At 67.9% G+C, this 56492-nt stretch carries 51 protein-coding genes and 1 tRNA gene (1 of these 52 running past the window's edge); 33 read left to right on the top strand and 19 right to left on the bottom strand.

Annotation, left to right across the window (positions count from 1 at the left end; translation table 11 throughout):
* The 4 genes from DXK32_RS01265 to DXK32_RS01250 form a co-directional block, all read left to right on the top strand.
* Positions 1–916, top strand: partial view of a beta-ketoacyl-ACP synthase III gene (locus tag DXK32_RS01265; protein WP_014240746.1) — the 3' portion only. 56 nt of this gene lie to the left of the window's left edge; only the last 916 of its 972 coding nucleotides appear in the window; its start codon lies off the left edge, out of view; the stop codon is at positions 914–916.
* A gap of 138 nt (positions 917–1054) precedes the next feature.
* A complete protein-coding gene (locus DXK32_RS01260; RefSeq protein WP_014240747.1) occupies positions 1055–1393 on the top strand; it encodes an integration host factor subunit alpha in 339 nt (112 codons plus the stop codon).
* Between the two features lie 40 nt (positions 1394–1433).
* Entirely contained in the window at positions 1434–1940 is a 507-nt protein-coding gene (locus DXK32_RS01255) for a MerR family transcriptional regulator (protein ID WP_114856850.1), read from the top strand.
* Between the two features lie 85 nt (positions 1941–2025).
* A tRNA-Pro gene (locus tag DXK32_RS01250) sits at positions 2026–2102 on the top strand.
* Positions 2103–2242: 140 nt separating this feature from the next.
* Here the strand turns inward: DXK32_RS01250 and DXK32_RS01245 are convergent.
* Positions 2243–4021: a cation:proton antiporter gene (locus tag DXK32_RS01245; RefSeq protein WP_114856849.1), complete on the bottom strand. Its 1779-nt coding sequence runs from the start codon at positions 4019–4021 to the stop codon at positions 2243–2245.
* Between the two features lie 262 nt (positions 4022–4283).
* On the opposite strand from DXK32_RS01245, the gene DXK32_RS01240 reads away from it, so the two are divergent.
* Entirely contained in the window at positions 4284–4622 is a 339-nt protein-coding gene (locus tag DXK32_RS01240; protein ID WP_162801026.1) for a hypothetical protein, read from the top strand.
* Positions 4623–4673: 51 nt separating this feature from the next.
* Here DXK32_RS01240 and DXK32_RS01235 read toward each other — a convergent pair whose 3' ends face one another.
* Genes DXK32_RS01235 through DXK32_RS01215 form a run of 5 tightly spaced genes read right to left on the bottom strand, consistent with a single transcriptional unit; the run spans position 4674 to position 8635 of the window.
* Positions 4674–5171, bottom strand: a complete 498-nt coding sequence (locus tag DXK32_RS01235; RefSeq protein ID WP_114856847.1) for a DUF934 domain-containing protein — start codon at positions 5169–5171, stop codon at positions 4674–4676.
* Positions 5158–6846, bottom strand: coding sequence for a nitrite/sulfite reductase (locus DXK32_RS01230; RefSeq protein ID WP_114856846.1), 1689 nt, complete (start codon positions 6844–6846; stop codon positions 5158–5160). Before DXK32_RS01230 ends, DXK32_RS01235 begins: the two co-directional genes overlap by 14 nt.
* Positions 6847–6881: 35 nt before the next feature.
* A complete protein-coding gene (locus tag DXK32_RS01225) occupies positions 6882–7217 on the bottom strand; it encodes a DUF2849 domain-containing protein (RefSeq protein WP_247876920.1) in 336 nt (111 codons plus the stop codon).
* Between the two features lie 24 nt (positions 7218–7241).
* Positions 7242–8081 (bottom strand): uroporphyrinogen-III C-methyltransferase, encoded by an 840-nt coding sequence (gene cobA, locus DXK32_RS01220; protein ID WP_114856844.1) that lies wholly within the window; start codon positions 8079–8081, stop codon positions 7242–7244.
* A complete protein-coding gene (locus DXK32_RS01215) occupies positions 8078–8635 on the bottom strand; it encodes a precorrin-2 dehydrogenase/sirohydrochlorin ferrochelatase family protein (protein WP_114856977.1) in 558 nt (185 codons plus the stop codon). Before DXK32_RS01215 ends, cobA begins: the two co-directional genes overlap by 4 nt.
* Before the next feature lie 209 nt (positions 8636–8844).
* On the opposite strand from DXK32_RS01215, the gene DXK32_RS01210 reads away from it, so the two are divergent.
* The 6 genes from DXK32_RS01210 to DXK32_RS01185 all read left to right on the top strand — a co-directional run bounded on the left by DXK32_RS01210 (position 8845) and on the right by DXK32_RS01185 (position 15022).
* On the top strand, positions 8845–9579 hold the full coding sequence (locus tag DXK32_RS01210) for a phosphoadenylyl-sulfate reductase (RefSeq protein WP_114856843.1): 735 nt from the start codon (positions 8845–8847) through the stop codon (positions 9577–9579).
* Positions 9576–10373, top strand: coding sequence for a sulfate adenylyltransferase subunit CysD (cysD, locus tag DXK32_RS01205; RefSeq protein ID WP_014240756.1), 798 nt, complete (start codon positions 9576–9578; stop codon positions 10371–10373). The genes DXK32_RS01210 and cysD overlap by 4 nt, the downstream gene beginning before the upstream one ends.
* 18 nt (positions 10374–10391) lie before the next feature.
* Positions 10392–12266, top strand: a complete 1875-nt coding sequence (gene cysC / locus DXK32_RS01200; protein WP_114856842.1) for an adenylyl-sulfate kinase — start codon at positions 10392–10394, stop codon at positions 12264–12266.
* A 199-nt stretch (positions 12267–12465) separates the two neighbouring features.
* Positions 12466–13497: an ABC transporter substrate-binding protein gene (locus tag DXK32_RS01195; protein ID WP_114856841.1), complete on the top strand. Its 1032-nt coding sequence runs from the start codon at positions 12466–12468 to the stop codon at positions 13495–13497.
* 5 nt (positions 13498–13502) lie between these two features.
* Positions 13503–14267: an ABC transporter permease gene (locus tag DXK32_RS01190; RefSeq protein WP_205215612.1), complete on the top strand. Its 765-nt coding sequence runs from the start codon at positions 13503–13505 to the stop codon at positions 14265–14267.
* An 11-nt stretch (positions 14268–14278) separates the two neighbouring features.
* A complete protein-coding gene (locus tag DXK32_RS01185) occupies positions 14279–15022 on the top strand; it encodes an ABC transporter ATP-binding protein (protein WP_432612338.1) in 744 nt (247 codons plus the stop codon).
* Positions 15023–15146: 124 nt separating this feature from the next.
* Here the strand turns inward: DXK32_RS01185 and DXK32_RS01180 are convergent, their stop codons facing one another.
* The 3 genes from DXK32_RS01180 to DXK32_RS01170 form a co-directional block, all read right to left on the bottom strand.
* Entirely contained in the window at positions 15147–15431 is a 285-nt protein-coding gene (locus DXK32_RS01180; RefSeq protein WP_114856839.1) for a DUF1488 family protein, read from the bottom strand.
* A 23-nt stretch (positions 15432–15454) separates the two neighbouring features.
* Positions 15455–16087 (bottom strand): DUF6134 family protein, encoded by a 633-nt coding sequence (locus DXK32_RS01175; RefSeq protein WP_114856838.1) that lies wholly within the window; start codon positions 16085–16087, stop codon positions 15455–15457.
* A 79-nt stretch (positions 16088–16166) separates the two neighbouring features.
* Complete coding sequence (locus DXK32_RS01170; RefSeq protein ID WP_114856837.1) at positions 16167–16475, bottom strand: SCP2 sterol-binding domain-containing protein; 309 nt, start codon at positions 16473–16475, stop codon at positions 16167–16169.
* Between the two features lie 234 nt (positions 16476–16709).
* On the opposite strand from DXK32_RS01170, the gene DXK32_RS01165 reads away from it, so the two are divergent.
* The 9 genes from DXK32_RS01165 to DXK32_RS01125 all read left to right on the top strand — a co-directional run bounded on the left by DXK32_RS01165 (position 16710) and on the right by DXK32_RS01125 (position 26761).
* The gene (locus DXK32_RS01165) at positions 16710–18428 is read left to right on the top strand and encodes a long-chain-fatty-acid--CoA ligase (protein WP_114856836.1); all 1719 of its coding nucleotides are present in this window, start codon (positions 16710–16712) and stop codon (positions 18426–18428) included.
* A gap of 138 nt (positions 18429–18566) precedes the next feature.
* Positions 18567–18959, top strand: a complete 393-nt coding sequence (locus DXK32_RS01160; RefSeq protein WP_014240764.1) for a MerR family transcriptional regulator — start codon at positions 18567–18569, stop codon at positions 18957–18959.
* A 46-nt stretch (positions 18960–19005) separates the two neighbouring features.
* The gene (locus DXK32_RS01155) at positions 19006–19518 is read left to right on the top strand and encodes a thioesterase family protein (protein WP_114856835.1); all 513 of its coding nucleotides are present in this window, start codon (positions 19006–19008) and stop codon (positions 19516–19518) included.
* A gap of 103 nt (positions 19519–19621) precedes the next feature.
* Positions 19622–20494 carry a VOC family protein gene (locus DXK32_RS01150; protein WP_114856834.1) on the top strand — a complete coding sequence of 291 codons (873 nt, stop codon included), beginning with the start codon at positions 19622–19624 and terminating at the stop codon, positions 20492–20494.
* A 129-nt stretch (positions 20495–20623) separates the two neighbouring features.
* Complete coding sequence (locus DXK32_RS01145; RefSeq protein WP_114856833.1) at positions 20624–21874, top strand: MFS transporter; 1251 nt, start codon at positions 20624–20626, stop codon at positions 21872–21874.
* A 100-nt stretch (positions 21875–21974) separates the two neighbouring features.
* Entirely contained in the window at positions 21975–22538 is a 564-nt protein-coding gene (locus DXK32_RS01140; protein ID WP_114856975.1) for a 1,2-dihydroxy-3-keto-5-methylthiopentene dioxygenase, read from the top strand.
* 132 nt (positions 22539–22670) lie between these two features.
* Complete coding sequence (locus DXK32_RS01135) at positions 22671–23495, top strand: hemerythrin domain-containing protein (protein ID WP_114856832.1); 825 nt, start codon at positions 22671–22673, stop codon at positions 23493–23495.
* A 432-nt stretch (positions 23496–23927) separates the two neighbouring features.
* Positions 23928–25202, top strand: a complete 1275-nt coding sequence (locus tag DXK32_RS01130; RefSeq protein WP_114856831.1) for a type III PLP-dependent enzyme — start codon at positions 23928–23930, stop codon at positions 25200–25202.
* A 140-nt stretch (positions 25203–25342) separates the two neighbouring features.
* Positions 25343–26761 (top strand): homospermidine synthase, encoded by a 1419-nt coding sequence (locus DXK32_RS01125; RefSeq protein ID WP_114856830.1) that lies wholly within the window; start codon positions 25343–25345, stop codon positions 26759–26761.
* Positions 26762–26803: 42 nt separating this feature from the next.
* Here DXK32_RS01125 and cbiB read toward each other — a convergent pair whose 3' ends face one another.
* On the bottom strand, positions 26804–27766 hold the full coding sequence (gene cbiB, locus DXK32_RS01120; RefSeq protein WP_114856829.1) for an adenosylcobinamide-phosphate synthase CbiB: 963 nt from the start codon (positions 27764–27766) through the stop codon (positions 26804–26806).
* 35 nt (positions 27767–27801) lie between these two features.
* Here cbiB and cobD point away from each other — a divergent pair, with 35 nt between their 5' ends.
* From cobD to DXK32_RS01095, 4 genes are all read left to right on the top strand, one after another.
* Complete coding sequence (cobD, locus tag DXK32_RS01115) at positions 27802–28851, top strand: threonine-phosphate decarboxylase CobD (protein ID WP_114856828.1); 1050 nt, start codon at positions 27802–27804, stop codon at positions 28849–28851.
* 158 nt (positions 28852–29009) lie between these two features.
* Entirely contained in the window at positions 29010–30611 is a 1602-nt protein-coding gene (locus DXK32_RS01110; RefSeq protein WP_247876919.1) for a sensor domain-containing diguanylate cyclase, read from the top strand.
* A 260-nt stretch (positions 30612–30871) separates the two neighbouring features.
* Positions 30872–31423: a PAS domain-containing protein gene (locus DXK32_RS01100; protein ID WP_114856825.1), complete on the top strand. Its 552-nt coding sequence runs from the start codon at positions 30872–30874 to the stop codon at positions 31421–31423.
* Positions 31398–32705, top strand: coding sequence for a methyl-accepting chemotaxis protein (locus DXK32_RS01095; protein WP_162801025.1), 1308 nt, complete (start codon positions 31398–31400; stop codon positions 32703–32705). The genes DXK32_RS01100 and DXK32_RS01095 overlap by 26 nt, the downstream gene beginning before the upstream one ends.
* Before the next feature lie 91 nt (positions 32706–32796).
* On the opposite strand, the gene DXK32_RS01090 is transcribed toward DXK32_RS01095, so the two are convergent.
* Positions 32797–36324, bottom strand: a complete 3528-nt coding sequence (locus tag DXK32_RS01090) for a response regulator (RefSeq protein ID WP_247876918.1) — start codon at positions 36322–36324, stop codon at positions 32797–32799.
* 138 nt (positions 36325–36462) lie between these two features.
* Between DXK32_RS01090 and DXK32_RS01085 the strand changes: the two genes are divergently transcribed.
* On the top strand, positions 36463–37281 hold the full coding sequence (locus tag DXK32_RS01085; RefSeq protein WP_247876917.1) for an ABC transporter substrate-binding protein: 819 nt from the start codon (positions 36463–36465) through the stop codon (positions 37279–37281).
* 3 nt (positions 37282–37284) lie between these two features.
* Here DXK32_RS01085 and DXK32_RS01080 read toward each other — a convergent pair whose 3' ends face one another.
* Complete coding sequence (locus DXK32_RS01080; RefSeq protein ID WP_205215611.1) at positions 37285–39237, bottom strand: potassium transporter Kup; 1953 nt, start codon at positions 39235–39237, stop codon at positions 37285–37287.
* A 744-nt stretch (positions 39238–39981) separates the two neighbouring features.
* Between DXK32_RS01080 and DXK32_RS01075 the strand changes: the two genes are divergently transcribed.
* A complete protein-coding gene (locus DXK32_RS01075; RefSeq protein WP_114856821.1) occupies positions 39982–41520 on the top strand; it encodes an ATP-binding protein in 1539 nt (512 codons plus the stop codon).
* Between the two features lie 109 nt (positions 41521–41629).
* On the opposite strand, the gene DXK32_RS32525 is transcribed toward DXK32_RS01075, so the two are convergent.
* Positions 41630–41800, bottom strand: coding sequence for a hypothetical protein (locus DXK32_RS32525; RefSeq protein ID WP_205215610.1), 171 nt, complete (start codon positions 41798–41800; stop codon positions 41630–41632).
* A 503-nt stretch (positions 41801–42303) separates the two neighbouring features.
* Between DXK32_RS32525 and DXK32_RS01070 the strand changes: the two genes are divergently transcribed.
* The gene (locus tag DXK32_RS01070) at positions 42304–42996 is read left to right on the top strand and encodes a LuxR C-terminal-related transcriptional regulator (protein WP_114856820.1); all 693 of its coding nucleotides are present in this window, start codon (positions 42304–42306) and stop codon (positions 42994–42996) included.
* A gap of 207 nt (positions 42997–43203) precedes the next feature.
* On the opposite strand, the gene DXK32_RS01065 is transcribed toward DXK32_RS01070, so the two are convergent.
* Positions 43204–43947, bottom strand: a complete 744-nt coding sequence (locus DXK32_RS01065) for a response regulator transcription factor (RefSeq protein WP_247876916.1) — start codon at positions 43945–43947, stop codon at positions 43204–43206.
* A 776-nt stretch (positions 43948–44723) separates the two neighbouring features.
* Between DXK32_RS01065 and DXK32_RS01060 the strand changes: the two genes are divergently transcribed.
* The 5 genes from DXK32_RS01060 to der all read left to right on the top strand — a co-directional run bounded on the left by DXK32_RS01060 (position 44724) and on the right by der (position 49756).
* Positions 44724–45371, top strand: a complete 648-nt coding sequence (locus DXK32_RS01060; protein WP_114856818.1) for a response regulator transcription factor — start codon at positions 44724–44726, stop codon at positions 45369–45371.
* A 192-nt stretch (positions 45372–45563) separates the two neighbouring features.
* Positions 45564–46118, top strand: a complete 555-nt coding sequence (locus tag DXK32_RS01055; RefSeq protein WP_114856817.1) for a thioredoxin family protein — start codon at positions 45564–45566, stop codon at positions 46116–46118.
* A 171-nt stretch (positions 46119–46289) separates the two neighbouring features.
* On the top strand, positions 46290–46934 hold the full coding sequence (locus DXK32_RS01050) for a tetratricopeptide repeat protein (RefSeq protein ID WP_114856816.1): 645 nt from the start codon (positions 46290–46292) through the stop codon (positions 46932–46934).
* Positions 46934–48316: a PQQ-binding-like beta-propeller repeat protein gene (locus DXK32_RS01045; RefSeq protein WP_247876915.1), complete on the top strand. Its 1383-nt coding sequence runs from the start codon at positions 46934–46936 to the stop codon at positions 48314–48316. Before DXK32_RS01050 ends, DXK32_RS01045 begins: the two co-directional genes overlap by 1 nt.
* Positions 48317–48352: 36 nt before the next feature.
* Positions 48353–49756 carry a ribosome biogenesis GTPase Der gene (gene der, locus DXK32_RS01040; RefSeq protein ID WP_114856815.1) on the top strand — a complete coding sequence of 468 codons (1404 nt, stop codon included), beginning with the start codon at positions 48353–48355 and terminating at the stop codon, positions 49754–49756.
* 283 nt (positions 49757–50039) lie between these two features.
* Here the strand turns inward: der and DXK32_RS01035 are convergent, their stop codons facing one another.
* The 5 genes from DXK32_RS01035 to radA form a co-directional block, all read right to left on the bottom strand.
* Positions 50040–50705, bottom strand: a complete 666-nt coding sequence (locus tag DXK32_RS01035) for a LysE family translocator (RefSeq protein WP_417281699.1) — start codon at positions 50703–50705, stop codon at positions 50040–50042.
* A gap of 270 nt (positions 50706–50975) precedes the next feature.
* A complete protein-coding gene (locus DXK32_RS01030) occupies positions 50976–51686 on the bottom strand; it encodes an SDR family NAD(P)-dependent oxidoreductase (RefSeq protein ID WP_114856814.1) in 711 nt (236 codons plus the stop codon).
* Between the two features lie 90 nt (positions 51687–51776).
* Positions 51777–53225, bottom strand: a complete 1449-nt coding sequence (gene purF / locus DXK32_RS01025) for an amidophosphoribosyltransferase (RefSeq protein WP_114856971.1) — start codon at positions 53223–53225, stop codon at positions 51777–51779.
* 100 nt (positions 53226–53325) lie between these two features.
* Positions 53326–54012 carry a CvpA family protein gene (locus tag DXK32_RS01020; RefSeq protein WP_114856813.1) on the bottom strand — a complete coding sequence of 229 codons (687 nt, stop codon included), beginning with the start codon at positions 54010–54012 and terminating at the stop codon, positions 53326–53328.
* 42 nt (positions 54013–54054) lie between these two features.
* A complete protein-coding gene (gene radA, locus DXK32_RS01015; protein WP_114856812.1) occupies positions 54055–55455 on the bottom strand; it encodes a DNA repair protein RadA in 1401 nt (466 codons plus the stop codon).
* A 159-nt stretch (positions 55456–55614) separates the two neighbouring features.
* On the opposite strand from radA, the gene map reads away from it, so the two are divergent.
* On the top strand, positions 55615–56442 hold the full coding sequence (gene map / locus DXK32_RS01010; RefSeq protein WP_038527707.1) for a type I methionyl aminopeptidase: 828 nt from the start codon (positions 55615–55617) through the stop codon (positions 56440–56442).
* Positions 56443–56492: the final 50 nt, after the last annotated feature.

Here is a 56492-nt window from a genome sequence, read left to right as displayed (position 1 = left end):
CACGAATCGCGATCTCGAAGCCCGCGTGGACACCTCGGACGAATGGATCGTCCAGCGCACCGGCATCAAGTCGCGCCACATCGCCGCCGACGGGGAACTGACCTCCGACCTCGCCATCGCCGCGGCGACCCGTGCGCTGGAGCATGCCGGGGTGGACGCCGCCAGCATCGACTGCATCGTGCTGGCGACGACGACTCCGGACAACACCTTCCCGGCGACCGCGACGAAGGTGCAGGCGGCGCTGGGGACCAAGGGCTTTGCGCTGGACATCCAGGCGGTGTGCGCCGGCTTCGTCTACGCCATGTCGATCGCTGACAACTTCATCCGCATCGGGCAGGCCAACCGCGCCCTGGTCATCGGCGCGGAGACCTTCTCCCGCCTGCTCGACTGGAAGGACCGCACCACCTGTGTGCTGTTCGGCGACGGCGCCGGAGCCGTGGTGATGGACGGCTACGACGCCGCCGGGACGTCGGCGGACCGTGGCGTGCTGTCCACCCACCTGCATTCGGACGGCGCCCAGTACGGGCTGCTCTACGTCGATGGCGGCCCGTCGACCACCGGCACGGCCGGGCATGTGCGGATGAACGGCCAGGACGTGTTCCGCCACGCTGTCAGCAAGCTGTCCTCGGTCGTCGAGGAGGCTCTGGCGGCCAACGGCCTGGAGCCGTCGGCGGTGGACTGGCTGGTGCCGCATCAGGCCAACCAGCGGATCATCGACGGCATCGCCCGCAAGCTGAAGCTGCCGTCCGACAAGGTCGTGCTGACGGTGGACCGCCACGGCAACACCTCCGCCGCTTCGATCCCGCTGGCTCTGTGCGAGGCGGTGCATGACGGCCGCGTGAAGCGGGGCGACCTGATCCTGATGGAGGCCATCGGCGGTGGCCTGACCTGGGGCGCCGCGATGGTGCGCTGGTAAGCGGCGCACCCGCTTCGTTTTTCCGCAGAGTGGCGTTTGCTGCGCTGCTCACAACGACGCGATCCAAGCTTTTGAATTGACCGGGTTCTTTCCCCGGATTACGGTTTTTCCCCTATGGTTTCGGGGGGGAAGCGAACCATGTCACAGAACACCGTCACCCGCGCGCAGCTCAGCGAAGCGGTCTACCAAGAGGTCGGCCTGTCGCGCAACGAATCCGCCGATCTGGTCGAAAGCGTCCTGGAGGAGATCTCCGACGCCCTGGCCCGCGGCGAGATGGTCAAGATTTCGTCCTTCGGCAGTTTCCAGATCCGGCAGAAGGGGCAGCGGGTCGGCCGCAACCCGAAGACCGGTGAAGAGGTTCCGATCCTGCCCAGGCGCGTCCTGGTCTTCCGGGCGAGCCACGTTCTGAAGAACCGCATCAACGAGGTTGTCGAGGCGGAAGAAGCCGAGGCGCAGCGCGTGAAGGCGGTCTCCTGATCCGCCGCAAGAACCGGCCGACAACAAGGGTTTCCCGGATATGAAGGCGCGCGGCACCACGAAGTCCGCCACGGCGTTCCGCACGATCAGCGAGGTGTCGTCCGACCTGGACGTGCCGCAGCATGTGCTGCGTTTCTGGGAAGGCAAGTTCCAACAGCTCCGTCCGCTCAAGCGGGGTGGAGGGCGGCGCTACTACCGGCCGGAAGATGTCGACCTGCTGCGGCAGATTCAGAATCTGCTGTATGGCGAGGGCTACACGATCAAGGGTGTCCAGCGTCTTCTCAAGGACGGGAAGGTGGACGACGACCCGGATACCCGGAGGAGGCTGGAGGACGGGCCGGATGAATTGGATATCCCCGCCACCGTCGAGGCCGTTCCCAACGAAGCGGCCATGGCCTCGCTCGACGGGGAGGAGGGCGCTCCGATCGTTGCGCTCGACGGCCTGTCGGACACCATCCGGCAGGCCATCGCCCAGGCGCTCGACGAGTTGAGGGAGGCGCGCCTTTTGCTCGCCGTGGGAGAGGAAAAAGAAATTCGAGAGGTGTGAAAAAAAGTGAACTGTAGCGCTTGCGTTGGACCAAGGTCCCGGCTATAGTCCCGCTCCCTTCCAGAACGAAGGGCGGTCCGTCGAACGGAGCGTAGCGCAGCCTGGTAGCGCATCAGACTGGGGGTCTGGGGGTCGCAGGTTCAAATCCTGTCGCTCCGACCAATGTTCTGGAAGATGAAAAGGCCTTGGAGCTGATCGGCTCCAAGGCCTTTTCTTTTGCTGTTCTCCAAAGGCCGGCTTGCGGAAGCCGCCGGGCCTCTGTTGGAGAGGCCCGGCGGTGTTCCGTTGCCATGCGGGTCCGTTCAGGCGGCGTTTTCCGATGCGGCCACGGCCTCGTCGGTGGCGGCGTCCTGCTGGTTCATCTTGCGCCGTTGCGCGGCCATGTCGATCAGGGCGGTGCGCAGCGCCGGATGGCGGGCGGTGAACTGGTTGAAGTCGCGCCGCTCCAGCACCTGGAACTGGCAGTAGTCGACCGCGGCGACGTCGGCGTTGCGCCGCTGGCCGCTCAGCAGCGCCATCTCGCCGAACATCGTGCCGGCGCCCAGGCGGATGGTCTGGCCGTCCATCAGCACCTCCACGGCGCCGGAGGAGATGAAGTACATGGCGTTGGCGCGGTCGCCCTTGCGGATGATCCGCTCGCCGGGCACCGCCGACTTGGGCCGGAACAGCATCATCAGCCGCTCCTGCTCGTGCGCGTCCAGCAGGGACAGCACGGGGAAGGTCTTGGCCAGCGCCTGGATCTGCAGGTCGTGCTCCTGTTCGCGCTCCTCCGCCTGATGGCGGGCGTCGGCGAGGCTGCTCTGCAACTGCTCGAACTGCTCCCAGCCATAGGGCGGAACGCCGGCGGGCCGCTTGGCCTGGAGATGCTTGCGCAGCGCCGCGACGGCCGCGAAGACCGCCGGGTTCAGCGTGATCGACAGCAGGGCGCCGGCCAGCACGAGGTCGCGCCCTTCCTCCGGCAACAGGCCGAGCGACAGGCCCAGCCCGACGAGGATGAAGGAGAATTCGCCGATCTGCGCGAGGCTGGCGGACACCGCCAGACCCATGCCCACCGGGAAGCGCAGCAGGATCACGATGCCGAAGGCGATCAGCGACTTGCCGACCACGATCAGGGCCACCACGGCAATCACCGCCAGCGGGTCGCGCAGCAGGATCGACGGGTCGAACAGCATGCCGACCGACACGAAGAACAGAACGGCGAAGGCGTCCTGCAACGGCATCGAATCGGTGGCCGCCTTGTGGCTGAAGCGGGACTCGTTCAGCACCACGCCGGCGAAGAAGGCGCCGAGCGCGAAGGACACGCCGAACAGCACCGCCGAGCCGTAGGCGACGCCGAGCGCGATGGCGAGGACGGACAGGGTGAACAGCTCGCGCGAGCCGGTGCGCGCCACGTTGGTCAGGATCACCGGGACGACGCGCGGGCCGAGCACGATCGCCAGAACGGAGAAGGCCGCGACCTTGCCCAGCGTGAGCGCCAACGTCAGCCAGATCGGACCGTCCGAGCCGGCGCCATGGTCCCCAGCGGCGCCTCCTGCGGCGCCCGGCGCGTGGCCGCCCAGGACTTCCGCCAGGGCCGGCAGCAGCACGAGCGCCAGGACCATCGCGAGGTCCTCGACGATCAGCCAGCCGACCGCCACGCGGCCTTCGGCGGTGTTCAGCATGTCGCGCTCTTCCAGGGCCTTCAGCAGCACGACCGTGCTCGCCACCGACAGGCTGAGGCCGAGCACGAGACCGGCGCCGAGGCTCCAGCCCCACAGCCAGGCCAGCCCGACGCCCAGCGCGGTGGCGAGGCCGATCTGGCCGACCGCTCCGGGAATTGCGATCTTCCGGACGGCCAGCAGGTCCGAGGGCGAGAAATGGAGACCGACTCCGAACATCAGAAGAATGACGCCGATCTCGGCCAGCTGGGCGGCCAGGGCACCGTCGGCGACGAATCCCGGCGTGAAGGGACCGATGATGACGCCGGCGAGCAGATAACCGACGAGGGGAGGCAAGCGAACGCGGTCGGCGAGGTATCCGAAGATGAAGGCCAACCCGAATGCGATGGCGATCATTGAAATAAGCGGGACGTCATGGGACATGCGAAAATCCTGGCTGCATCGGCGCGATGCCGCATAGTACGGATTTCGTCGGCCCGTGTGGGCGGTGTTGTCGGAATTTTTTCCCGCCCCACCCTTGCTTTTTCGGGAACTGAAATGCGATTTGCGCGAATTTCCCTCAATTGCCCAGTGATTCGGCTGAGTCGGGGAAACGCGGTGTGACCTTGCTGGCCCGCCGACATCAAGGGGTGGATAAGCGGGGCGGGGCCGCTATGCTTCGCCGGGCGACGGTGAGGTGAGGAGCATGGCGAGCAAAAGACGCAAGGCATCCAGGAAGGCGGGCCGGGGTCGTCCGGGGACGGGGCGCCCGCTGGCGGGCGACTCGATGGTTCTGGAGGGGCGGGCGGGGCGGCCGCCGGTCCGGACGGCTCCCACGGCGCGCGGCCGGAGCGTGGCGAAGCGCGCCCTGTCCCTGGACGGTGACTCGGGAGCCTTTCTCGGACCCGAGCAGCAGTACCTGCTAAAAAAGCGCCAGGAGGTCGAGCGGCGCGAGGCCCGGTTGCGGCGGTCCGTGGCCGTGGTCGTGGTGGTGATCGCCGTCGCCGTCGCGGCGGGACTGTTCTGGCTGTTCCGCGGACTGTGAGCCGCAAGGCGCCCGCGCCCGCGATGGAGCGCGGGCGCGGCGCGATGCGCGTCAGGACCCCAGGCGGCGGCGCAGGAGCGACAGCGGCTGGGGGTCGTCCAGCGACGGCTGGAACGCGACGGTGATCTCCGTCAGGGCGTGCGCCCAGCTCTCCGGGTTGGTGTTTTCCGGCGCCTCGGCGGAGGTGAAGCCGGTGCGCAGGAGGAAGCGGTACTGGTCGGGGATGACGTGCCCGACCGCCCGGATCTCGCCGCCGTAGCCGTAGCGCTCCCGCAGCTCGCGCGCGGTGGAGAAGCCGCGGCCGTCGCGGAACTTCGGAAACTCGATCGCCACCAGCGCGAAGCGGTCCAGGTCCGGGGCGATGGCCGGGGCCAGCGTTCCGCTCTTGACCCGGACGCCGAGCGCCGCGTTGCGCCCGTCGAAGCTCGCGCGCTCCGCCTGCCAGCGCTCGAAGGTGACGACGGCGGGGCGGTCGGCGGGAACCGGTTCGCCGTCGGCGACTGCGACCCAGTCGTCCTCGACGATGCGGCCGTCCTTAATGAGCGGCATAGACTCTCTCCTTGAACGGGCCGTGGCCGACTCGCTTCAGCGTGTCGATGAAGCGCTCCCCGTCGTGCCGGTTGGACAGATAGACCTCGACGATGGCTTCGATGGCGTCCACCGTCTCGTCGGCGGTCACCGCCGGGCCGAGGATGTCGCCGATCGCCGTGGTCAGGGTCGGGTCGCCGCCGACGGTGATCTGGTAGAACTCCTCGCCCTTCTTATCCACGCCGAGGATGCCGATGGCGCCGACATGGTGGTGGCCGCAGGCGTTGATGCAGCCGCTGATCTTGATGCCCAGCTCGCCGATGAGCTGCTGCCGCGCCGGATCGGCGAAGCGGGCCGAGATGGCCTGGGCCAGCGGGATCGAGCGGGCGTTGGCCAGCGCGCAGTAGTCGAGGCCGGGGCAGGCGATGATGTCGCCGATCAGCCCGGCGTTCGGTGTGCCCAGCCCGTTGGCCTCCAGCGCCGTCCACAGGGTGAACAGCTCGTCCTGCCGGACATGGGCCAGAACGAGGTTCTGGGCGTGGCTGACGCGGAGTTCGCCGAAGCTGTGCGCGTCGGCCAGATCGGCGATCAGCTCCATCTGCTCCGACGTGGCGTCGCCGGGGATGCCGCCGGCGGGCTTCAGCGAGATGGTGGCGGCGGCGTAGCCGGGGACCTTGTGGGCCAGCACGTTGACCGCCACCCAGCGGGCGAAGTCCGGGTTCGCCGACTTGGCGGCCTGGAAGGACTCCGGCTCGTCGGTCAGCGTCTCATAGGCCGGGCCGCCGAAGCGGCGGCGGATCTCGTCTACGACCTCCGGGGCGAGGCGGTATTTCGGACCGCGCAGGCGGGCGAACTCCTCCTCCACCTCCTGGGTGAACTTCTCCTGGCCCAGCTCGTGGACGAGGATCTTGATGCGCGCCTTGTAGATGTTGTCGCGCCGGCCGTACTGGTTGTAGACGCGCAGGATGGCTTCGAGATAGGCGACGAAGTCCTCCTCCGGCACCCAGTCGCGGATCAGCTTGCCGATGAAGGGCGACCGGCCGAGGCCGCCGCCGACATAGAAGGTGAAGCCGACCTCGCCCCGCTCGTTGCGCTTGGCGAAGACGCCGACGTCATGGACGCGGATGGCCGCGCGGTCGGCGTCCGACCCCATGATGGCGATCTTGAACTTGCGCGGCAGGAAGGTGAATTCGGGGTGCAGGGTCGTCCATTGCCGCAGGATCTCGGCGTAGACGCGCCCGTCCACCACCTCGTCCCGCGCCGCGCCGACGAACTGGTCGGTGGTGACGTTGCGCACGCAGTTGCCGCTGGTCTGCAGCGCGTGCATGTCCACCTCGGCCAGCTCGTGCAGGATCGCCGGGGTGTCCTCCAGCTTGATCCAGTTGAACTGGAGATTCTGCCGGGTGGTGAAGTGGCCGTAGCCCTTGTCGTACTTGCGCCCGATCTCGGCCAGCTTGCGGAGCTGCCGCGCGGTCAGGACGCCGTAGGGAACGGCGATGCGCAGCATGTAGGCGTGGAGCTGGAGGTAGAGGCCGTTCATCAGCCGCAGGGGCTTGAACTCGTCCTCCGTCAGCTCGCCGGACAGGCGGCGCTCGACCTGGGCGCGGAACTGCTCCACGCGCTCCGCGACGAAGCGGCGGTCGATGTCGTCGTAGCTGTAGACCCCGGCGTTGCGGCCGGGCGCGATGTGGTTCATAGAACTCGCCCTTGTCAGAAAAGTGGCCGCCCGGTTCAGGCCGCAGCCTGCTTGCCGAGATCGATGCGGACGGTGGGGCCGAGCGCCCGAATGCGCTCCCGTGTCTTGACCGGCACCCGCTGCCCGTCCACGACGCGCAGGTCGAAGGCGTAGACGTCCACGGCGAACTGCTCGCCCTCCGCCTTGGTCTTGGCGGCAGCAAGGGCCGTTTCGGCCGCCGCGGCGTCCTCGAACAGGGCGGCGGCGTCCAGACGCTCCACCCAGCCGAGGCCGGGGCCGGGGGCGAGGAAGATCACCTCGCCATCGCGCAGGCGGTTGGCGGTGATGGCCTTCAGCACCGCCTCGTTCCTGGACTTATCACTCAACGCCATGCCTTCAACTCCTAACACGAACGCTCACGCCGACACGGCGGTGGGAAACGGGTTCTGGCCGGTGGTCTGCTGCCACGCGCCGATCAGGGCGCGCAGCCGCACGACCTCGCCGACCACGACGATCGCGGGGCGCTTGGCCTGTAGCCGCACGACGTCCCGGGCGCAATGGGCAAGATTGGTCTCGATGACGCTCTGCGCCTCGGTGCTGGCGCTCGACACGATGGCGACCGGGGTCATCGGCGGCTTGCCGGCGGCTTCGAGCCGCTCGGCGATGGTCCCGATGGTGCCCAGCGCCATATAGAACACCAGCGCGCCGGGCAGCCGCGCCAGGACGTTCCAGTCCAGGTCGGCGGGCAGACCGCCGGCCTTGTCGTGGCCGGTGACGAAGGTCGCCGTGGTGCCGAAGCCGCGGTGGGTCACCGGGATGCCGGCGTAGGCCAGCCCGCCGATTCCCGCGGTCACGCCCGGCACCACGCGGAAGGGAATCTCCGCCTCGGCCAGCGCCAGGCATTCCTCGCCGCCGCGCCCGAAGACGAAGGGGTCGCCGCCCTTCAGCCGCAGCACCCGCCGGCCTTCGCGCGCCAGCTCCACGAGCCGCGCGTTGATCGCCTCCTGCTTGGGGGAGGGGTGGCCGGCGCGCTTGCCCATGTCCACCAGAAGAGCGTCGGGGTTGGCGGCCTCCAGGATGCCGCCGCCGACCAGCGCGTCGTGGACGATGGCGTCGGCCTCGCCCAGCGCCTTGGCGGCCAGCAGGGTCAGCAGGCCCGGTTCGCCGGGGCCGGCCCCGGCCAGCCAGACGCTGCCCGGTTCGAAGGCGGGCAGGCGGGACAGAAGAGTCCGCGAAAGAAGAGTTGATGCGATCATGGCAGCCATCCTTTGGCGGCGATCAGATCCCGGCAGGCGCGCAGCACCTCGGGTCCCTTGGCGCCCGTGGCGCGCAGGCGGTCGCGGAGCGCGGCGAGTTCCGCCAGCCGGTCCGCCCAGACGGCGGGGAACAGGGTCTCCAGCCGTTCGCGGAGCACCTGGGCCAGGGCAGGGCTCCGGCCGCCGGTGGAGACGGTGATGAGAAGGTCGCCGCGCCGTATCACAGACGGCGCGTGGAAATCACAGAACGGAATCACATCCTCGACATTGACCAGGATGTTGCGATCACGCGCCTGACGGGCCAGCGTCTCCGCGGCGGGGTCGTCGATGCCGACGACGAACAGCACCTGCACGCCCTCCAGGTCGGCGGGCGAGGGCAGGGCGCGGCGCAGGGCGGCACCCGCGAGGGCGATCAATTCCGCATCCGGTTCCGGTGAATAGACCATTGGCACCGCGCCGCCCTCCCGCAGCTGAGCGAGACGGCGCTTCGCCAACGGCCCCTGGCCGACCAGCGCGATCCGCACATGCGTCGGGTCGAGCGCGACCGGGATCACCGCGGCCACCCGAAATACACACCGAAGGTATCGTGAAATGACATCATGGGCGCATTTAAGCGCGATGGCGGGGTGCAATCAACAGATTTCACAAACTCGCTTAAACCTATAATACATGTAGACAATGTATATGCATTGCAACGCCGTGAAACTGGTGTTAATGTGCAATTCAGAACAAATACTCCACTTCGTGGATAGGCAATTAGGTCATGCTTGATGGACTTGCCCAGGCTGTGAAACGCGACCGCGTGGCCGATCTGACCGAACGTTACGGTCGGCTGGACGGGGCGGTGCTTCTGAACGCCCTTCTGCGTGATGAATTCGACGGCCGCGTTGCTGTGGTTTCGTCCTTCGGAACGGAATCTGCGGTGCTGCTCGCCTTGGCGGCGGAGGCCGACCCGTCCTTCCCGGTTCTCTTCGTCGACACCGGAAAGTTGTTCGGGGAAACGCTGCGCTACCGCGACAAGCTGGTGTCCGCGCTCGGCCTGACCGGCGTGCGCACGATCGGCCCGACCGGCGCGGATCTGACGGCGGAGGACCCCGATGGGCTGCTGTTCACCCGCTCGCACGACGCCTGTTGCCATCTGCGCAAGACGGTGCCGCTGGACCGCGCGCTGGAGGGGTTCGACGCCTGGGTGACCGGGCGCAAGCGCTTCCAGGCATCGACGCGCGCCGCCCTTCCGCTGTTCGAGGCGGAGGAGGGCACGGGCCGCATCAAGATCAACCCGCTCGCCCATTGGGACCGCGAGCGGATCGACCAGGAATTCGCGCGGCGCAACCTGCCGCGCCACCCGCTCGAGGCCGACGGCTTCCTGTCCATCGGCTGTTTCACCTGCACCGAGCGTGTCGCTCCCGGTGCGGATCCGCGGTCGGGCCGCTGGGCCGGAACCGCCAAGACCGAATGCGGCATTCACACCTTCAAGAAGACCGGAACCGCACAATGACCGCCGATCTCGATTACCTTGAGAGCCAGAGCATCTACATCCTCCGCGAGGCCTACAACCGCATCGACAAGCTGGCTCTGCTGTGGTCGATCGGAAAGGACAGCAACGTCCTGCTCTGGCTCTGCCGCAAGGCGTTCTTCGGGCGTGTTCCGTTCCCGGTCGTCCAGCTCGACACCGCGATGGAGTTGCAAGAGGTCTATGACTTCCGCGACCGCATCGCCGGGGAGTGGGACCTCGACCTGCGGGTGGAGCAATGCCCGCCGGAAGCGGACATGGACCAGACCCTGCCGCCGCTGACCCGCGCCGCCGCCCGCAAGACGGAGGGGCTGAAGAACCTCCTGCGCACCGGCAAGTACCAGGGGATCATGGTCGGCATCCGGCGCGACGAGCAGGCGACCCGCGCCAAGGAGCGCGTCTTCTCCCCGCGTTCGCTGGAAGGCGACTGGGACGTGAAAGACCAGCCGGCGGAGTTCTGGGACCATTACAAGACCCGCTTCGACGAAGGCACCCATGTCCGCATCCACCCGCTGCTGCATTGGACCGAACTGGACATCTGGCGCTACTCCAAGCGCGAGGGGATTCCCATCGTGCCGCTGTACTTCGCCAAGGACGGCAAGCGCTACCGCTCGCTGGGCGAGAAGAACATCACCTTCCCGGTGGACAGCACCGCCGGCACCATCGACGAGATCATCGCCGAACTGGTCGTGACCCGCATTCCGGAGCGCGCCGGCCGCGCCATGGACAACGAGGCCGAGGACAGCTTCGAGCGCCTGCGCAGCTCGGGCTACATGTAAGAAGCGGGGATTGGGACCATGGACATCCGGAACGAACTGAACGGCCAGCTCCGCATCGTCATCGTCGGCCATGTCGACCACGGCAAGTCGACGCTGATCGGGCGCCTGCTGAACGACACCGGCAGCCTGCCCGACGGCAAGGTGGAGCAGGTCCACGAGATGAGCCGCAAGCGCGGCATGCCCTTCGAATGGGCCTTCGTGATGGACGCGCTCCAGGCCGAACGCGACCAGGGCATCACCATCGACACCACGCAGATCCACTTCAAGACGGAACAGCGCCCCTACGTCATCATTGACGCGCCGGGCCACACCGAGTTCCTGAAGAACATGGTGACCGGCGCCTCCCAGGCCGACGCCGCCCTGCTGGTGATCGACGCCGCCGAGGGGGCCTTGGAGCAGTCGCGCCGCCACGCCTTCCTGCTGCACCTGCTGGGCGTGCGGCAGGTGGCCGTCGCTGTCAACAAGATGGACCGCGTCGATTTCGACCAGTACCGGTTCGAGGCGGTGTCCCAGGAGATCCGCGCCTATCTGGCGGAACTCGGCCTGCACACCTCCACTGTGATCCCGATCGCGGCGCGCCACGGTGACAACATCGTCAGCCGCTCCGACAAGGCGCCCTGGTACGAGGGGCCGACCGTGGTGGAGGCGCTGGACGCCTTCCGTCCGCAGCAGGCGCCGACCGAACTGCCGCTGCGCTTCCCACTGCAGGACGTCTACAAGCCCGACGACCGCCGCATCCTGGCCGGCCGCATCGAGAGCGGGCGCCTGCGCGTCGGCGACACGCTGCGCTTCTCGCCGACCGGCGCCACCGCCACGGTGGTCAGCATCGAGGGGTGGAACCACAGCCAGCCCATCGTCGCCGCCCAGGCCGGGCAGAGCATCGGCATCACGCTGGACAAGCGCATCTTCGCCGAGCGTGGCCATGTCGCGCACCATGAGGAGGGGGCGCCGCACGTCACCCACCGGCTGGGCGTCCGCGCCTTCTGGCTGACCTCGGAGCCGCTGGCGGTCGGCAAGACCTACACGCTGAAGATCACGACGGGCGAGCACCGCGTGACGGTGGAGAGCATCACCGCCGTCATCGACATCGAGGACCTATCGAGCACCCCGGCCAAGGCGGTCCACCGCAACGAGGTGGCCGAGGTCGTTCTGCGCTCCCGCTCGCCGATCGCGGTCGACCTCGCCTCGGCGCTGTCGCGCACCGGGCGCGGCGTGCTGATCGACGGCCACGACGTGGTCGGCGGCTGCATCGTCGTCGAGGTGGACGAGGGTCCCACCGCCTCGGCCAACACGACCGAGGTCTCGCACGCCGTCACCGCGGACGAGCGCAACGCCGCCAACGGCCACAAGGGCGGCGTCCTCTGGCTGACCGGCCTGTCCGGGGCCGGCAAGTCCACGCTGGCCATGGCGCTGGAACGCGCCCTGTTCGACCGCGGCTGGCAGGTCTTCGTGCTGGACGGCGACAATGTCCGCAACGGGCTGAACGCCGGGCTGGGCTTCTCGGCGGAGGACCGGGCGGAGAACATCCGGCGCGTCGCCGAGACCGCCAAGCTGTTCGCCGATGCGGGCGTGCTGGTCATCGCCTCGCTGATCTCGCCGCTCCAGGCCGACCGGGCGCGGGCGCGGGCCATCGGCGGCGAGCGCTTCCACGAGGTCTATGTGGCCGCCGATCTCGCCACCTGCGAGTCGCGCGATCCCAAGGGGCTGTACCGCCGGGCGCGCGCCGGGGAGATCCCGGACTTCACCGGCGTCTCCGCCCCCTACGAGGCTCCGGAATCGGCGGAGCTGACCATCGACACCGGCACCGTCACCCCGGTGGAGGCGCTGGGCGAGTTGCTCGACTACGTGGACGGTGCGTTCGGCCGGAACGCCCTGAAGCGCGGCCGGGTGTAACGGTTCCCGTCCTCCGTTTCGAATGGAAAGCCCCTTCGCGTTCCCGCGAAGGGGCTTTTTCCTATTGTGGATCGAATTTCACACATTGAATCTCATTATGTGAAATTGCCAATTTCATCATCCAATGATGTTCAATTCGCTCTTCCTTCCGATAGGAGATGTGCTAAATAGGCGGGCAATTTCCTGCGAGGATGGAACCATGACCACCCTGACCCGACGCTCCGCGATGCTGGCCGTGGCCGCCGTCGCCTCCCTGGCCGCCTTCACGCCCGGCGCGCTCCGCGCCGCCGATCCGGTGAAGCTGGAGGTCGGCTACATCCCCATCCTTGCCGCCGCTCCGCTGTTCATCCTGGAAGGGGAAGGCTGGGCGCGCGAGGCGGGCATCGATCTGAAGCTGACCAAGTTCGAATCCGGTCCGCACGCGATCCAGGCGATGGCCGCCGGCAAGATCGACCTGCTCTACGCCGGCGTCGCCCCGGTCCTGGTCGCCCGCTCCAAGGGCGCCGACGTGTCGGTGATCGCCAACTCGGCGGTCGAGGAGATGGTCGTGGCCAGCCGCGGCGAGTTCGCCAAGGCGCTGGGCGGCAAGGCCACCGCGGACTCGATCGCGAAGTTCGTCGCCGACAGCGGCCGCAAGGTCAAGATCGGCACGCAGCCGCCGGGCTCGGTCCCCGACACGGTGCTGCGCCACTGGCTGTTCAAGGTGGTGAAGGTCGACCCGGCCAATGTGGAGATCATCTCCATGGGCATCGAGAAGACCCAGCAGGCCCTGCTCGCCGGCGCCCTCGACGCCGCGACGATCCGTGAGCCGACGGTGACCGTGACCCAGAAGGTCGACCCGAACGTCGGTCTGCTCGCCACCGGCGCGGAGATGTTCCCGAACCAGCCCGGCACCGTCATCGCGGTCCGCGGCCCGGTCGCCAAGGAGCATGGCGAGGCGCTGACCCGCCTGCTCAAGGCGCACATCCGCGCCGTGGACCTGATCGCCAAGGACCCGGCCCGCTCCGCCAAGGTCGCCAACGAGTATCTGGGCAAGGGCCTGATGGAGCCGGCCACGCTGGAGGCCGCCTTCCGCTCGCCGGGCTCCAAGTTCGTCGCCGACCCGCACGGTGTCGTTCCGGCGGTCGAGCAGATGATGGCCTACGCCAAGGAGATCGGCTCGGCCGAGGGCACCATCCCGGTGGCGGAGGCCTTCGACTTCCGCTTCTACGACGCGGCCGCCGCGAAGTAAGCGCGATGCGTCAACCGCTGAAGCTTCACAGCTCCATCGCCCTGTCGGCGCTCGGCGTCGGCGCTTTCCTGCTCGCCTGGGAAGCGCTGGCGCGCAGCGGCATCGTGCCCGCCGGGCTGCTGCCGTCGCCCAGCGCCGTGCCCGGCGCCTTCCTGGCGGAGTTCCGGTCCGGCACCTGGCAGGCGATGGTCTTCGCCAGCCTGTCGCACTACCTGTCCGGGCTGGCGCTCGGCACCGTCCTGGGCATCACCTTCGGCACGGCGGCGGCGACCTGGGGCGTCTGGGACGCCTTCCAGGCGTGGGTGGTGCGTATGCTACGCCCCATTCCGTCCATCGCCTGGATTCCCTTCGCCATCATCTGGTTCGGCGTCAGCAAGTCGGCGGCGACCTTCCTGATCGCCCTGACGGTCTTCTGGATCAACTACTACGCCACTTACAGCGCGGTGCGCGGGGTGGACAAGGACCTGATCGAACTCGGCCACGCCTTCGGGCAGGGCGGGCTGATCCCGCGCCTGTTCAAGATCGTCCTGCCCGGCGCGCTGCCGGGCATCCTGTCCGGCGTGCGCGCCGGGCTGGGGCAGGGCTGGATGACGGTGGTGGCGGCGGAGCTGTTCGGCATCTCCGGCCTGGGCGCGCGCATGTCCGACGCCTCCGGCCTGCTCGCCACGCACATCGTCGTGCTCTACATGGTCACCATCGCGGCGCTCTACGGCGTGTGCGACTTCCTGTTCATGCAGGTTCAGCAGCGGGTGCTCGCGTGGCAAAAGTGAACGGCGCAAAAGTGAACGGCTCCGCTGTGATCGACTTGAAGGGCGTCGCCATCGGCTACGGCGCCGAGGCCCCGCCGGTCCTGGTGGACGTCGATCTGTCCATCGAGCGCGGCAGCTTCGTCGCCATCGTCGGACCGTCCGGCGTCGGCAAATCCACCCTGCTGCGCGTCGTCGCCGGGCTGCACACGGCACGCGCCGGTGCCGTGACCATCCACGAGACGAAGAAGCCGGGCCACCGCCCGGTCAGCCTCGTCTTCCAGGACGCCCGCCTGCTGCCCTGGCGGCGGGTCGCCAAGAACGTCCGCTTCGGGCTGGAGGGGCTGCCGATCTCCACCACCGAGCGGGAGGAGCGGGTGGCCGCCGCGCTGCGTCTCGTCCGGCTGGACGATTACGGGCGGCGCTGGCCCTACGAGCTGTCGGGCGGCCAGCGCCAGCGCGTCGGCATCGCCCGTGCCCTGGCCGTCGATCCCGACATCCTTCTGATGGACGAGCCGTTCGGCGCGCTCGACGCCATCACCCGGCACGGGCTTCAGGACGAGTTGCTGCGCATCCACCGCGAGACCGGCAAGACGGTGCTGTTCGTCACGCACGATCTGGAGGAGGCGGTGCATCTCGCCGACCGGATCATCGTGCTGGGCGGCAGCCCGGCGCGCATCGTCCAGGACGTGCGCAACGATCCGGGCCGCGAGAGCGGCGGCTTCCGCGAGCAGGTGGAGCAGCTGCGGTCGGGGATCGCGGACAATTACAGCATTTGAGGGTGGGGTGGTCGTGTAGGGCCCCCCTCCCGGCCTCCCCCCGCTTTCGCAGGGGGAGGAGAAAGGCCCTCCCCTGCAAAGCGGGGGAGGGTTTGGGTGGGGGCTCGACGCGACCACTTACGGTCTACGGCGCCACCCGCCGCACATCCCGCGCCGTCAAATGGACGTTCGCATCCGGGTCGAGCTTGCGGTCCATGATGCGGGCCTCCACCGCCTTATCGAAGACCGGGCGGTTCATGCAGACATACTGCAGGGCCTCGTCCGGTTTCGGCAGATGGCCGGCGAGGGTTTGCAGGGCGCGGCGCGGGACGAACACCCGCCCGTGATACTCCCCGACCTCCACCGCGAACTCCACGGCGTCGGCCTCCTCGTTCCAGGACGGGTCGTCGGGGAACACGAACAGCGGCATCACACCCTCACGCAGAACACATCTCAATCCAGGATGTAGGTAACATCGTAGCCGCTGCGCTTGAAGCGGGTCTTCAAAAGCGTGCCCTGCGCGTCGAACCACAGATCGCGCTCCACGTCGCCGGAGATGCGGTGATGCTGCGCCGCCACCGGGCGCCCGCCGACGGTCAGCGTCTCGGTGCCGACAAGGTCGGCGCGCACGCTGTAGGGCTTGCCGTCGACGACCGAGAGCAGGGTGGGGCGCTTCAGCACCTCCGGGGTCCACAGCGTCAGGGGTAGGGTGTCGGCGCCAGCCTGTCCAGCCTTGCCATCCACCGTGACGGAATAGCCGCCGCCGGTCCGCATCATCCGGATGGCGTGGGGCGTGCCGTCGTCGTCGGTCTGGGCGCTCATGGAGTCGAGCGTCCGGCCCTTCCAGACCTCCTCCCGCTTGTGGTCGTAGCGGAAGTTGATGAACAGCACCTTCACCCGCGTCGAGGCGGTGACGGCGACCTTGGTCACGTCGCCCTGGGGCTCCAGCCGGACGGTTTCCGTGCCGACCGGATCGTCGCCCATCAGAATGCGGTAGGTCAGCGTGCGCGGCTCGGCCGCCTGGGCCGCGGTCGCGGACAGCAGCAGGCCGGCGGCCGCCAGCGCCGCGCGCAGGGCGTGCGTCATGGGTGTTCCCTCCCTGTGTTCATTATACGGCGGCGGCTTATGGTGCCGCCGTCCGGCTCCGTCGCCCGGTCGTGGGCGCTCAGTCGTCGAGGAGCTGCGCCAGCTTCATGGCGACGCCCATCGAGCCGTCCACCTTCAGCTTGCCCATGGTGAAGGCCAGCATCGGGTTCAGCCGCCCGTCCATCAGCTTCTTCAGATTCTCGGCGGAGATGCGGATGGTGCAGTCGGGATCGGCGTCCGCGGCATCCTCCCGCGCGATGGCGACGGGCGTCTCGCGGGCGTTGACACGCACCGCCTCGCCGTCCTCCAGCGCGAAGCGGACGTCGGCCTTCAGGCTGCGGAAGCTGGTGGAGCGGGACTGGAGTTCGCGCAGGATGTCCTCAACCATGGATCGGCCTCTCTCCCCTGGATTCGTGTTTGTCGGATCTTGACAGTAAGTGGAGTTTACGTTTACGTCAACGTCATAACCAAAACGTTTCCGGCGCCTCAACGATCCGGGAATCATCAAATCAATCGAGGGGAGTGAAACCATGCAGACCACCGCCGCGCCCGGGCTCCGAACGCACCGCTCCGCTTTCCGCCGCCGCTTGTCCTGACCGCCGCGCAGCCGGGAGGATCGGAGATGACCGAGAATCTTGCGCGCCGGGGCAGCATCGGGGACGACACACCGGCCCATCCCTGGCTGGCCCACTACCCCGAGGGCATCGCCTGGGACCAGCCGATCGCCGTGATGCCGCTGGCCGAGCTGTTCGAGGAGGCCGCCCGCCGCTACGCCGACCGTCCCTGCCTGGATTTCCTCGGCCGCCGCTACCGCTACGCGGAGGTGCTGGGGCTGGTGAACCGGGCGGCCAAGGGCTTCGCGGCGCTGGGGGTGAAACCGGGCGTCCGGGTGGGGCTGTGCCTGCCGAACACGCCGACCTACGTGATCGCCTATTTCGCGATCTTGAAGGCCGGCGGCACGGTGGTGAACTACAACCCGCTCTACGTCGAGCGGGAGCTGGAGCACCAGATCGAGGATTCCGGGACCGAGATCATGGTCACGCTCGATCTGAAGCAGATCTACCCGCGCATCGAGGCGATGCTGGACCGCACGCGGCTGAAGACGGTGGTCGTTTGCCGCATGGCCTCCATCCTGCCGCCGGTGAAGAGCGTGCTGTTCCGCGTGCTGAAGCGCAGCGAGTTGGCCAGCATTCCCCAGGACGGGCGGCATGTGGACTTCGACGCGCTGCTCGCCAACGACGGCTTGATGCCGCCGGTGCGGCTGGACCCGCGGCGCGACGTCGCGGTGCTGCAATACACCGGCGGGACCACCGGCGTGCCCAAGGGGGCGATGCTGACCCACGCCAACCTCGTGGCCAACGCCCGGCAGGTGCAGGCCTGGTTCCCCGGCATGGCGCTGGGCGAGGAGCGGATGCTCGCCGTCCTGCCCTTCTTCCACGTCTTCGCCATGACGGTGATCCTGAACATGGGGCTGGCGGCGGGGGCGGAGCTGGTCATGCTGCCGCGTTTCGACACGCCGCAGGTGCTGAAGACCATCGCGCGGCGCAAGCCGACGCTGCTGCCCGGCGTGCCGACCATGTACAAGGCGCTGCTGAGCCATCCCGACGTGGCGCGGTATTCGATGCGGTCGATCCGCTATTGCATCTCCGGCGGGGCGCCTCTGCCGACGGAGCTGAAGCGCCAGTTCGAGGAGGCCACCGGCTGCGTGCTGGTCGAGGGCTACGGCCTCAGCGAGGCGTCGCCGGTCTGCGCCTGCAACCCGCTGACCGGGGTCAACAAGGAGGGCTCCATCGGCCTGCCGCTGCCCGGCATCATGGTGCAGATCCGCGCGCTGGACGATCCCGACCGCGTGTTGCCGCCCGGTGAGAAGGGGCAGGTCGTGCTGTCCGGTCCCAACGTCATGGCCGGCTACTGGAACAAGGACGAGGAGAGCCGGCGCACCATCGTCGGCGGCTGGCTGTTCACCGGGGACGTCGGGGTGATGGACGAGGACGGCTACGTCTTCCTGCTCGACCGGCTGAAGGACCTGATCCTCTGCGGCGGCTACAACGTCTATCCGAGGGTGATCGAGGAGGCCATCTACCAGCACCCGGACGTTGTCGCCGTCTGCGTCATCGGCGTCCCCGACGACTACCGCGGCCAGAGCCCGAAGGCCTTCGTCCAGCTCCGGCCCGGTGCCGACCTGACCGCCGAACGGTTGAAGGACTTCCTGCGCGACAAGATCTCGCGGATCGAGATGCCGAAGCACATCGAGTTCCGCGCCGAGCTGCCCAAGACGGCGGTCGGCAAGCTGTCGAAGAAGGAACTGATCGCCGAATCGTTGCAGCAGCCCGAGGGGTGACCGGGGAAGGGCGCGCGGCTTTGTCACATCGCGGCGTGTGTGGTAGGAACGGAGACGCCGTCCGGCGGCGTGGAGCGAGCGGCCATCGCTTCCCCCACGCCGCCGCGGCGCGACGTGACGGAAGGCGTGCCCCCCACCATGGAACAGCTCTACACGGTCAATCAGTTGGCGGAGGAACTGGGCATCACGCCGCGCGCCCTCCGCTTCTACGAAGTGAAGGGGCTGCTGTCGCCCAACCGCCTGGGCAACAACCGCGTCTACACCAAGCGCGACCGCGCCCGGCTGAAGCTGATCCTGCGGGGCAAGCGGCTGGGCTTCTCGCTGGCGGAGATCCGCGAGTATCTCGACCTCTACAACGTCGATGGCGGGGTGGAGCAATTGAAGGTCCTGCAGAAGCGCATCGACGCGCGGCTGAAGGACCTGGAGCAGCAGCGCCAGGACCTGGAGGCGACCGTGGGCGAACTGCGGGAGATCGGAGCCCAGGTGCAGGCCGCGCTGGACGAGCGCGGGTTGGCGTCGAAGAGCGCCTGAGCCGGTGCGGTCCCGTCCGCCCGGTCAAGCCGGAGGGGATGGGGTTATGAATTTGCTGTTCCGCCTGATCGCCGTCATCGTGGCCGCTCTAACGGGGCGGCCGGTGGGGTTCCTGGAACCGGCGCGGCTGCGCTTCCGGGTGTGGCCGACCGACCTCGACCTCAACCTGCACATGACCAACGCCCGCTATTTCAGCGTCATGGACCTGGGGCGCGTCGATCTGATGCTGCGCTCCGGCATGGGGCGGTCGATCCTGCGCCACCGCTGGCAACCGGTGATCGGCGCCGCCAACCTGCGCTTCCGCCGCCCGCTGGCGCCCTTCCAACGCTTCGAGCTGGCGACCCGCGTGCTGTGCTGGGACGACAAGTATTTCTTCATCGAGCATCGGGTGGAGACCGCCACGGGCACGGCGGCGCTGGCCGTGGTGCAGGGCGCCTTCGTGGCGCGCGGCGCCGTGGTTCCCCCGGCGGACATCCTGGCGATCCACGGCGAGCATGGGGAATCACCGCCCATGCCGGACGCCGTCGCTGCGTGGCGCGAGCGGCCGCTGGCGCCCTGACCCTTACGCCCTGACTATTGCGCCCTGACTATTGCATCGCGCCGCCCCCTTGCACTATGGCTGGCCGAACGCGAAAAGCCGGCAAAGCGGAGGGCCAAGGGGCATGGGCGCACACGGAATCAACGGCATCGACCATCTCGTCATCGTCGTCCGCGATCTGGAGAAGGCGCAGGACGCCTATCGCCGCATGGGCTTCACCATCTCGCCGAAGGGCCGGCATGGCGAGCTGAAGTCGGCCAACCACACCATGATGTTCGGGGCGGGCGACTATCTGGAGCTGCTCGCCATCGAACAGCCGCACCCCTTCACCGCCTTTTTCAGCGACGTGCTGAAGACCCGCGAGGGCATCGCCGCGGCCGCGCTGAAGACCGACGACGCGCGGGCGGCGCAGCGCCTCCTCGTCGAGGCCGGCTATCCGGCGGGTGAGCCGTTGGAGTTCGGCCGTCCCGTCGAGCTGCCGGGCGGCGCGCAGCAGGCGCGCTTCACGACGACCCCGATCGACGGCGTGTCGGAATGGGGCGGGCGGGTCTTCCTGTGCCAGCACCACACCCCCGAGGTGGTCTGGCGTCCGGAGCTGATCCAGCACGACAACACGGTGACCGGCCTCGCCGCCCTGGTCGTCGCCGCCGACGATCCCGACGCCACCGCCGCCTCCTACGCCCGGCTGTTCGGCACGGCGGTGGAGACGCGGGGTCCGGCGCGCGTCGTGCCGACCGGCAGCGCCCCCATCGTGGTCGCCGATCCCGCCGCCCTGCAGTGGGGCTGGACCGGCGACCCGGCGCTGGCGGTTCCGCGCCCCTTCCTGGCCGGCATGGTGCTGACGGTGGCCGATCCGGAGCGCGCCCAGCAGGCGCTGCAGAAGAGCAAGTTCCCGACCGTCGTCGGCAACGGCGTGCTGCGCGTGTCGTCCGCCAGCGCCTGCGGCGCCATGCTGGCCTTCGCCAAGGAGTTCGACCTCGGCGCGCTGATCCCGTAAGCCCGCCGGCCGGTTGTCATAACGGAATCATATTGCTGCACTGCGTCCGATCCGTTGGACAGGACGCCGTCGCGGGCGCACATTCCCCTCTTGCGTGCATGTTGCGGCGCATCATGGGGACGGACCGACGTGGCGGACGGCGATTTCGGCAGGGTTCAGATTGAGGCGGCGGGGCAGGGGGCGGCTGAACAGGGAAACCCGTCGGACTATCTCGTCGCCGGCACGCCGGCCTACAAGCGGGCGAGCCGCGTCCTCTTCATCGCCGGTTTCTCCACCTTCGCCGCGCTCTATTGCGTGCAGCCTCTGATGCCCGAATTCACGCGGGCGTTCGGCGTCACTCCGGCGCAATCCAGCCTCGCCTTGTCGGTGTCCACCGGCGTTCTGGCCTTCGCGCTGCTGGTTGCCGGGGCGGTGTCCGACCGGTTCGGGCGTAAGGCGATCATGGCGCTTTCCCTGCTCGCCTCCGGCACGCTGGGCATCAGCGGGGCGATGGCGCCCGACTGGGCCTCGCTGCTGCTGGTGCGGGCGCTGGAAGGGATGGCGCTCAGCGGCCTGCCCGCCGTCGCCATGGCCTATGTGTCGGAAGAGGTGGACCCACGGTCGGCCGGCGTCACCATGGGCCTGTATATCGGCGGGACGGCGCTGGGCGGCATGTCGGGCCGGGCGCTGACGGCGCTGGTCGCCGACGTCGCGTCCTGGCGCATGGCGATGGGGGTGATCGGCACGCTGGGAATCGCCGCCGCCCTGGCGGTGTGGTTCGCGCTTCCCGCCTCCCGCAACTTCCAGCGCCGGCCGGCGGGCATGCGTGAACTGACGGAGGCGTGGCGCGGGCACCTGATGGACCGCGGGATGCTCGCCCTGTTCGCCATGGGGTTCCTGTCCATGGGGGCCTTCGTCACCGTCTTCAACTACATCGGCTTTCGCCTGCTGGCGCCGCCCTTCGACCTGCGCCCGGCGGCGGTCGGCGCCGTCTTCACGGTGTACCTCTGCGGAGTCGTCAGTTCGCCGCTGTTCGGCGGGCTGGCGGTGCGGCTGGGGCGCGGGCGGGTGCTGGCCGTGGCGGCGGCGATGATGGCGGCCGGTCTGGCCCTGATGACGCCGGACAGCCTGTGGACGATGGCTCCGGGCATCGCCCTGTTCACCTTCGCCTTCTTCGGCGTCCACACCGTCGCCTCCGGCTGGATCGGGCAACGGGCGCCGGTCAACCGCGGGCAGGCGTCGGCGATCTATCTGTTCTGCTATTACATGGGCTCGACCATCGCCGGGACGCTGGGCGGCGTCTTCTGGCACGGCTTCGGCTGGGCCGGAGTCGGCGGATTCGTCGGGCTTCTGCTGGTGGTCGGGGTGGTCGTGGCGCTGGGGTTGGCGATCCGCCGCTGATTCGTTCATTGCGCGCATACTGAGGTATGATTTCAACCGTTTCGGTTGCGTCGGGCGCCGCTTCGTCTCATTCTTGGTGCACCTGCACAACGAGGCGACCATGGCCCGTTTGTCCGTCTACAGCGACACCGATCCCACCGTTGCGGAACTCTCGTCCGCCGACCCGGCGCTGGTCACCGCCCATCTGGCGCTGGCCGGCGTGCTGTTCGAGCGCTGGCCGGCGCCTCAGGCCATTCCAGACGCCGCCGACGCCCATGCGGTGCTGGACGCCTACGCCGGGCCGGTGGCGGTCCTGAAGGAGGCGCGCGGCTTCCAGTCCGCCGACGTGGTGCGGATGCCGCGCGGCCAGCCGGACGCGGCGGTCCGCCGCGCCGCCTTCCTTGCGGAACACACCCACGACGAGGACGAGGCCCGGTTCTTCGTGCAGGGAAGCGGCGCCTTCTATCTGCACGTGGACGGAAAAGTGTTCCGCATCGTGTGCGGGACCGGCGACCTGTTGAGCATCCCGGCGCGGACGAAGCATTGGTTCGACATGGGGCCGGACCCGGAATTCACCGCCATCCGCTTCTTCACGCGCCCGGATGGCTGGGTGGCGTCCTTCACCGGTGACGTCATCGCCGACCGCTTTCCGAAGTTCGAGTCGGAAACCGGTAACGTTCCATGACCCACCCATCATGACCCGGCTGCCGCCGTTACCTTTCGCCGCAGCCGATTGCGGGCGAAAAGCGACGCTGTTACAAGCCCTTCGGTATCGGCGCCGATCCAATGGCGGCGCGCCACCCGCTTCGGAGGCTCCATGACCACGGATGGCCACTCCATCCCGTGTACGGGCAACGGCTTCATCGACGCGGCCCATACGTCGCTGATGGACCATGTCGAAGCCATCCGTGGCGCCTGCGCCGACGGTGCTTCCCGTGAGTCCATGGTTCCTCGATTCAGCCGGTTCGCGGACGAGATGCGCATGCATTTCGACCATGAGGAGGTCATCATCCGTGCCGCCGGCTTCACCCGGTGGGAGGAGCACGCCGGCCATCACGCGATGCTGGACCAGCAGTTCGGCCGGCTGATCGACTATGTGCGCGACTGCGAGGTCACCTCGGATTTCCTGTGCACGGTGGCGGGCACGCTGGACGCCGCGCTGTGCGGGCACGAGATCCGGCACGACGGCGATTACACCGCGCTGGTGCGCGACGCGTCGATGGCGCCGGAGGGGCGGACCCTGATCGCCTGGAACAGCGCCTTCGAGGTCGGGGTGGGGCCGCTCGACGCCCAGCATCGTCAGCTCGCCGAGCTTATGAACGAGTTGGACGCGATGAGCCGCCAGGGCGCCCCGTCCGGTGAGACGCTGGACCTCTTCGGGCTGCTGCACGACCATGTGCACGCCCATTTTGCCATGGAGGAAGGGGTGCTGCGCCGCGTGGCGCCCGGCCGCTTCGTGGCCCACCGCAACCACCACCGGCTGTTGGAGGGGCAGTTCGCCCGCATCCGCCAACAGGTGGAGAGCGGCCGGCTCGACACCGGCGTCGCGGTGCGGGGGTTCCTGCGCTTCTGGCTGATGGACCATGTGCTGGGCTCCGACCGTCCGGCCTTCGCCGAGACGGCGGACGCGGCGCCCCGCTGACCGCCGCCATCGTTCCGATACCGGGCCTATCCTGGGCCGCCCCCGACCTGTCATCAAAAAATCACTTGAATCGCCGGGGAAAAAGCGTAATTCATCGGGGACGACGCACTCGCACGTGCCAATGGCCCTCTGTGGTTATGCAACGACGTACCGCGTCCTTTTTGGCAGAACCGGTCATCAGTGGGCCGGTCCCGAGAGGGAGGTAGGCATGTTGGCTCTCCACGGCAGGGCTCTCAGACGGTAGCCCATAGCCGGACATCGACGCTTTGAACCTGCGGAGCTGTTAGCCCGCTCGTGAGCGTTCGACCCGGCTTTTCTCCGTCGCCTTTCACCACAACCCGAATTCCGATCCGCGGCTTTGACGGTCGTGTCGGATTCCCGTCTGTTCGCTGGACCGCCCCGCGCCGGGTGGCCCAGGGTAAGGAGTGCGCCATGGGCTTCATTCGTTCCCGTTCCGCCGTCGCCCCGCTGCGCCGCGGCGTTTCCGTTTCCGCCCCGTCCTTCGGCGCCTCGCCGGTGTCGGACCGCCGCACCTCCGTCCATCAGGCGGTGGCGCTGGCCCGGCCCGAGGAGCCGATGCACTGCATCCGTCCGGGCGTCCTGGCCGACACCGCGTCCAGCTTCGTGGCCGCCTTCGACGCCGCCGTGTCGGGCGACGTGCTCTACGCCGTGAAGTGCAACCCGGAGCCGGCGGTGCTGCGCGCCCTGTGGGCCGGCGGCGTGCGCCACTTCGACGTGGCTTCGCCCGGCGAAATCCGTCTGATCCGCCAGATGTTCCCGGACGCGGTGCTGCACTACATGCACCCGGTGAAGGGGCGCGAGGCGATCCGCGCCGCCTACCAGCAATACGGCGTGCGCGACTTCGTGCTCGACAGCATGGAGGAGCTTCAGAAGATCCTGGAGGAGACGGGCGACGCCCAGGACCTCGGCCTCGTCGTGCGGCTGGCCCTGCCGAAGGGCAACGCGGTCTACGACCTGTCCGGCAAGTTCGGCGCCCCGGCGACGGAGGCGGTCGAGCTGCTCCAGGCGGTGCGCATGGTGGCCCCGAAGGTCGGCGTGTCCTTCCATGTCGGCTCGCAGATGCTCGACCCGTCCGCCTACGAGCGGGCGCTGGAGCTGGCCGGCCGCATCATCGCGGAGTCGGGCGTGGTGATCGACGTTCTGGATGTCGGCGGCGGCTTCCCCGTCTCCTATCCGGGCGTCACCCCGCCGCCGCTCGGCGACTTCATGGAGGCCATCGCCCGCGGCGTGGCGAAGCTCGACCTGCCGGCCCATTGCCGCGTCTGGTGCGAGCCGGGCCGCGCGCTGGTCGCGCCGGGCGTGTCGCTGGTCGTGCAGGTGGTCAAGCGCCGCGGCAACGAGCTGTTCATCAACGACGGCGTCTACGGCGCCCTGTCGGACGCCGGTGTCCCCGGCTTCCGCTTCCCGGCCCGGATGATCCGTCCCTTCGCGCCGATGGGGGACGAGCCGGTGGAGGCCTTCGCCTTCTACGGCCCGACCTGCGACAGCGCGGACCGCATGAACGGCCCGTTCCACCTGCCGGCGGACATCCGCGCCGGCGACTGGATCGAGCTGGGCCAGCTGGGGGCCTACGGGTCCTGCCTGCGCACCGCCTTCAACGGGTTCGACCAGGCCCGCGTGGTCGAGGTTTCGGACGCGCCGCTGCTGGAAACGCCCGGCTATGTGCTGAAGAGCTGCGTCGCCTAAGTCCCGCATCGCGGGAAAGCTGTGGATATCCCTAAAAAATCACCGTAAACCATCGTTGGTCCGCCACCCTCCGCCTTTGCAAGAGGCGCGAGGGTGACGGGCTGTATTTCTGTCACGCCAACCACGGGGGACCGTCTTAGATGACCCTGGACACCAAGCACATCACCTTCACCGGCCGCATGGTCATTGTCGGCTTCGGATCGATTGGCCAGGGAGTGTTGCCCCTGATTTTGCGCCACATCGGAATCACGAAGGACCAGATCACCATCGTCACCGCGGAGGAGCGCGGTCATGCCGAGGCGGATGAGCTTGGCGTCAAATTCATCAACCTGCCGCTGACGAGGGAGAACCACGTCCAGGTTCTGGAGCCCATGCTGGGCAAGGGCGATTTCCTGGTCAACCTGTCGGTGGACGTGTCGTCCGTCGCCTTGTTCGAGTTCTGCCACAAGGTCGGCGCTCTCTACATCGACACCTGCGTCGAGCCGTGGGCCGGCGGTTACACCGACCCGTCGCTGTCGCCGTCGCTGCGCACGAACTACGCCCTGCGCGAGACCGCGCTGTCGCACCGCGCCGCCTATGAGGGCGGGCCGACGGCCGTGCTGACCCACGGCGCCAACCCCGGCCTCGTCTCGCATTTCGTGAAGCAGGCGCTGCTCAACGTCGCCGCCGACACCGGCGAATCGACGGAGGTCCCGAAGGACCGCGCCGGCTGGGGCGCCCTGGCCGCCAAGCTGGGCGTCAAGGTGATCCACATCGCCGAGCGCGACACCCAGGTCTCCAACGAGCCGAAGAAGGTGGGCGAGTTCGTCAACACCTGGTCCATCGACGGCTTCGTCGGCGAGGGCTGCCAGCCCACCGAACTCGGCTGGGGGAGCCACGAGAAGCATTTCCCGGCCGATGGCCGCCGTCACGAGTTCGGCTGCGACGCCGCCATTTATCTGATGCGGCCCGGCGCCTCGACCCGCGTGCGCACCTGGACCCCGCTGGAGGGGCCGTTCCACGGCTTCCTCATCACCCACAGCGAGGCGATCTCCATCGCCGACTACTACACCCAGCGCGACGGCAACCACGTCACCTACCGCCCGACCGTGCATTACGCCTATCACCCGTGCGACGACGCGGTGAAGTCGGTGCATGAGCTGGCCGGCAAGAACTGGTACATGCAGCCGAGCCAGCGCCTGATGATGCACGAGATCGTCAGCGGCACCGACGAGCTGGGCGTGCTGCTGATGGGCCACAAGAAGGGCATCTACTGGTTCGGTTCCCGCCTGGGCATCGACGAGGCGCGCGCCCTGGTGCCCTACAACAACGCGACCTCGCTGCAGGTCACGGTGGCGGTTCTGGCCGGCATCGTCTGGGCGTTGGAGAACCCGAACCGCGGCATCGTCGAGCCGGACGAGATCGACTTCCAGCGCATCCTGGAAATCGCCAAGCCCTATCTCGGCGAGTTGGTCGGCGCCTATGGCGACTGGACTCCGCTGCAGGACCGCGAGCGTCTGTTCCCCGAGGACCTCGACCATGACGATCCCTGGCAGTTCAAGAACTTCCGGATTGTCTGATTGGGAAAGGGGCTCTTCGGAGCCCCTTTTTCTTTGGTGCGGTCAGAGGGTCAGCGCCAGCAGAAGCGCGCCGGCCACCAGGGCGATGCAGGCGCGCCGGTAGAGGTGAAGGGCGCGGGCGATGTCCTGCGCGGTGGCGGCGGTGCGGCCCGGCCCCATCCAGGCGTCCTCGATCCGAACCTCGCCGTAAACCCGCGGCCCGCCGAGCCGGAGGTCGAGCGCCCCGGCCATCGCCGCTTCCGGCCAGCCGGCGTTGGGCGAGCGGTGGCGGTGGGCGTCGCGCCGCACCGACCGCCAGGATTCGGCGGCGTCGGCCCCTTCGGTGAAGCGGGCGGCAACCCAGATCAGCAGAGCCGACAGGCGGGAGCCGGGCAGGTTGACCAGATCGTCCAGCCGCGCCGCCGCCCAGCCGAACGCCTCGTGCCGGGGCGTGCGGTGGCCGATCATGCTGTCCGCGGTGTTGATCGCCTTGTAGAGCGCGATTCCCGGCAGCCCGCCGACCAGCAGCCAGAAGGCCGGGGCGACGACTCCGTCCGAGAAATTCTCCGACAGGCTTTCGATGGCGGCGCGGCTCACCCCATGCTCGTCCAGGCTCGCCGGGTTGCGGCCGACGATGCGCGACACGGCCTCGCGCGCCGACTCCAGCCCGCCGTCGCGGAAGGCGGCGGCGACCGCCGCGACATGGTCGTGCAGGCTGCGCTGCGCCAGCAGGGTGGAGGCCAGGGCCGCTTCGAGGAGCCCGCCGAGCGGCAGGTGCCGGCACAGCCCCGCCACCGCCGACGCCGCGCCGCCGACCACCAGCAGCAGGACGAGCAGAGCCAGCACGCCGGCGGCCTTGCGGACGGCGAAGGAATCGCGCCCGCGGTTGAGCGCGCGGTCAAGCTGGGCGATAAGCGCCCCGATCCACACCACCGGGTGGCGGATTTGGGCGTAGAGTGCGTCCGGATAGCCGGCGGCGGCCTCGATGAGGAGAGCGGCGGCGAGCACGGACGGATGAAGCTCCACGGGGTCGAATCCTCTGGGGAAAGGGAAGGGGCGGGATGATGGCGGAATCGGCGGCGGGGTCCAAGAGCCTCGTCCATGGGGGGCGAACCGAGGGTGAGATCATCCATGGCGGCGACCTCGACGCGGCGCGGTCGGCCTTTCCGGGGGCGCCGGAGCCCTGGGTGGACCTGTCCACCGGCATCAACCCCTGGCCTTACCCGCTGCCGCCGATCCCGGCCGAGTCCTGGGCGCGCCTGCCGGGCCGCGCGGCCGAAACGGCGCTGCGCGAGGCCGCGGCGGCCTGTTACGGCGTGCCGTCGCCGGACCGTATCGCCGCCGCGGGCGGTTCCCAGGCGCTGATCCAAATCCTGCCGCGGCTGCGCCGTCGGGGAACGGTCGCCGTGCTGGGGCCGACCTACGCCGAACATGCCGCGGGCTGGGCCAAGGCCGGCCATCACGTGACCGGGACGGAGTCGCTGGGCGCCTGTGACGCCGACGTGGTGGTGGTGGTGAATCCGAACAACCCGGACGGCCGCATCGTCCCGCCGGATACTCTGCTGGCCCTGGCGGAGCGGCAGGCGGCGCGGGGCGGTTGGCTGGTGGTGGACGAGGCCTTCGCCGAGGTCACCCCGGGGTGCAGCGTGGCGTCGGAGACCGGGCGCCCCGGTCTGGTCATCCTGCGCTCCTTCGGAAAATTCTTCGGGCTGGCCGGGGTCCGGCTCGGCTTCTTGCTCGGCGGGCCGGAACTGGTCCGGGATGCGCGCGCCGCCGTGGGGCCTTGGGCGGTGTCGGGCCCGGCGCTGACCGTCGCCACCGTGGCGTTGTCGGATTCGGCGTGGATCGCCGCCACCCGGCGCCGTCTGGCCGAGGCCACGGCTCGCTTCGACGCGCGTTTGGCGGGTGCCGGGGTGCGCGTCGCCGGAGGGACCTCGCTCTTTCGTCTTATAGACGATCCCCGCTCCGCCGGGCTTTACAGCGCCTTGGGCCGCGCCGGGGTGCTGGTGCGCCGGTTCGATTATCGGCAGGATTGGTTGAGGCTGGGGTTGCCGGCGGACAGGACGGCGGAAGATCGTGTGATGGTTGCGTGTGAAACATTAAAAATTTGATGGATTTTGCGTTTAAAATAGGCGATCACCACCATAGCGCGACAAGATGGCACACAGGGGCAAAAAGGCGCATCGGCTAACGTACTCCCTGTTTGCCCTATCGTGGCGCAAGAATCTTCCATGACGCTGTGGGGGCCATGCTGGATTCGGTCGGTTCAATGAGTCCTTCTGGGGATGCGGAGGAAACCCGGGCTGCGCTGTGGCGTGCGTTCGACACGCTGCCGTCGGGGGTCTGCGTCACCACGGACACGGGAACCATCCTGTATGCCAATCCGGCCCTGCACAGCCTGCTGCTTTATGCTCCCGGCCATCTGACCGGCCACGACCTCGCGGAGCTGGAGCCCGAGGACGTCGTTCTCCCGTCGCTGCCGGACTCTTCCGGAGAGCGGCCGCTGCGGCGCCTGGATGGCGGAACCGTCTGGGTCTCGGAGTCGGTCGGTCCTCTCCTGGGCCCGCTGGGAGAGCGGCAGTCGCTGCGAGTCTACACCGACGTCACCCACCACCGGCAGGCGCAGGCCGCGCTGCGCGACCAGCTCCTGATGAAGGAGGTGCTGTTCGAGACCCTGCCGGTTCCCGTGTTCGTGAAGAACGCGGCGGGCGAATACACCGATTGCAACGACGCCTTCGAACGCTACACCGGCCTGGAACGCCGGAGCATCGTCGCCAAGACCGCCTTCGCGGTGATGGACCCGCGCATCGCCAAGGCGCACGCCGACCAGGATCACGAACTGACCGTCAATTGGGGCCAGCGCAGCTACGAGGAGGCGGTTCCCTTCGTCGGCGGCACCACCCGGATGTCCAGCCTGACCAAGGCGGTGTTCTGCGACAGCGCCGGGAACCTGGGCGGCATCGTCGGGGTGATCCACGACCTGACGGAAGGGCTTCCCAGCGAGGAGCGGCTCCAGGCCATCCTGGAGCAGAGCCCGGTCGGCGTGTCGGTGTCGCGCCGTGACGACGGGAGGATCATCTTCGTCAACACGCGCTTCGCGGAACTGATCGGGCTGAAGCGCGAGGATCTGATCGGCCGGCAGGCCCGCGACTACTACCTGGACCGGCACCAGCGGGAACGGGTGATCGATCGGCTGCGCTCCTACGGGTCGGTGACCAACATGGAGGTGCAGTTCCGCCGCGCCGACGGCTCGTCCTTCTGGACGCTGTTCACCGTCAACCAGGCGGTGATCCAGGGCGTTCAGGTGAATCTGGCCTGGATCTACGACTACACCGACCGCCGGAACATGGAAGAGGCGCTGCGGGACATGGCGTCCCGCGATCCGCTGACGGGAATCTACAACCGGCGGTCCTTCATGGAGCTGGCGCGCTCGCAACTGGCCCGCGCCCACCGCTTCAACGAGCCGATGTCGGTCTTCGTGCTGGACGTCGACCATTTCAAGCGCATCAACGACAGCTATGGCCACGCCACCGGCGACGACGCCCTGCGGATGGTGGCCGGCGGCTGTCAGGCCATTCTGCGCGAATACGACATCCTCGGACGCCTGGGTGGCGAGGAGTTCGTGGTGGTTCTGCCCGGCGCCACCGCCGAGGAATCCCGCGTGGTGGCGGAGCGGGTGCGCCGCCACCTGTCCCGCATGGCGATTCCGGGCCCCGAGGGCCGCTTCCACCTGACCAGCAGCATCGGCATTTCCGCCATCGATGGCGCCTATGACACGCTGGAAAGGGCAATCCACCGGGCCGACCTTGCCCTCTACCGGGCCAAGCGCGAAGGGCGCAACCGGGTGGTGGTGTACGAGCAGGGAATGTGATCCGCCATCGGCGGGGGAAAATTTCCAGCATCCCACCCAGATTGTGGGCGGACGTTTCGCCATCGACTCCGTACCGCGCGCCTGAGTGCAACCTCTTATGCGCGTCATGCATGTGGTACAATTTGTCGCAGACTGTTCCCGTCCGTTTTTAAAGCCAACCGATTATTACGTACGCTATGAGTCAATCAACAAAAGATATGACCAACGGTCGGGTTGGTGATTTGTTCTGAATTCACCGCGCGTTTGAGAGGCGGACGGTCATGGCGGTCAGCATAGGCGGCGCACACACTGGCTTGACCGGACAGGAGCGGACATTTCACCGCGACGAGATCATCGTTTCCAAGACTGATCTCAAAGGTTGCATCACTTACGCCAACGACGTGTTCCTGCGCATCAGCGGCTATAGCGAAGCGGAACTGTTGGGACGGCCGCACAACATTGTCCGCCATCCGGACATGCCGCGTTGCGTCTACAAGCTGCTGTGGAGCCGGATCGAGGCCGGAAGCGAAATCTTCGCCTATGTGATCAACCGGGCGAAGGCCGGCGATCATTACTGGGTGTTCGCCCACGTCACGCCGGTTTTCGGCAACCCCGACAGCGGGAATGGGCGGACCATCACCGGCTATCACTCCAGCCGCCGCGTTCCGGCGCGGCCGGCGGTGGACGCGGCGGCGAGCCTCTACGCCGCGCTGCGGGCGGAAGAGGCGCGGCACGCCGATCGGAACGCGGCCATGGCGGCATCCGGCGCCATGCTGGAAAAACTCCTGCGCGACAAGGGCACGAGCTATGACGAGTTTATCCTCAGTCTCTAAAGCGCTCGCCGCCGCCGCGTCAGCCGCTCTGCTGTCGGCGGCGCAGGCGGCCTACGGTCTCGCCACCGGCGACATCGCCGCCGCCGTGCTCGGCCTGCTGGCGGTTCTTCCCTGTCTTGCCGCCGTCCGCTGGCTGGCGCTCACCAACCGGACCATCCGGAAAGCCATGGCGGTGATCGCCGCGGCCGAAAAGGGCGACCTCCAGCCGCGCATCCTGAACATCCACGGCACCAGCCCCATCGCGGACATGCTGCACACCATCAACCGCCTGCTCGACCGTGTGGAATCCTTCGGCAAGGAGGCCAACGCCGCCATGCAGCACGCGGCGGAGGGACAGTATTACCGGCGCATCGTGATGACCGGCATGGTCGGAGAATTCGGCGCCTACGCCCGCCAGATCAACGACGGGCTGGCGGCCATGGACGGCAAGAGCCGCGAGTTCGTGGAGAGCGCCGCCCGCATCGGCGCCAACATCAAGGAGGTGGCGCAGAGCCTGTCGGCCAGCGCCGCCCAGCTCGAAGCGTCGTCCACCGCCATGACGGCGACCGCCGCCACAGCCAGCGAGCAGTCCTTCTCCGCGGCCTCCGCGGCGGAGCAGGTGTCGTCCAACGTGGACGGGGTGGCCGCGGCCACCGGGGAGGTGTCGGGCGCCATCGGCGAGGTGGCCCAGGGCGTGTCGCGCACCGCCGATCTCGCTCGCAGCTCGGTGGAGAAGGTGCGGGAGGCGGACGCGACCATCCGCTCCCTGCTCGCCGCCTCCGACCAGATCGGCGCGGTCGTCCAGCTCATCAACGACATCGCCAGCCAGACGAACCTGCTGGCCCTCAACGCGACGATCGAGGCGGCCCGGGCGGGCGAGGCCGGCAAGGGATTCGCCGTGGTGGCGACCGAGGTCAAGAATCTCGCCAACCAGACGGCCCAGGCGACGGAGGACATCACCGCCCAGATCTCCCAGGTCCAGTCGGTGACCCGTGCCACGGCGGCGGTGATCCAGCATGTCGGGGGCATGATCCACGACATCGACGAGATCGCCGTCGGCATCGCCGGCGCCGCCGAACAGCAGAGCGCGGCCATCGACGAGATCAGCCGCTCCATCCGCGAAGCGTCGGCCGGTGTGCGCACCGTGGCCGACGCGGTGACCAGCGTGTCCTCGGGCGCTCAGGACGCCAGCGCCGCTGCCAGCCAGGTGCTCTCGTCGGCGGGGGAACTGGCGCGCCGCGCCGTGACGCTGAACGGCGACATCGACAGCTTCGTCGCCCGCGTCTGCGGCGGGCAGCGCTGAGCGTCGGTGAAGGCCGTCCACGCGGCAGGGGGCGTCCTCGAAAATTGAAATCCATGGCCTCCCCGGGCCACACACGGCATGGTCCGGAGCGTCAGGCCGCGCCGGAGGAACCGCCCGTCGGAATTTCGGCCGTCTCCAGCACCACCCGAGCCTCCTTTGTGTTGGTGGTGTGTTCGGCGTCCTTTGCGGCGTCCTCCAGGGCGGCGTCCAAACGCCGGATGCGGTCGCCGTCGATGCCCGCGGAGTCCCGGCCGCGGGCCGCGGCGAGCAGTTCGCCGGCCAGCGCGGAGGCCTCGGCGAAGCCCACATTCCCGGTCGAGCCCTTCAGGATGTGGGCCGAGCGCTCCACGGCCGCGAAATCCCGGTTCTGAGCCGCCTGCCGGAGCTGGTCGAGATGGCCCGGCGTCTCGCGACGAAAGGTTTCCATCAGCAGGGCAAAGCCGTGGTCGCCGATCGCGTCGCGCAAATCCCGGAGCTTGGCGTGGTCGATCCGCGGCGGGGGTTCCGTCCCATGACCCGGCTCCGGCGTGGTCGGCCCGCTCGGTGTCGGGAATGCGCTCCACCGGGCGACGGTCCGCAGCAGTTGGTCCGCCACGATGGGTTTGGCCAGATAGTCGTCCATGCCGGCGGCCAGGCAGATAGCCTGATCCCCTTCCATGGCGTTGGCGGTCATGGCGACGATCGGAACCTGCGCCGCGGCCCCGCCCATCCGCCGGATCGCCCGCGTCGCCGCCAGACCGTCCATTTCCGGCATCTGCACATCCATCAGGACGAGGTCGTAGGGCAGGGCGGCGACGGCGTTGACCGCCTCCAGCCCGTTCGAGACGGAATCGACCATATGGCCGGCCCGGCGCAGCAGGGCGAGAGTCACCTGCAAATTCACCGGGTTGTCCTCCGCCACCAGGATGCGGTGGCGAAGGGGGGCGGAACCGGTCGACCGGGACGTCGCCGCGCCGGACAGTCCCGAAGCGGCCGCGGGCGGGGACGACATCTTCGGCAGCGGCACCTTCGGCGGCGAGACCTTTGGTGATGGCGAGGCGAGCAGGCGCGCGACGGCGGCACGGAGTGCCGTCGCGCGGATCGGCTTGACGATCCGCACCGCCACGCCGGCGGCGTCGCCCTCCGGATCCCCCATGCGGTGGGAAGTCGCCAACGCCAGCGGCAGGCCCGCCAGAGCCGGTTCCGCGTGAATGCGCAGGGCCAGTTCCGGCCCGGTCAGGCCCGGCATGCAATGATCAAGGATGGCGGCATCGAACGGCCGTCCCGCTGCGCTCGCGGCCTGAAGCCGGTGCAGGGCGTCCTCCCCCGTGGCGGCGGATTCGGTTTCCAGCCCCAGCGCGGCGAGCTGGCGTGCCAGCAGGTCGCGGTTCACCGCCAGATCGTCCACCACCAGAACACGCCGACCGGCCCAATCGCCCGCTTCCCCCGCCACGGGTTCGGCTTCCGCCGCCGTGCCGCGCCACAGGGGAATGACGGCCCAGAACACGCTGCCCTCTCCGGGCATGCTGTGAACGCCGATCCGTCCGCCCATCAGCTCGGTGAGGCGTTTGCAGATGGCAAGGCCGAGCCCGGTCCCGCCGTGACGCCGGGCCGACGATCCGTCCACTTGGCTGAACATGGAGAACAGGCGCTTGTGGTCCGCCGCGGCGATGCCGACCCCCGTGTCCCGGACTTCGAAACGGACGGTCACCGGCGTGTCCTGCGGGGCCTCGACCGACGCGTCGCGCGCTTGCGCTTCGTCCGCTTCGGAGGGAAGGCTGTCCGGCTCGATCGACAGGACGATGGTCACGCTGCCCTGATCGGTGAATTTGACCGCGTTGCCGGCGAGGTTGATGAGGATCTGGCGCAGACGTCCGGGATCGCCGCGCAGCGGGCCATGCAGGGCCGGCGGCACGTAGCTGGCCAGTTCCAGCCCCTTCGCCGCGGCGCGCGGGGCCAGCAGTTCCACCACGCTTTCGACCAGCGCCACGGCTTCGAAATCGCTCACCTCCAGCGTGAGGCGGCCGGCGTCGATCTTCGAGAAATCCAGGATGTCGTTGATGATGGTCAGCAGCGATTCCGCGGAATCGCGGATGGTATCGGCGTAGCCTCGCTGCTCCTCGTCGAGCGTGGTTTCCTGGAGAAGCCCGGCCATGCCGATCACCCCGTTCATGGGGGTCCGGATCTCATGGCTCATGGTCGCCAGGAATTCCATCTTGCTGCGCTGCCCGGCCTCGGCCTTCTCCTTGGCTTCGGTCAGCGCCCGCTCCACCCGCTTGCGCTCCGACAGGTCACGGAAGAAGGCGGCGAAGAGGGTGCCCTGCTGCGTCCGCACCTCGGCGATCGACAGGTCGAGGGGAAAAACCTCGCCATCCATTCGCAGGCCATCGACCTCTCGGGAGAAATTCGGGCCGATCCGGCGGGCGCCCGCGGCGATGGTCTCCATGATGCGGCTGTGGGCCGCGTGGTGATGCGGCTCCATCAGCTCCTGCACGTGGCGCCCCAGCAGGCCGTCGGGCGGGTAGCCGAAAATGCGGTGGGCGGCGCCGTTTGCGGTTTCGATGAAGCCGTCCCCGCGCACCGTAAGGATGCCCTCCACCGCGGTTTCCAGAAGCGCGTTGAAGCGGGCGTTGCCATCCTCCAACTGGGCCTCCTTGCGGCGCAGCAGGATCAGCGCCCCCGTGAACAGCAGGATCACCAGACTGGAGCCCAGGACGACGGCGGCGATCTCCATCTGGTTGGTCCACCAGCCCGCCAGCTCCTCGTCCTCGCTGCGGCTGATCGCCAGAACCAGCGGCCAGATCGGCGTAGCCCGATAAGCGGTGATGCGCTCCTGTCCGTCCGGGGCGGTTTCATTGAACACGCCGCTTTCCGATGCGGGGAGATGGACGCGGAACAACTCCATCCCCGCCATCCCCGTGCCGATGCCTTCCGCTCCGTCCTGCGGAAGCCGGGTCAGCAGCAGGCCATCCCGGCGGTAGAGCGACACCGTTCCATGCAGGCCGTTGCGCACCGCCCGGAAGACGCTCTGAAGATACTCGGGATTGACCGACGCGATCGCGACCCCCAGGAGCCTCCCATCCACCCCGCGAATGGCCCGGCTCATCGGCAGAACCCATTTGCCCGACCGGTCCTCCGCCGCCCCGCCCGGCGTCAGAAAACGCCCTCGCACCGGGCTTCCGATTTGAAGGCCCTTGCTCTGACCGGACAGGTGGGCGCGGAACAGATCGGACTCCGCCAAGGAGGTGCCGAGCGGCCGCGGGTCCTCGGTCGTCGCCACCAGGACACCCCGGCGGTCGAGCACCAGAAGGCCGCGGATGTGCGGGGAACGGCGCAAACGTTCCTGAAGCAGCGGCGCCAGCGCCCCGTCCTCGTGGCCCGGCGGCGGATCGCTCAGCAGCTTGCCGAAGACCACCGCATCGCTCAGCGAGGCGAGCGTCACGTCGACCGTCTGGACCGTGCGGCTGACCGAGGATTCCAGGGCGCTCGCCAGATTGTCGATGTTCGCCGCCGCGTTTTTCAACGTCAGGGCGCGGTCGGCATGGATGTCGTAGGTGAATTCGAACAGAAGAGCCATCACCGACAAGAAAGCCAACGCGAGAAGGGCGCCCCGATGCTGCAACAGGGCAAGCTTGGCCATCACGCGCGGCTCCGTGGGGTGTGCTGATATCGCGTGAATCTTAACAGCGGGCGAACGAATCGCAAGCCCGCGCTGTGCACACTGGGCGCGAGGTGCTATCCTGTCGCAGTGGCGAGCCGGTTTTCAGGGGGCAAGGCGGTGCGGCGTCTATCCATCGTGCTGTCGGCGCTGGCGATTCACACAGCGCTCCAGTCGATGTTTTTGCTGTCCGGCGCGGTGCCGGCCCTGGCGGAAAGCCGGCTCGACCGGGTGCAGCGCACCGGGTTGCTGCGCGTGTGCATGTGGCCCGACTATTACGCCATTTCCTTCCGCAATCCCTACAGCGGCGAGCTTCAGGGCCTGGACGTCGACATGGCGCGGGCCTTCGGCCAGGACCTGGGCGTGCGGGTCAGTTTCGTGGAAAGCGGCTTTTCGAGCTTCATCGACGATCTGCTGAACGACCGTTGCGACATCGGCATGTTCGGCATCGGCGTCACCGCCGCCCGCGCCGAAAGGGTCGCGTTCAGCCAACCCTACCTGAACAGCGGCATCTACGCGGTCTCTTCCCAGGGGCACCCGCGCATCCTGCGGTGGGACGATCTGGACCAGGACGGCATGGTGGTCGCGGTTCAGAAGGGCACCGTCATGGACGACTACGCCAGCCGCGCCCTTCGCAAGGCCAGCATCCGCATCGTCTCCGGATCTCAGGAGAGGGAGGAGGAGGTGCAGTCCGGACGCGCCGACGCCTTTCTGACCGACTATCCCTATGGCCAGCGGATCCTCAGCGTCCACCAATGGGCGCACCTGATCACACCGGACGCTCCGGTGCAGACCACGCCCTACGCCTACGCGGTGGCGCCCGGAGACCCGCTGTGGCTGGACCGGGTCAACCGGTTCGTCGACGCCGTCAAGCGCGACGGGCGGTTGGAAACCGCCGCCGCCCGTTTCCGCCTGACCCCCATCGTGGCGCGCGACTGACGGTCAGATCTCCACCTGCGTGCCCAGTTCCACCACCCGGCCCGGCGGAATGCAGAAGAATTCCGTGGCCGACAGGGCCGTCTTCGACAGCAGGATGAAGGCGGGTTCGCGCCAGCCCGGCAGGCCGGTGGATCGCGACGGGATCAACGTCTCTCGGCCCAGGAAGAACGACGTCTCCATCATGTCCAGATGCAGGCCGAAACGGCGGCACCGCTCCAGCGCGCGGGGAATGTGCGGCTGTTCCAGATAGCCGAAGCGCAGGACCACGCGGAAGAAGCCCTTGCCCAGCTTCTCCACCAGGACGGCGCGGTCCGGGGAGACGCGGGGCACCTCCTCCATGATGACCGTCATGACGACCACCCGCTCGTGCAGCACCCGGTTGTGCTTGATGTTGTGGAGCAGGGCGTGGGGGACGACGTCGGGGTTGCCGGTCATGAAGATGGCGGTCCCGGCGACGCGCTGCGGCGACTGCGGGGTGACCCGTTGCAGGAACAGGTCCATCGGCAGGGCATCGGCGTAGAGCCGTTCGGCCAGGATGCGGCGGCCACGGCGCCATGTGGTCATCAGCGTGTAGACCGCCGCGGCGATCAGCAGCGGGAACCAGCCGCCGTCCGGCACCTTCAGCAGGGTTGCCCCGAACAGGGCGAGGTCGATCACCAGAAGCAGCGAGAAGGCGGTCACCACCAACAGCGGATTCCAGCGCCACAGCCGCCACGCTACCACCGCGGCCAGAATCGTGTCGATGGCCATGGCCCCTGTCACCGACACGCCGTAGGCGGCGGCCAGATTGCTGCTGGACCCGAAGCCGATCACCAGGATCACCACGCCGATCAGCAGCAGCCAGTTGTTGCGCGGGATGTAGACCTGACCGACCTCATGCTCGGAGGTGTGGCGGATTTCGCGCCGCGGCAGGTAGCCCAGTTGCACGGCCTGCCGGGTCAGCGAGAAGGCTCCGGAGATCACCGCCTGGCTGGCGATGACCGTGGCCGCCGTGGACAGCAGGACCAGGGGAAGCTGCGCCCAGTCCGGCGCCAGATGGAAGAAGGGGTTCTCCAGCGTCTCCGGCTCGTGCAGCAGCATGGCGCCCTGCCCGAAGTAGTTCAGCAGCAGCGCCGGCAGGACGAGGTAGAGCCAGGCGATGCGGATCGGCGCCCGCCCGAAATGGCCCATGTCGGCGTAGAGCGCCTCCGCCCCGGTCACCGCCAGGACCACGGCGCCCAGCGTCAGGAAGGCCACCCAGCCGTGGTCGACGAACAGTGCTGCCCCGTACAGCGGGTTGAAGGCGCGCAGAACGTCCGGCCAATGCAGCACCTGCATCAGGCCCAGCACCGCCAGCGTGGCGAACCACACCCCCATGATCGGGCCGAAGAAGATGCCGACCCGGCCGGTGCCTTGCCGCTGAAACAGGAACAGCAGGGTGAGGACCGCCAGCGTGATCGGGACGATGTAGGGGGACAGGGACGGGGTGACGACCTTCAGCCCCTCCACCGCGCTCAGCACCGAGATGGCCGGGGTGATCAGGCTGTCGCCGTAGAACAGCGCCATGCCGAGGATCGCCAGCGCCATGATGGCGCGGTTGCCCGCTCTGGAGCTGAGCCCCCGGTGCGCCAGCGTGCCGAGCGCCAGGACGCCGCCCTCGCCCTTGTTGTCCGCCCGCATGACGAGCAGGACGTATTTCAGCGTCACGACGATGATGAGCGCCCAGGTCGCCAGCGACAGGATGCCGAGGATGGTCGGCTCGTCGAGCGGCAGGCCGGTGTGGGTGAAGGACTCCCGCATGGTGTAGAGCGGGCTGGTCCCGATGTCGCCGTAAACGACGCCCAGCGCCCCCAGGACGAGGGCGGGCATGCGGTTGGCTTGAGGGGGGTGGCCCGGGGGAGTGGAACTGGGAGCGGGGTTGGCGGCCGGAGCGGCGCCGTTCGGTCCGTCGCCGGTGTGCTGGTTGGCGCTGTCCATGATGGTCCGTTCGTTCGGATCGCGGTCCGGTGTCGGGGGGCCCTTCTTGCGGGCGGAACGCTTCGGCCGCGAACCTTCTCCTTACATCAACCGCTCACCACAAGACCATATGGTTCCGGTGGCGCGGGGGTGCCAGCCACAGCGTGCAAGGCGATGGGAACCGTCGCAACCGGATTTGATGCCGGCTTTGAACGCACCATCGAGCCAAGGGGCTTTGAATGGAACAAAAAGCGAACAATGCGCTTGTCGTTCATTTTTTGTTCTGATACGTTTTTCTTCGTCGGCGCCGTCGCCAAGCTGCGGTTCGGCGTTACGACGTCGCCCGTCGCATATCCGCCAACCGATCAAGGAAGATTGCCATGTCGATCCTGGTTTTCCTGCGTGAACTCGCCGGACTGGCGACTCTGTTCGGCACCCTGTTCGTCTGGACTCTGCTGGGCCACGCCGCCGGCTTCTGAGGCACCGAATCCCCCGAAAGGAGTCGCCATAAGGGTTGGACCTCCTCCGGATAATAATCCGAAATCCCAGGCAACCCTTGGCGACGCATCGCTTACATCCGGAATGCGTCCACCGCAGCCGCCGGGCGGTCCCAGCCAAGACGGGACCAGCCGAAGCGGGGCGGGCGACGCGACGATCAGGCCACCGGCCAAGGCCGGCTGGTGACGACAACGCGGAATTCTGGGATCGGGACGGATGCGAAACTTCTTTCGGAAGCGGCGGGCGACCGCCGATGCGGATGACCGGATGTCCATGGGTGGCGGCATCACGGGGGGTGGAGCGGCCGGACCGGGCTCCACCCAGGGCAATGCGGCCCACGGCCATCCGCCGATGCAATCCCAGAGCCCCCTCGCGGGCCGTCCGGCACCGCATCTGCGACCGGTCGGCGGAGCGGCGGGGACCGGGCATGGCGGCGGGTTGGGCGAGACGATGCGCGGCCCGTCGGGCTTGCGCCACGATCCGCTGAACAGCCCGCTTGGTGGCGGTGCGGGTGGCGGACTGGGTGGCCAGCGCGGCCAAGCGCCCGCCGACACGGATCTTCCGCGCTTCACCATGACCGTCAACGGCGGCCTGCGCGGACCGGGGGCGGTCGGCGCTCCGGCCATGCTGAAGGGACTCACGCCCGAACTGAACGGCCTGTTGCGCGAAGCCTTCACGCCGACGCGGCCCAAACAGCAGCTCAACTCGCTGTTCATCGGCCGGACCGAAACGCTGAAGCGCATCATCTCCGCCATCGAGGAGGAGCGGGCGCACGTCATCCTGTTCGGCGACCGCGGCCGCGGCAAGACCTCCGTCGCCAACGCCATCGAGAAGATCGCCGGCCAGGCCGGCTACCTGTCGCTGAAACTGACCTGCAGCGCCGAGCTGAGCTTCGAGGACATCTTCCGCCATTTCCTGAAGAAGATCCCCTCGACCTATTACCGGTCGGGGATCGACAACCCCTTCGCCTCGCGCCGCAGCTTCACCAGCTTCAACGAGCTTCTGCCCGAGGGCGGCTTCAGCGTGACGGAGCTGAACGAGGTTCTGTCGGGCATTCACGCCACCCATGTGCTGCTGATCCTCGACGAGTATGACCGCGTCACCGACGAGGATTTCCGCAACAAGCTTGCCGAGCTGTTCAAGAACCTGACCGACAGCTCGATCCCGGTGACCCTGCTGGTGGTCGGCGTCGCGGAGAATCTGGACCAGCTCCTGGGCAAGCACCCGTCGATCCAGCGCTCGCTGGTGCCGGTGCATCTGCCGCTGATGACCGACGTGGAGATCGGGCGCCTCATCAACGCCGGAGCCGAGAACGCCGGCATCGCCTTCGCGCCGGAGGCCGTGGACCGCGTCTGCGAGTTTGTCCGCGGTCTGCCCTACTACGCGCAGCTTCTCGGCCTGCACGCCGCGCGCAGCGCGGTCAGCCGCGGTTCGACGGTGGTGGAGCGGGACGACCTCGCCTACGCGGTCACCCGTTGCCTGCAGGAGGCGGAGCGCGGCATCGTCGATTCCTACGCCCGTGCGTTGGCTGCCGAACGCCGCGCCGAGCTGGAGGATGTGCTGCTGGCCTGCGCCCTGTGCCCGGCGGACTCCTACGGGACCTTCGATCCCAAGGAGCTGGCCGGCCCGAACGGCGCTCCGCCGACCAAGGAGGCGCTCGGCATCCTGGAGCGGCTCTGCCGCGAGGAGTATGGCGGCGTGCTGGCCCCGGTGGTCGAGCCGGGCTGGACCCGCTACCGCTTCCGCAACCAGATGATGCGCCAGTATGTGCTGATGCGGCAGGCCCACGAGCGCGGCCAGATCTGACCGTCCATCCACGGGCAGACCGGTCCGGGGAGGCCCCTTTCCGCCGTCGGGCGGGGAGGGGCCTTCGTGCGTTCCGGCCTCCGGTTTTCCGTCTCCGATCCGCCGTTGGTCAGCGCGAATCGAGCAGCATCGCGGCGAAGACCGCGCCGGCGACCAGCGCGCACAGGGCCGCCACGATGGCGAGGCTGCGCAGGAACTGGCGCATCTCGCCCTGTTTCCAGGCGCTTCGGGCGAGCAGCAGCAGATAGCTGGCCGCTGCCGCGCCGATCATCGTCCACATCGAACCACGCACCGCATCCGTCGAGAAGCCTCCTGCCGCATGGTGTTATGACCTACGGGGAGGGGGCGGCGGCGATCATAGGACGGGCGTGGCAAGGAGCGGATGCGCTTCTTCGGCATGAGTGCCTCCTGCCCGTTTGGGGTCGGGAACTTTTGGCAACTCCCATGAGTCGGCCCGTCCCCATGCGCATCCAAAGCGTGCGCCTCTCCGCAAGAAAGTGGTAGAGAATTCGCTGAAGTATCCATTCGATTGGGGATGCTGTGTACTTTAAAAGAGATGCAGTAATCCATGATTAAAAGTAGCTTTGCGCATATGTCCAATGCGTTCTTCTTTTAATCCCACAGAGTGGTACCGTGTTGCACGACACAGGGGTAAGGTCATCCAAAATATCGGCACGTCAATGCCATCGGTGGGGCACGGGTGGGGAAACCTCGGGTGATTGGTAGCCTACAAGATTGCCCAGGGAGTCAGAGCAATTTTCCAAAAATCGCGGGAGCTGACCAATGGAACCAGTGCGTGCTTTTCTGATCGACTCCAATAAGCTGTTCCGCGAAGGCCTGAAGAGGCTTCTCGACGATTCACCCTTTCAGATCGCCGCCGAGGCGGGGAACCTGCGCGAGGCGCTGAACTCCGTCGACAACGGCTTGCGTCCGCAGCTCATCCTGCTCGATCTGGTGAACGGGGGCGAGGAGGAGGCCGACGGCATGCGGCGCCTGCGCGCCCAGCTTCCCGACGCGCGTATGGTCATCCTGACCAGCGACCTGTGCACGCGCCGCCTTGCCAACGCGCTGGAGGCCGGGGCCGACGGCTACCTGATGAAGGATCTGTCGTCCGACGCGCTGGCCCAGTCGCTGCGCCTGGTGATGATGGGCGAGAAGGTGTTTCCGACCCACCTCGCCGCGCTGCTGATCTCCGGCCGAGTCAACGGGAACGGCACGGACATGCCAGTGTCGCGCAAGGGCCTGTCGCAGCGGGAGGTGCAAATCCTGCGCTGCCTGCTGAACGGCGACAGCAACAAGATGATCGCCAACCATCTGAACATCACCGAGGCAACGGTCAAGGTTCACCTGAAGAGCCTGCTGCGCAAGATCAATGCCTCGAACCGCACCCAGGCCGCCATCTGGGCGCTCAACAACGGCATCGGCGGCGAGTTGGCCGGGGCCGGGGCGGTCACCGCGGCGGCGGCCCACCAGTAACCGGTCTCCCGCGATCGCTCCACCGGCGCAGGCGCCGGACCGGCCGGCCATCACCCTTTCGGTGTGGCCGGCCGGTCCGGCGTTTCCGTGTGCGGCTTCCGACCGGAAGCCGGCCGGGAAACCGGTTCGCAAACGAAAATATCCCGGCACGGTGGCCGGGATTCTTTCGATTGGTTGATCAGGGGTGACGGGACGTCCGACGGGTTGTCAGGACGTGCCGGTCCGGTGGGCCGGGGCCGCGTGCATCTGCGGCGGCACCATGCCCTCCCGGGCGGACTGCAACGCGCCCTGCTGCCGCGCGGCGAAGACGCCGGCTTCCGTTCTGTTGCGGAAGTGCAGCTTGGACAGAACACTGCGCACCATCGACTTGATGACCGCCTCGGACAGATCGAGCTGGTTGGCGATCGTCCGGTTGTTCAGCCCCTGGCCGAGCAGGCGCAGGGTTTCGAACTCCGGTTCCGACAACCGCGGCAGCAAGGTCAGCCGGATCTCATCGACGCCCAGCCGGGACAGGAACTGCTTGGGCATCAGACAGTGCCCCTCCAGCCCCAGATCCAGCAGTTCGTTGATGCGGTCCACGTTGATGTCCTCGAACACCCACGCATCGGCGAAAGCCAGGATGTGTGCGGCGTCCAGCAATTCCCGCGACGACAGCACCACGACGATCCGCGACCGGCGTGACAGCCGCAGATACACCATCGGTTCGTTCTCGCGCAGCGCGGTGAACTGCTGAAGGCCGATCAGGATCGCATCGGGCGTCAGCGTGCTCTGCGTCAGTTCCGATATGTCGTGGAAGACGGTCACACGATGGCGACCGGCCCGGTCGAGCGCCTGCACCACGGTGTCGGTCAGGGAACTGTTGTCGAGAATCAGGCAGACGTGCATGGGGGTCACCGCGTTGCGGGTCGAGTGCGATGCTTTCTCTTGGGCGTACTCATGGTTCATTTGCATGGGTCAGCTCTGTTTGGAGGAGGCATCCACGGCAGGCCCTTGTCGGGCGTTATCGCCGCCTGTGTTTTAGGCTTGTCTCGTGCTCTCTATCCGTCGGCGCTCTGTGTCTTCGCGTAAGTGTTTTCATTTAAAGACTGCATCGAATTTCAGGCATATATCCATCAAACCTGGAAAAAAACTTGACACTGTGACAAACAGTTTATAAATTAGTCGTGTAACACGTAAATCAAACGATAGATGATCACTCAAGATCGTCAAGCGCATCTGAATGGCGACCGGATCGCTCCAAGCGATAACTCTTTTGTGACGGACTGCGCTGAAAGGCCAGTACAGGTGTGTGTCGCAAAGTGAGGCACTCCCGCAGGAAAAGCGCTGGCCATTCGTACAGGGCGCACCACCGATCGGATAGGTTTTCACGCAATTCGATCGTTGGTGCCAACCCTTTGCACGCATGGGGTGTTCCGTGACGGATCGTCACTGTCGCCCTCACCTTGAACAACCAAACATGGAGAAAATTGCGCTCCCACTTTCTTTCGTGCAGAGGCTTAGATGAAAAGTCATAGTTCTTGTTTTGTTCAGTCGGCCTTTGCTGTATAGGTGATTGTTCCGCGCCGCAAATGACCTATGGCCCTTGTCCGGATATTGCCCCTCTTCCGAATGTGGTAGCAGTTCTTCAAGCCACGGGGCGAAAGGATGGTTGGATCGCCAACGGGGTGGCCCGGTTAGCCCGAGGAGGGCTGATCCGAAGCAACGGGAAAACGAAGGCGGACGGGGCCATGAAAATTCTGATCGGTGACGACCATCTCCTTTTTCGTGAAGGCCTGCGCCGTCTTCTGGAGCAGCTTCACGGGGACGCGATCTTTGTCGAGGCCGGCACCTTCGACGAGGTTCTTCAGCAATGCCGCGTCGGCGGCGGGTTCGACGTGGTGCTGATGGATCTGCACATGCCGAACTGGCCGGGGTTCGACGGGCTGCGCGAGGTGCAGAGCCTCCAGCCGGGCGTGCCGGTCGTGGTGATCTCCGCCTCCGAGGCGCTGAACGACATCCGCGGCGCGCTCGACCACGGGGCCACCGGCTACATTCCGAAGTCGAGCAGCGTCAAGGTGATGATGGGCGCTCTGAATCTGGTCTTCTCCGGCGGCATCTACGTGCCCCCCGGCGCGCTTACCGCCGCGACCGCGGCCTCCGACGCTGCGCCGCGCCGCGGTCGTCTGGACGGCGCGGACCGCAGCGCCTACGGCCTGACCCAGCGCCAGCGCGAAGTCCTGGATTGCCTGCGGGCGGGCAAGTCGAACAAGCAGATCGCCTACGAACTCGGCCTGTCCGAGGGCACGGTGAAGATCCATGTCACGGCGATCTTCAAGTCGCTGGGCGTCAAGAACCGCACCCAGGCGGTGATCGCCGCCGCCGCCATGGCCTCGTAAAGGGGCGGGTCCGACGGTTACGGGGCAGGGCGGGAAGCAAGAAACCGGGTTGGAGACCGACAGGGCCGCGAGCAGGCACGAACAAGGTGCCGCCGCGGCCTTTTCGATTCCGGCTTTCGCCTCACCTCATATACTCATGCCCGAACCCGCGCCGGCGGCGCGTCCGAGGGTCCAGAAGGAGGAACGACAGCGATGGCGGCGGAAACCCCGGTGTGCGACTTTGGCCGGAAGGCGGAGGATTTCAGCCTGAAGGGAACCGATGGAAAGACCTACAGCCTGGCCGACGTCCAGGGGCCGAGCGGCACTCTGGTCATGTTCATCTGCAACCACTGCCCCTATGTGAAGGCGGTGATCGGGCGGATCGTCGAGGAGGTGGACGCGCTTCGGCCCCACGGCATCGGCGCCGTCGCCATCATGTCCAACGACACCGACGCCTATCCCGACGACGGCTTCGAGAACATGAAGCGTTTCGCGGCGGAACACGGCTTCACCTTCCCCTATCTGCTCGACGAGACTCAGGAGGTGGCGCGGGCTTACGGCGCGGTCTGCACGCCCGACTTTTTCGGTTTCAACGCCGACCTCTGCCTGCAATACCGCGGCCGGCTGGACGCCTCCAAACGCGAGCCGATCCCCGACGCCCCGCGCGAGCTGTTCCACGCGATGGTCCGCATCGCCCAGACGGGGCAGGGGCCGACCGACCAGATCCCCAGCATGGGCTGCTCCATCAAATGGCGGAATCCAACCTGATTCCACCCCAAGCGCAGCCTTAATGCCGCATTGGGCGCCGTTGCGCCTTGACCGCGTGCGGCGCCCAATGCTATCCGGCCCTTTGAACCATCAGAATCGTCCGCCGCAGCCGCGCGCGGGCGCAATCTCCGCTGTAACGGTTTTCGTGCCGTAGGATGCCGCTGTAGAGCCATGAGCGATATTTTCCGCGAAGTCGACGAGGATCTGCGCCGCGACCGCATGGAGCGCGTCTTCAAGCGCTATGGCGGCATCATGCTGGCGGCCGCGCTGGCGGTCGTCGCCGCGACGGGCGGCACGGTCGCCTGGCGGAACTGGCAGCAGTCGCAGAAGGAGAGCGGGACGACGGCCCTGGCCGCCGCCCTCTCACAGGCCGCCCAGGGGCCGGACAAGGGCGTCGAGGCGCTGGCCGCCTTCGCCACCAAGGCCGACCCCGGCATGGCCGCGCTGGCCCAGTTGAACGCCGCCGCCCTGCTGGCCCGCGAGGGCAAGACGGCGGAGGCCGTAGCCGTCTACGACACGCTGTCCAACAACGCCGGCGCCGCCGCGGTCTACCGCGAGCTGGCGGCCCTGCTGTCGGTGATGCACCAGCTCGACTCCGGAGATCCGGCCCAGCTCCAGGCGCGGCTCCAGCCGCTGACGGCGGACGCCAACCCCTGGCGCTTCTCCGCCCGCGAGATGAGCGCCGTGCTCGCCGCGCGCGCCGGGGACAAGGAGCGCGCGCGCACCCTGTTCCAGCAATTGGCCGACGACTCGCAGGCTCCCGCCGGCGTCCGGTCGCGTGCCGCCGATCTCGCCACCCTCTACGGCAAGAGCTGATGACCCGCATTCCCATGGCCGCCCCGACCGCGCACCCCACCGCGAAGCGCCGCTCCCTGCGCGCCGCCCTGCTTTCCGCCCCGCTGCTGGCCGTGCTGCTCGGCGGCTGCGACACCGTCAGCGGGTGGTTCGGCAAGACGCCCGAGCCGCCCCTGCCGGGCGAGCGGGTGTCCGTCCTGACCCGCGAGCGCAAGGTGGAGGTCGACCAGCGGCTGGTCGGCACGCCGGTCGCCCTGCCGACCGCCGTTGCCAACCCGGCCTGGGCGCAGTCCGGCGGCACACCGGAGCACGCCGGCGGCAACCTCGCCCTGTCGGCCACGCCCGCCGAGGCGTGGCGCGGCGACGTCGGCACGGGGGCCAGCAGCTCCCGCTCCCTTCTGGAGACACCGATCGTCGCCGATGGCCGCATCTTCGCCATGGACGCCGACTCGCATGTCGCCGCCCTCGACGAGCGGACCGGCCGCCAGCTCTGGCGGATCGACACCAAGCCGGAGAAGGAGCGCGGCGGCGCCAGCGGCGGCGGTGTCGCCTACGCCGACGGGCGGGTCTTCGCGGCCACCGGCTTCGGTGAGGCGATTGCGCTCGATCCCGCCAACGGTTCGGTCATCTGGCGCAAGCGCGTTCCGGGTCCGGTGCGCGGCGCCCCGACCGTGGAAGGCGGGCGCGTCCTCGTCCTGACGCTGGACAACCAGCTCACGGCCCTGTCGGCCTCCGACGGCGCCGTCCAATGGTCGCACCAGGGCATCCTGGAGACGGCGGGCCTGCTGGGCGCCGTCAGCCCGGCGGCTTCGTCGACCCTGATCGTCGCCCCGTACTCCTCCGGCGAGCTGTACGGCCTGCGCCCGGAGAACGGGCGCGTGGCGTGGCAGGAGAGCCTGGCGGCCATTCGGCGCAGCGGCGCCCTGAGCAGCCTCGCCGACATCCGTGGCCTGCCGGTGATGGACCGCGGCGTCGTCTATGCGATCGGCCATTCCGGCCGCATGATCGCCATCGACGAGCGCATCGGCATCCGTCTGTGGGAGGCCGAGATCGGCGGCACCCAGACTCCCTGGCTCGCCGGCGATCACCTGTTCGTCGTCACCAACGATTCGGAGCTGGTCGCCCTGACCCGTCAGGCCGGCCACGCCCGCTGGGTCACCCAACTCGCCCAGTTCACCGACCCGGAGGACAAGAAGGGGCCGATCACCTGGTCGGGTCCGGTCCTGGCCGGCGGCAAGCTCTACGTCACCGGGTCGAACGGGCAGATGCTGGCCCTGTCGCCCGCCGACGGGCAGGTGCTGACCCGCTACTCGCTGCCGGCTTCCACCTATTTGCCTCCGGTCGTGGCGAACAACACCCTATATGTCCTGTGCGAGAACGGTACGCTGGTGGCGTACCGTTGATCGCCGCCCCTGGTTCTTTATAAGGCCCCCGGCCCGATGTCCTTCACCGTCGCTCTTGTCGGTCGGCCGAATGTCGGCAAATCGACTCTCTTCAACCGTTTGGCCGGCAAGAAGCTGGCGCTGGTCGACGACACGCCCGGCGTGACTCGCGACTGGCGCTCGGCCCCCGCCCGCGTGGGTGGGCTGTCCTTCACCGTGGTCGACACCGCGGGCCTGGAGGACGTCACTGACGACAGCCTGGAGGCGCGCATGCGCCGCCAGACCGAACGCGCCCTGGAACGCGCCGACGTGGCGCTGTTCATCGTGGATGCGCGCAGCGGCATCACGCCGCTCGACCGCCATTTCGCGGCCCTGCTGCGCAAGAGCAAGACCCCTGTGATCCTCGTCGCCAACAAGGCCGAGGGCAAGGTGGGGATGACCGGCCTCTACGAGGCCTTCGAGCTTGGTCTGGGCGACCCGCTCGCGCTGTCGGCCGAGCATGGCGAGGGCATGGCCGATCTGGTCGAAGCCCTGCTGCCCTACGCCGCGCCGGAACCGGAAGCGGTCGAGACGGCCTCGGCCCCCCTCAAGGGGGAGAATGGCGAGGAGTTGCCTGTCGGCGACCAGCCGGAAACCGACGAGGAGCGCGCCCGCCCGATCCAGATCGCCATCGTCGGCCGCCCGAACGTCGGCAAGTCGACCCTGCTCAACGCCCTGATCGGCGAGGAGCGCGTGCTGACCGGTCCCGAGGCCGGCATGACGCGCGACGCCATCAGCGTCGATTGGGAGTGGCGCGGCCGCAAGTTTCGGCTGGTCGACACCGCCGGCATGCGCCGTCGCGCCCGCGTCGATGCCAAGGTGGAGAAGCTGGCCGTCGCCGACGCCCTGCGCGTCGTCCGCATGGCGCAGGTCGTCCTGCTCGTGGTCGATGCCAACCAGATCCTCGACAAGCAGGACCTGACCATCGCCCGCACGGTGGTGGAGGAAGGCCGCGCCCTGGTCATTGCCCTGAACAAGTGGGACGCCGTGGACGACCGCGCCATGGCCCTGCGTCAGGTCGAGGACAAGCTCCAGGCCGCCCTGGCCCAGATCAAGGGCGTCGAGGTCGTGACCATCTCCGCCCTTCAAGGCAAGAAGCTGGACACGCTGCTCGATTCGATCCTGTCGACCTACGCGCAGTGGAACCGCCGCATTCCGACCGCCCAGCTCAACCGCTGGATCGAAGGCGTGCTGGATCACCACCCGCCGCCCCTGGTCGAGGGCCGCCGCGTGAAGATCCGCTACGCCACGCAGGTGAAGACCCGCCCGCCGACCGTGGCGCTGTTTGTGAACAAGCCGCTGGATCTGCCGGAAAGCTACCAGCGCTATCTGATCGCGCATCTGCGCGAGACGTTCGACCTGCCGGGCGTGCCGGTGCGGCTGCTCCTGCGCAAGCAGAAGAACCCCTACGCGGACGATTGAGAGGCTCGGCATTGGGGCCCTCCCGGTCTCCCTTTCCGCTTCTGTAACGAATATTCTCGTCATTTACGCGAGGGCGAGAGTTCAGCCCCCTTCAGATGAGCATTCGACCGGACTGATGCGGTTGGAAAATGATCGCATTCATCATTTTCCAACCGTGAAATCCCGGCAGATCAATGCGTTAGAATTGATCGAGAGGCTCTTGCCGGCGGCGCCTTCTGGTGCCGACGGTGTGCATTCCGGCCAAGGCGGGAATGACGAGCGAGGAAAGCGGCGGCAGACGCCATCAAGACGCCGTTCGTCGCCACGCTGCGGTCATTACCCCCGCCCCGATAAGCATCGCTCCCCCTGTCCGATTGAAAATCCGTCGGATCGAGGGGCGTTGCACCGCTTGTCCCGCCGCCGAGGCCAGAAGTGCGTACAACGTGGCGTTCAGGGTCGCCAACACCAGGAAGGTGGCTTCCATGATCAGTATTTGTGGCAAAAGCGGCTGAGTGGAATCAACAAACTGCGGTAGAAAGGCAACGAAGAACACGATGCTTTTGGGATTCAGTGCCGTCACGGCATAGGTATGAAGGGCCATGCGGAAGGGGGGCACGGCGGGAGCCGGCTCGGTTGATGTGGCCTCGACAACCGGGGATCGCCACAACTTGAGGCCGAGATATACGAGGTAGGCCGCCCCAATCCATTTCAATGTGGTGAAGAGCAGGGACGAGGCGGCCAGCACCACGCCCAAACCCAGCATGGATGCGGTCATGGCGGTGAAGTCGCCGAGCGCAACGCCGACGACGGTGGCGAGCCCTGAACGCCGGCCCTGACCGAGCGCATAGGATACCACAAGCAGGATCGTGGGGCCTGGGATGATCAACAACACCGCGGATGCTGCGGTAAAGGCAAGCCAAGCTTCTATCGGCATCATCACCTCCCTCTGGATAGCCGTCGACTGATCCATAAATCTGGCCGGCTTACAACGTCCGATTTCGCGGGAACGGCCTTGTAGACCGGACCAGCGATGGGAAGGGTGAGGAACGCCTTCGACTTATCGAGGCAGGGGAAAGCCCTTGGTTTTCGCGCCAAGCGGCATCGTGTTCGTGCTGAAGCGGGGCATCCTTTGGATGATGCTGCCGCAGGAGTCGGGCTGCGGCTCGGACACCCAGTCCGGCTTCCTCACGCGCGTCGGCGCGCTGCTCTCCTTCCGCTTTCTGTTAAGACGTCTCCAAGCTTACCCTTGCGCCGACACCACTTCGCCGTGGCGCGTGCAGGACGTTTCCGCCAACGCCAGGAAAGCCTCGGTCACGTCGTCCGGCTGGGCCAGCTTGGTCTGGTCTTCGCCGGGGAAGGCCTGCATGCGCAGCTTGGTCGCCACGATGCCGGGATCGATCAGATTGACGCGCAGGTTTGACGAGGCGATTTCCATCGCGTAGGTCTTCACCATCATCTCCAGTGCCGCCTTGCTGGCCCCGTACGGGCTCCAGTAGGGGTAGGGCGCGTTCGCGGCGCCCGACGTCACGAAGATGGCGCGCCCCGCGTCGGACGCGCGCAGCAGACGGTCGAAGGAGCGGATCAGACGGAAGTTGGCCGTGACGTTGACGTCCATCACGCGCTGCCACAGCTTCGGATCGTAATGGGCGACCGGGCCCAGCGCTTCCAGGACGCCGGCGTTGCTGACCAGGATGTCGAGCTTCCCGAAGCGCTCGAAGATCGAATAGCCGAGCTGGTCGATCTTGTCGAACTGGCGCAGGTCCAGCGGGACCAGCGTGGCGTTGCGGCCCGTGGCCTGGAAGATCGCGTCGTCGGTTTCCTCCAGGCCGCCGACGGTGCGGGCGGCGAGGATGACGTGGGCGCCTTCGGCGGCGAAGCGCTTGGCGACGGCGGCGCCGATGCCGCGCGAGGCGCCGGTGATGAGGGCGGTGCGGCCGGAAAGACGGGACATGGCGGCGACTCGACGATGTTCGGTAGCGGGATTGGCAAACGGGCCGGTCCGCTGGGTTGCGGCCGGCCCGTCGCGGCGGTGGTCAGGCGGTCAGGCGCGGATGCGGACGTTCGCCTCGACCGGCGGGTGGTCCAGCGCGTCGGTCAGCGCGATGGGGTAGTCGCCGGTAAAACAGGCGTCGCAGAAGGTCAGCTTCTGCGGGTCGCGGCGCTCCGCACCCATGGCCCGGTAGAGGCCGTCCAGGGAGATGAAGGCGAGGCTGTCGGCCTGGATGAAGTCGCGCATCTCCTCCACCGACATGCGGTGGGCGAGCAGCTTGCTCTGCTCCGGCGTGTCGATGCCGTAGAAGCAGGGGTGCGAGGTCGGCGGGCTGGAGATGCGCATGTGCACCTCCTTCGCACCGGCGGCGCGCACCATCTCGACGATCTTCTTGGAGGTCGTGCCGCGCACGATGCTGTCGTCCACCAGCACCACCCGCTTGCCCTCGATCATGGCGCGGTTGGCGTTGTGCTTCAGCTTCACGCCGAGGTGACGGATCTGGTCGGTCGGCTCGATGAAGGTGCGGCCGACATAATGGTTGCGGATGATGCCCAGCTCGAAGGGCACGCCGCTCTGCGTGGCGTAGCCGAGGGCCGCCGGCACGCCGCTGTCGGGCACCGGCACCACCACGTCGGCCTCGATCCCCGATTCGCGGGCCAGCTCGGCGCCGATCCGCTGGCGGGCGTTGTAGACGGAGGACCCCTCCATCACACTGTCGGGACGTGCGAAGTAGATGTATTCGAAGATGCAGAAGCGACGGCCCTGCGGCTGGAAGGGGCGCAGGCTCTGCACACCCTGGTCGTTCAGCACGACCATCTCGCCCGGCTCGACGTCGCGCACGTAATCGGCGCCGACGATGTCGAGCGCGCAGGTCTCGCTGGTCACGATGTAGGTGTCGCCCAGCTTGCCCAGGACCAGCGGGCGGACACCCAGCGGGTCACGCACGCCGATGACCTCGTTCGGGGTCAGCGCCACCAGGGAGAAGGCGCCCTCGACCTGCCGCACCGCCTCGATCAGCCGGTCCACCGGCGAACCGCCGCGGGCGATGGCCATCAGATGGACGATGGTCTCGGTGTCGGTGGTGGATTGGAACAGGCAGCCGCGGCGGACGAGCTGACGGCGCAGCGTGTGCGCGTTGGTCAGGTTGCCGTTGTGGGCCAGCGCGAAGCCGCCGAACTCGAAGTCGGCGTAGAGCGGCTGGACGTTGCGGATCGTCGTGTCGCCCGTGGTGGCGTAGCGGACGTGGCCGATGGCCTGCGGGCCCTTCAGCTTGCCGATGATGGCTTCCGACGAGAAATGATCGCCGACGAGGCCGAGCGTGTGCTCCAGATGGAAGCGGTCGCCGTCGTGGCTGACGATTCCGCAGGCTTCCTGGCCGCGATGCTGCAGCGCGTGCAGGCCGAGCGCGGTGATGGCCCCCGCCTGCGGATGGCTGTGGATGCCGAACACGCCGCACTCCTCGCGCAGCTTGTCGTCGTCGAACGGATGCGTCGTCAGCATCGGAAGATCCTCGTCATACACAGCATCACCAAAGGGCATTGCCCCGGCGGCCTCTTTGCCAGCGGGGCGTTACTCACAGGCACTCTGCACCATGCGGCGTTCAGCGTGCGTTCTGGATCAGTCGCTCAAGGTCGCCGCGGTCCCGGTCCTTATAACCGGTATCGGATGGCGACGCACCACCGGTCTTCGGCGCTCCGGGAACCGGCGTGGACAGGCGGTCCAGCGCCTCCTTGGCCTCCACCGCCTGCCGCGCGCGTTCCCGCGCCATGTCCATCTGGCCCAGCCCGTCCTTGCGCAGCGAGTCCGGCATCACCTCGTAGATCATGGCGGCGCCGGACACCAGCATCGGCCGGGTCTTGGCGCTTTGCAGCCACGCCGGATGTTCCGCCGGGTTCGGCACCAGCCAAGCGAAGAAGAGATAGGCGACGGAGGCGAGGATTGCACCCTTCAGCAGGCCGAAGACGAAACCCAGCGAGCGGTCGAGCGCCGAAAGGCCGGAATTCTGCACCCCGCGTGACACGACGCGGCCCAGGATTGTCAAAACCACAAGGCTGACGACGAACAGCGCCACCGCCGACGCGGCGTAGGCGGCCATTTCGACGTGAATGTAGGTCTGCGCGATGGGCAGGACGTGGGGCAGGGCGTTCAGCGTGATCAGCGCGGCACCGACCCAGGCGGCGACCGACAGCACCTCGGCCACCATGCCGCGGGTGAAGGCCAGCAGGGCCGACAGCAAAAGCACCACGATGACGGCCAGATCCGCCGGGTTGATCGGGAAGGTGTCCATAACGCCGCTACGCCTCGTGCGCTTTCACTTTGGAGTCTCGTCTCAATCCCGGCCGCGCGGCGGACGGGGTCCCGATCCGGCCTGGAACAGCGGCAGCAATTCGCTGAGCTGCTGCAGCTCGACCGATTTCAGGCCGTTGTCGCCGCGCCCCGGTTTCTTGCCGTTCCGTCTAGCCGGAAAGATCGCCGTTGAAAACCCCAGCTTCGCGGCTTCCTTTAGCCGGGCGTCGCTCTGGCCCACGGCGCGCACCTCGCCCGACAGGCCGACCTCGCCGAAGACCACGGCGTCGGCGGGCACCGGCTCCCCGGTCAGCGAGGAGACCAGCGCCGCGGCGACCGCGAGGTCCGCCGCCGGCTCGGTGATGCGCAGCCCGCCGGCCACGTTCAGATAGACGTCGTTGGCGCCGATCTGCACGCCGCAGCGCGCCTCCAGAACCGCCAGCACCATGGCGAGCCGCGCCGAGTCCCAGCCGACGACCGCGCGCCGTGGCGTGCCGAGCGGGGAGGGGGCGACCAGGGCCTGGATTTCCACCAGCACGGGGCGGGTGCCCTCCATTCCGGCGAAGACCGCCGCGCCCGACACGTCGCCGCGCCGTTCCGCCAGGAACAGGGCGGAGGGGTTGGCGACCTCGCCCAGCCCGCCGTCGGTCATCTCGAACACGCCGATCTCGTCCGTCGCGCCGAAGCGGTTCTTCACCGCGCGCAGGATGCGGAACTGGTGGCCGCGCTCGCCTTCGAAGTAAAGCACCGTGTCAACCATGTGCTCCAGCACGCGGGGGCCGGCGATGGTGCCTTCCTTGGTGACATGGCCGACCAGCAACAGGACGCAGCCGCGCCGCTTGGCGACGCGGATCAGCTCCTGCGCGCTCGCCCGGACCTGGGCGACGGTGCCGGGGGCGCTGTCCAGATTGTCCACATACATGGTCTGGATCGAGTCGATCACCACGACCTCCGGCCCGTCCGTGCCGTCGAGCGAGGCGACGATGTCGCGCACGCTGGTCGCCGAGGCGAGCTGGACCGGTGCGGCGGCGCAGCCCAGCCGGACGGCGCGCAGCCGCACCTGATCCACCGCCTCTTCACCGGAGACATAGGCGCAGCGGTGTTCCTGCGACAGCCGGGCCATGGCCTGGAGGAGGAGGGTCGATTTGCCGATGCCGGGGTCGCCGCCGATCAGGATCGCCGATCCGGGGACGAGGCCGCCGCCGCAGACGCGGTCGAACTCCTCGATGCGGGTCATGCGGCGCGGCGGCGCCTCGCTGGACCCGGCCAGCCCGACGAAGTCCAGCCGGCGACCGCGTGCCACGCCCAGTCCTTTGGGGGCGGCTTCCGGGGCGGCTTCCTCGACGAGGGTGTTCCATTCGCCGCAGGCATCGCAGCGGCCCGCCCATTTCGGGAAGGAGGCGCCGCAAGCCTGACAGACGTAGCGGGTGGTTGGCTTTGCCAAAGGTCTAGCGATTGGTTGGAGCGGCAGCGCCCCACATATAGCAAGGTGGCGTTCTAAATCCTATGGCAGAGGTGATAAAAAGCTGGGGCTTTTCTCGGCCGTTCCGGTGGTAGGTTCTGTCCCGGAATTCATGATGAACAACGGATGTGAGGTGACACGGTGGCGGACAAGGACGCGCGGAAGATCCCGCTGCACGGCCCGGAGGAGTTCGAGGCGATCCGCAAGGCCGGGCGGCTGGCCGCGGCGACGCTCGACCACATCACGCCCCAGGTGGTGCCGGGGGTCAGCACGGGTCATCTGAACCGGCTGATCGAAACCTTCATGCGGGACAACGGCGCCATCCCCGCGACCCTCGGCTATCACGGCTATCCGGCGGCGAGTTGCATCTCGCCGAACCATGTGGTGAATCACGGCATTCCGTCCGACGACAAGACGCTGGTCGACGGCGACATCGTGAACGTCGATGTGACGGTGATCCTCGACGGCTGGTACGGCGACACCAGCCGCATGTTCTTCGTCGGCGACAAGATCGGGGTGAAGGCGCGCAAGCTGGTGGACATCACCTACAAGGCGATGATGGCCGGCATCGCGCAGGCCAAGCCGGGCAACCATCTGGGCGACATCGGTCACGCCATCCAGACCCTGGCCGAATCCCACCGCTACGGCGTGGTGCGCGACTTCGGCGGGCACGGCATCGGCCGGGTGTTCCACGACGCGCCGCACGTCGACCATTTCGGCAAGCGCGGCACCGGGGTTCTGCTGGTTCCGGGCATGGTCTTCACCATCGAGCCGATGCTCAACGCCGGCAAGCCGGATGTGAAGATCCTGTCGGACGGCTGGACCACCGTCACCCGCGACCGCTCCCTGTCCGCCCAGTTCGAGCATCAGGTCGGCATCACCGAGACGGGCTGCGAGATATTCACCCTGTCGCCGGCGGGCTTCACCCAGCCGCCTTACGGGACCGTGGCCGGGGCCGTCGCGGCATGAGATACCGTCACGCTGAGCAAGCGATTTTTTCAGGCGGCAAGCTTTTGCTC

Origin of the sequence: Azospirillum brasilense (genome assembly GCF_003349955.1) — a bacterium.
In the GTDB taxonomy this organism is placed as follows: Bacteria; Pseudomonadota; Alphaproteobacteria; order Azospirillales; family Azospirillaceae; genus Azospirillum; species Azospirillum brasilense_B.
Note: the sequence above shows the minus strand (reverse complement) of the source record. Positions and strands in the feature narration are given on the sequence as shown.

Excerpts from the sequence above, each read along its gene's own strand:
- DXK32_RS01195 (WP_114856841.1), top strand. The coding sequence starts at position 12,466 with ATGACCACCCTGACCCGACGCTCCGCGATGCTGGCCGTGGCCGCCGTC.
- cobA (WP_114856844.1), bottom strand. The coding sequence starts at position 8,081 with ATGATCGCATCAACTCTTCTTTCGCGGACTCTTCTGTCCCGCCTGCCC.
- DXK32_RS01100 (WP_114856825.1), top strand. The coding sequence starts at position 30,872 with ATGGCGGTCAGCATAGGCGGCGCACACACTGGCTTGACCGGACAGGAG.
- der (WP_114856815.1), top strand. The coding sequence starts at position 48,353 with ATGTCCTTCACCGTCGCTCTTGTCGGTCGGCCGAATGTCGGCAAATCG.
- DXK32_RS01045 (WP_247876915.1), top strand. The coding sequence starts at position 46,934 with ATGACCCGCATTCCCATGGCCGCCCCGACCGCGCACCCCACCGCGAAG.
- DXK32_RS01155 (WP_114856835.1), top strand. The coding sequence starts at position 19,006 with ATGAATTTGCTGTTCCGCCTGATCGCCGTCATCGTGGCCGCTCTAACG.
- cysC (WP_114856842.1), top strand. The coding sequence starts at position 10,392 with ATGGACATCCGGAACGAACTGAACGGCCAGCTCCGCATCGTCATCGTC.
- DXK32_RS01035 (WP_417281699.1), bottom strand. The coding sequence starts at position 50,705 with ATGGATCAGTCGACGGCTATCCAGAGGGAGGTGATGATGCCGATAGAA.
- DXK32_RS01130 (WP_114856831.1), top strand. The coding sequence starts at position 23,928 with ATGGGCTTCATTCGTTCCCGTTCCGCCGTCGCCCCGCTGCGCCGCGGC.
- DXK32_RS01060 (WP_114856818.1), top strand. The coding sequence starts at position 44,724 with ATGAAAATTCTGATCGGTGACGACCATCTCCTTTTTCGTGAAGGCCTG.
- DXK32_RS01125 (WP_114856830.1), top strand. The coding sequence starts at position 25,343 with ATGACCCTGGACACCAAGCACATCACCTTCACCGGCCGCATGGTCATT.
- DXK32_RS01030 (WP_114856814.1), bottom strand. The coding sequence starts at position 51,686 with ATGTCCCGTCTTTCCGGCCGCACCGCCCTCATCACCGGCGCCTCGCGC.
- DXK32_RS01075 (WP_114856821.1), top strand. The coding sequence starts at position 39,982 with ATGTCCATGGGTGGCGGCATCACGGGGGGTGGAGCGGCCGGACCGGGC.
- DXK32_RS01050 (WP_114856816.1), top strand. The coding sequence starts at position 46,290 with ATGAGCGATATTTTCCGCGAAGTCGACGAGGATCTGCGCCGCGACCGC.
- DXK32_RS32525 (WP_205215610.1), bottom strand. The coding sequence starts at position 41,800 with ATGTGGACGATGATCGGCGCGGCAGCGGCCAGCTATCTGCTGCTGCTC.
- cobD (WP_114856828.1), top strand. The coding sequence starts at position 27,802 with ATGATGGCGGAATCGGCGGCGGGGTCCAAGAGCCTCGTCCATGGGGGG.
- DXK32_RS01065 (WP_247876916.1), bottom strand. The coding sequence starts at position 43,947 with ATGCAAATGAACCATGAGTACGCCCAAGAGAAAGCATCGCACTCGACC.
- DXK32_RS01055 (WP_114856817.1), top strand. The coding sequence starts at position 45,564 with ATGGCGGCGGAAACCCCGGTGTGCGACTTTGGCCGGAAGGCGGAGGAT.
- DXK32_RS01070 (WP_114856820.1), top strand. The coding sequence starts at position 42,304 with ATGGAACCAGTGCGTGCTTTTCTGATCGACTCCAATAAGCTGTTCCGC.
- DXK32_RS01260 (WP_014240747.1), top strand. The coding sequence starts at position 1,055 with ATGTCACAGAACACCGTCACCCGCGCGCAGCTCAGCGAAGCGGTCTAC.
- DXK32_RS01180 (WP_114856839.1), bottom strand. The coding sequence starts at position 15,431 with ATGCCGCTGTTCGTGTTCCCCGACGACCCGTCCTGGAACGAGGAGGCC.
- DXK32_RS01140 (WP_114856975.1), top strand. The coding sequence starts at position 21,975 with ATGGCCCGTTTGTCCGTCTACAGCGACACCGATCCCACCGTTGCGGAA.
- DXK32_RS01090 (WP_247876918.1), bottom strand. The coding sequence starts at position 36,324 with ATGGCCAAGCTTGCCCTGTTGCAGCATCGGGGCGCCCTTCTCGCGTTG.
- cysD (WP_014240756.1), top strand. The coding sequence starts at position 9,576 with ATGACCGCCGATCTCGATTACCTTGAGAGCCAGAGCATCTACATCCTC.
- DXK32_RS01095 (WP_162801025.1), top strand. The coding sequence starts at position 31,398 with ATGACGAGTTTATCCTCAGTCTCTAAAGCGCTCGCCGCCGCCGCGTCA.
- DXK32_RS01170 (WP_114856837.1), bottom strand. The coding sequence starts at position 16,475 with ATGGTTGAGGACATCCTGCGCGAACTCCAGTCCCGCTCCACCAGCTTC.
- purF (WP_114856971.1), bottom strand. The coding sequence starts at position 53,225 with ATGCTGACGACGCATCCGTTCGACGACGACAAGCTGCGCGAGGAGTGC.
- DXK32_RS01245 (WP_114856849.1), bottom strand. The coding sequence starts at position 4,021 with ATGTCCCATGACGTCCCGCTTATTTCAATGATCGCCATCGCATTCGGG.
- DXK32_RS01235 (WP_114856847.1), bottom strand. The coding sequence starts at position 5,171 with ATGCCGCTCATTAAGGACGGCCGCATCGTCGAGGACGACTGGGTCGCA.
- DXK32_RS01175 (WP_114856838.1), bottom strand. The coding sequence starts at position 16,087 with ATGACGCACGCCCTGCGCGCGGCGCTGGCGGCCGCCGGCCTGCTGCTG.
- DXK32_RS01165 (WP_114856836.1), top strand. The coding sequence starts at position 16,710 with ATGACCGAGAATCTTGCGCGCCGGGGCAGCATCGGGGACGACACACCG.
- DXK32_RS01210 (WP_114856843.1), top strand. The coding sequence starts at position 8,845 with ATGCTTGATGGACTTGCCCAGGCTGTGAAACGCGACCGCGTGGCCGAT.
- DXK32_RS01255 (WP_114856850.1), top strand. The coding sequence starts at position 1,434 with ATGAAGGCGCGCGGCACCACGAAGTCCGCCACGGCGTTCCGCACGATC.
- DXK32_RS01150 (WP_114856834.1), top strand. The coding sequence starts at position 19,622 with ATGGGCGCACACGGAATCAACGGCATCGACCATCTCGTCATCGTCGTC.
- DXK32_RS01020 (WP_114856813.1), bottom strand. The coding sequence starts at position 54,012 with ATGGACACCTTCCCGATCAACCCGGCGGATCTGGCCGTCATCGTGGTG.
- DXK32_RS01190 (WP_205215612.1), top strand. The coding sequence starts at position 13,503 with ATGCGTCAACCGCTGAAGCTTCACAGCTCCATCGCCCTGTCGGCGCTC.
- DXK32_RS01225 (WP_247876920.1), bottom strand. The coding sequence starts at position 7,217 with ATGGCGTTGAGTGATAAGTCCAGGAACGAGGCGGTGCTGAAGGCCATC.
- DXK32_RS01080 (WP_205215611.1), bottom strand. The coding sequence starts at position 39,237 with ATGGACAGCGCCAACCAGCACACCGGCGACGGACCGAACGGCGCCGCT.
- DXK32_RS01135 (WP_114856832.1), top strand. The coding sequence starts at position 22,671 with ATGACCACGGATGGCCACTCCATCCCGTGTACGGGCAACGGCTTCATC.
- DXK32_RS01110 (WP_247876919.1), top strand. The coding sequence starts at position 29,010 with ATGAGTCCTTCTGGGGATGCGGAGGAAACCCGGGCTGCGCTGTGGCGT.
- DXK32_RS01240 (WP_162801026.1), top strand. The coding sequence starts at position 4,284 with ATGGCGAGCAAAAGACGCAAGGCATCCAGGAAGGCGGGCCGGGGTCGT.
- DXK32_RS01160 (WP_014240764.1), top strand. The coding sequence starts at position 18,567 with ATGGAACAGCTCTACACGGTCAATCAGTTGGCGGAGGAACTGGGCATC.
- DXK32_RS01230 (WP_114856846.1), bottom strand. The coding sequence starts at position 6,846 with ATGAACCACATCGCGCCCGGCCGCAACGCCGGGGTCTACAGCTACGAC.